46 protein-coding genes and 9 pseudogenes are annotated in these 51,185 nt (G+C 70.0%); 29 read left to right on the plus strand and 26 right to left on the minus strand.

The window, feature by feature from the left end:
• Positions 1-151: 151 nt before the first annotated feature.
• Positions 152-613 carry a pyridoxamine 5'-phosphate oxidase family protein gene (locus ACFRAC_RS31130; protein ID WP_382935674.1) on the minus strand — a complete coding sequence of 154 codons (462 nt, stop codon included), beginning with the start codon at positions 611-613 and terminating at the stop codon, positions 152-154.
• A gap of 94 nt (positions 614-707) precedes the next feature.
• A pseudogene (locus ACFRAC_RS31135) lies at positions 708-1,599 on the minus strand (IS701 family transposase); the annotation flags it as partial.
• A 163-nt stretch (positions 1,600-1,762) separates the two neighbouring features.
• Between ACFRAC_RS31135 and ACFRAC_RS31140 the strand changes: the two are divergent.
• From ACFRAC_RS31140 to ACFRAC_RS31160, 5 genes and pseudogenes are all read left to right on the plus strand, one after another.
• The gene (locus ACFRAC_RS31140; RefSeq protein WP_382935677.1) at positions 1,763-2,167 is read left to right on the plus strand and encodes a type II toxin-antitoxin system PemK/MazF family toxin; all 405 of its coding nucleotides are present in this window, start codon (positions 1,763-1,765) and stop codon (positions 2,165-2,167) included.
• A 123-nt stretch (positions 2,168-2,290) separates the two neighbouring features.
• Positions 2,291-2,538 (plus strand): annotated as a pseudogene (locus tag ACFRAC_RS31145) (SAV_915 family protein); the annotation flags it as partial.
• Complete coding sequence (locus ACFRAC_RS31150) at positions 2,456-2,683, plus strand: hypothetical protein (RefSeq protein ID WP_382935680.1); 228 nt, start codon at positions 2,456-2,458, stop codon at positions 2,681-2,683. The pseudogene ACFRAC_RS31145 and the gene ACFRAC_RS31150, both read left to right, overlap by 83 nt.
• A 180-nt stretch (positions 2,684-2,863) precedes the next feature.
• On the plus strand, positions 2,864-3,079 hold the full coding sequence (locus ACFRAC_RS31155; protein WP_382935683.1) for a hypothetical protein: 216 nt from the start codon (positions 2,864-2,866) through the stop codon (positions 3,077-3,079).
• Positions 3,080-3,081: 2 nt separating this feature from the next.
• Positions 3,082-3,561, plus strand: coding sequence for a hypothetical protein (locus tag ACFRAC_RS31160; RefSeq protein WP_382935687.1), 480 nt, complete (start codon positions 3,082-3,084; stop codon positions 3,559-3,561).
• Positions 3,562-3,670: 109 nt separating this feature from the next.
• On the opposite strand, the gene ACFRAC_RS31165 is transcribed toward ACFRAC_RS31160, so the two are convergent.
• The 4 genes from ACFRAC_RS31165 to ACFRAC_RS31180 form a co-directional block, all read right to left on the minus strand.
• Complete coding sequence (locus tag ACFRAC_RS31165; RefSeq protein ID WP_382935689.1) at positions 3,671-4,690, minus strand: DUF2891 domain-containing protein; 1,020 nt, start codon at positions 4,688-4,690, stop codon at positions 3,671-3,673.
• On the minus strand, positions 4,690-5,340 hold the full coding sequence (gene pcp, locus ACFRAC_RS31170; protein WP_382935692.1) for a pyroglutamyl-peptidase I: 651 nt from the start codon (positions 5,338-5,340) through the stop codon (positions 4,690-4,692). Before pcp ends, ACFRAC_RS31165 begins: the two co-directional genes overlap by 1 nt.
• Positions 5,341-5,414: 74 nt before the next feature.
• A complete protein-coding gene (locus tag ACFRAC_RS31175) occupies positions 5,415-6,389 on the minus strand; it encodes a DUF979 domain-containing protein (RefSeq protein ID WP_382935694.1) in 975 nt (324 codons plus the stop codon).
• Positions 6,386-7,105: a DUF969 domain-containing protein gene (locus tag ACFRAC_RS31180; RefSeq protein WP_382935696.1), complete on the minus strand. Its 720-nt coding sequence runs from the start codon at positions 7,103-7,105 to the stop codon at positions 6,386-6,388. The genes ACFRAC_RS31175 and ACFRAC_RS31180 overlap by 4 nt, the downstream gene beginning before the upstream one ends.
• 193 nt (positions 7,106-7,298) lie before the next feature.
• On the opposite strand from ACFRAC_RS31180, the gene ACFRAC_RS31185 reads away from it, so the two are divergent.
• From ACFRAC_RS31185 to ACFRAC_RS31210, 6 genes and pseudogenes are all read left to right on the plus strand, one after another.
• Positions 7,299-8,051: a LamB/YcsF family protein gene (locus ACFRAC_RS31185; RefSeq protein WP_382935698.1), complete on the plus strand. Its 753-nt coding sequence runs from the start codon at positions 7,299-7,301 to the stop codon at positions 8,049-8,051.
• Positions 8,048-8,695 (plus strand): allophanate hydrolase subunit 1, encoded by a 648-nt coding sequence (locus ACFRAC_RS31190; RefSeq protein ID WP_382935701.1) that lies wholly within the window; start codon positions 8,048-8,050, stop codon positions 8,693-8,695. Before ACFRAC_RS31185 ends, ACFRAC_RS31190 begins: the two co-directional genes overlap by 4 nt.
• Complete coding sequence (locus ACFRAC_RS31195) at positions 8,692-9,549, plus strand: biotin-dependent carboxyltransferase family protein (protein WP_382935705.1); 858 nt, start codon at positions 8,692-8,694, stop codon at positions 9,547-9,549. Before ACFRAC_RS31190 ends, ACFRAC_RS31195 begins: the two co-directional genes overlap by 4 nt.
• 524 nt (positions 9,550-10,073) lie before the next feature.
• Positions 10,074-10,578, plus strand: a pseudogene (locus tag ACFRAC_RS31200) (YeeE/YedE thiosulfate transporter family protein); the annotation flags it as partial.
• Between the two features lie 15 nt (positions 10,579-10,593).
• Positions 10,594-10,848, plus strand: a pseudogene (locus ACFRAC_RS31205) (integrase core domain-containing protein); the annotation flags it as partial.
• Positions 10,849-11,043: 195 nt separating this feature from the next.
• Positions 11,044-12,237, plus strand: a complete 1,194-nt coding sequence (locus ACFRAC_RS31210) for a serine hydrolase domain-containing protein (protein ID WP_382935708.1) — start codon at positions 11,044-11,046, stop codon at positions 12,235-12,237.
• Positions 12,238-12,316: 79 nt separating this feature from the next.
• On the opposite strand, the gene ACFRAC_RS31215 is transcribed toward ACFRAC_RS31210, so the two are convergent.
• The 5 genes from ACFRAC_RS31215 to ACFRAC_RS31235 all read right to left on the minus strand — a co-directional run bounded on the left by ACFRAC_RS31215 (position 12,317) and on the right by ACFRAC_RS31235 (position 19,316).
• A complete protein-coding gene (locus ACFRAC_RS31215) occupies positions 12,317-13,480 on the minus strand; it encodes a M20 family metallopeptidase (protein WP_382935711.1) in 1,164 nt (387 codons plus the stop codon).
• A 31-nt stretch (positions 13,481-13,511) separates the two neighbouring features.
• On the minus strand, positions 13,512-14,825 hold the full coding sequence (locus ACFRAC_RS31220) for an MFS transporter (RefSeq protein WP_382935714.1): 1,314 nt from the start codon (positions 14,823-14,825) through the stop codon (positions 13,512-13,514).
• Positions 14,822-15,745: a polysaccharide deacetylase gene (locus ACFRAC_RS31225; protein WP_382935718.1), complete on the minus strand. Its 924-nt coding sequence runs from the start codon at positions 15,743-15,745 to the stop codon at positions 14,822-14,824. Before ACFRAC_RS31225 ends, ACFRAC_RS31220 begins: the two co-directional genes overlap by 4 nt.
• Before the next feature lie 57 nt (positions 15,746-15,802).
• Positions 15,803-17,395, minus strand: coding sequence for an amidohydrolase family protein (locus tag ACFRAC_RS31230; RefSeq protein WP_382935720.1), 1,593 nt, complete (start codon positions 17,393-17,395; stop codon positions 15,803-15,805).
• 217 nt (positions 17,396-17,612) lie between these two features.
• The gene (locus ACFRAC_RS31235; RefSeq protein WP_382935723.1) at positions 17,613-19,316 is read right to left on the minus strand and encodes a PucR family transcriptional regulator; all 1,704 of its coding nucleotides are present in this window, start codon (positions 19,314-19,316) and stop codon (positions 17,613-17,615) included.
• Between the two features lie 110 nt (positions 19,317-19,426).
• Here ACFRAC_RS31235 and ACFRAC_RS31240 point away from each other — a divergent pair, with 110 nt between their 5' ends.
• Both ACFRAC_RS31240 and menC read left to right on the plus strand, forming a co-directional pair.
• Complete coding sequence (locus tag ACFRAC_RS31240; protein WP_382935726.1) at positions 19,427-20,314, plus strand: hypothetical protein; 888 nt, start codon at positions 19,427-19,429, stop codon at positions 20,312-20,314.
• Positions 20,311-21,423 carry an o-succinylbenzoate synthase gene (gene menC / locus ACFRAC_RS31245; RefSeq protein WP_382935729.1) on the plus strand — a complete coding sequence of 371 codons (1,113 nt, stop codon included), beginning with the start codon at positions 20,311-20,313 and terminating at the stop codon, positions 21,421-21,423. The genes ACFRAC_RS31240 and menC overlap by 4 nt, the downstream gene beginning before the upstream one ends.
• Before the next feature lie 59 nt (positions 21,424-21,482).
• On the opposite strand, the gene ACFRAC_RS31250 is transcribed toward menC, so the two are convergent.
• From ACFRAC_RS31250 to ACFRAC_RS31275, 6 genes are all read right to left on the minus strand, one after another.
• Positions 21,483-23,957, minus strand: a complete 2,475-nt coding sequence (locus ACFRAC_RS31250) for a glycoside hydrolase N-terminal domain-containing protein (protein ID WP_382935732.1) — start codon at positions 23,955-23,957, stop codon at positions 21,483-21,485.
• Positions 23,958-24,041: 84 nt separating this feature from the next.
• Positions 24,042-25,103 (minus strand): ABC transporter permease, encoded by a 1,062-nt coding sequence (locus ACFRAC_RS31255; RefSeq protein WP_382935734.1) that lies wholly within the window; start codon positions 25,101-25,103, stop codon positions 24,042-24,044.
• Positions 25,096-26,604, minus strand: coding sequence for a sugar ABC transporter ATP-binding protein (locus ACFRAC_RS31260; protein ID WP_382935737.1), 1,509 nt, complete (start codon positions 26,602-26,604; stop codon positions 25,096-25,098). Before ACFRAC_RS31260 ends, ACFRAC_RS31255 begins: the two co-directional genes overlap by 8 nt.
• Positions 26,605-26,624: 20 nt before the next feature.
• On the minus strand, positions 26,625-27,701 hold the full coding sequence (locus ACFRAC_RS31265; RefSeq protein WP_382935739.1) for a sugar ABC transporter substrate-binding protein: 1,077 nt from the start codon (positions 27,699-27,701) through the stop codon (positions 26,625-26,627).
• Positions 27,702-27,804: 103 nt separating this feature from the next.
• On the minus strand, positions 27,805-28,563 hold the full coding sequence (locus tag ACFRAC_RS31270; RefSeq protein WP_382935742.1) for an SDR family NAD(P)-dependent oxidoreductase: 759 nt from the start codon (positions 28,561-28,563) through the stop codon (positions 27,805-27,807).
• On the minus strand, positions 28,560-29,867 hold the full coding sequence (locus ACFRAC_RS31275) for an enolase C-terminal domain-like protein (RefSeq protein WP_382935744.1): 1,308 nt from the start codon (positions 29,865-29,867) through the stop codon (positions 28,560-28,562). The genes ACFRAC_RS31270 and ACFRAC_RS31275 overlap by 4 nt, the downstream gene beginning before the upstream one ends.
• 303 nt (positions 29,868-30,170) lie before the next feature.
• Between ACFRAC_RS31275 and ACFRAC_RS31280 the strand changes: the two genes are divergently transcribed.
• The 6 genes and pseudogenes from ACFRAC_RS31280 to ACFRAC_RS31305 all read left to right on the plus strand — a co-directional run bounded on the left by ACFRAC_RS31280 (position 30,171) and on the right by ACFRAC_RS31305 (position 34,332).
• On the plus strand, positions 30,171-30,875 hold the full coding sequence (locus tag ACFRAC_RS31280) for a FadR/GntR family transcriptional regulator (RefSeq protein ID WP_382935747.1): 705 nt from the start codon (positions 30,171-30,173) through the stop codon (positions 30,873-30,875).
• A 112-nt stretch (positions 30,876-30,987) separates the two neighbouring features.
• Positions 30,988-31,776: pseudogene (locus tag ACFRAC_RS31285) on the plus strand (fumarylacetoacetate hydrolase family protein); the annotation flags it as partial.
• A gap of 14 nt (positions 31,777-31,790) precedes the next feature.
• Positions 31,791-32,786, plus strand: a complete 996-nt coding sequence (locus tag ACFRAC_RS31290; protein ID WP_382935749.1) for an aldo/keto reductase — start codon at positions 31,791-31,793, stop codon at positions 32,784-32,786.
• Positions 32,783-33,718, plus strand: coding sequence for an amidohydrolase family protein (locus ACFRAC_RS31295; RefSeq protein WP_382935751.1), 936 nt, complete (start codon positions 32,783-32,785; stop codon positions 33,716-33,718). Before ACFRAC_RS31290 ends, ACFRAC_RS31295 begins: the two co-directional genes overlap by 4 nt.
• An 81-nt stretch (positions 33,719-33,799) precedes the next feature.
• Positions 33,800-33,946, plus strand: a complete 147-nt coding sequence (locus ACFRAC_RS31300; RefSeq protein ID WP_382935754.1) for a hypothetical protein — start codon at positions 33,800-33,802, stop codon at positions 33,944-33,946.
• On the plus strand, positions 33,946-34,332 hold the full coding sequence (locus ACFRAC_RS31305) for a hypothetical protein (protein ID WP_382935756.1): 387 nt from the start codon (positions 33,946-33,948) through the stop codon (positions 34,330-34,332). Before ACFRAC_RS31300 ends, ACFRAC_RS31305 begins: the two co-directional genes overlap by 1 nt.
• On the opposite strand, the gene ACFRAC_RS31310 is transcribed toward ACFRAC_RS31305, so the two are convergent.
• A complete protein-coding gene (locus tag ACFRAC_RS31310) occupies positions 34,294-34,845 on the minus strand; it encodes a LysR substrate-binding domain-containing protein (RefSeq protein ID WP_382935759.1) in 552 nt (183 codons plus the stop codon). The two genes, ACFRAC_RS31305 and ACFRAC_RS31310, sit on opposite strands and share 39 nt — an antisense overlap.
• A 191-nt stretch (positions 34,846-35,036) precedes the next feature.
• On the opposite strand from ACFRAC_RS31310, the gene ACFRAC_RS31315 reads away from it, so the two are divergent.
• The 4 genes and pseudogenes from ACFRAC_RS31315 to ACFRAC_RS31330 all read left to right on the plus strand — a co-directional run bounded on the left by ACFRAC_RS31315 (position 35,037) and on the right by ACFRAC_RS31330 (position 38,899).
• Complete coding sequence (locus ACFRAC_RS31315) at positions 35,037-35,642, plus strand: ArsR/SmtB family transcription factor (RefSeq protein WP_382935762.1); 606 nt, start codon at positions 35,037-35,039, stop codon at positions 35,640-35,642.
• Positions 35,639-36,952 (plus strand): MFS transporter, encoded by a 1,314-nt coding sequence (locus tag ACFRAC_RS31320; protein WP_382935765.1) that lies wholly within the window; start codon positions 35,639-35,641, stop codon positions 36,950-36,952. Before ACFRAC_RS31315 ends, ACFRAC_RS31320 begins: the two co-directional genes overlap by 4 nt.
• A gap of 456 nt (positions 36,953-37,408) precedes the next feature.
• The gene (locus tag ACFRAC_RS31325) at positions 37,409-37,810 is read left to right on the plus strand and encodes a hypothetical protein (protein WP_382935767.1); all 402 of its coding nucleotides are present in this window, start codon (positions 37,409-37,411) and stop codon (positions 37,808-37,810) included.
• A 291-nt stretch (positions 37,811-38,101) separates the two neighbouring features.
• A pseudogene (locus tag ACFRAC_RS31330) lies at positions 38,102-38,899 on the plus strand (transposase family protein).
• 2 nt (positions 38,900-38,901) lie between these two features.
• On the opposite strand, the gene ACFRAC_RS31335 reads toward ACFRAC_RS31330, so the two are convergent.
• The 5 genes from ACFRAC_RS31335 to ACFRAC_RS31355 form a co-directional block, all read right to left on the minus strand.
• Entirely contained in the window at positions 38,902-39,273 is a 372-nt protein-coding gene (locus ACFRAC_RS31335; protein ID WP_382935769.1) for a hypothetical protein, read from the minus strand.
• A gap of 9 nt (positions 39,274-39,282) precedes the next feature.
• On the minus strand, positions 39,283-39,543 hold the full coding sequence (locus ACFRAC_RS31340; protein ID WP_382935829.1) for a transposase: 261 nt from the start codon (positions 39,541-39,543) through the stop codon (positions 39,283-39,285).
• 88 nt (positions 39,544-39,631) lie between these two features.
• A protein-coding gene (locus tag ACFRAC_RS31345; RefSeq protein WP_382935832.1) for an IS5 family transposase occupies positions 39,632-40,431 on the minus strand; the annotation gives its coding sequence in 2 pieces (ribosomal slippage) (positions 39,632-40,083 and positions 40,083-40,431; 801 coding nt in all).
• 18 nt (positions 40,432-40,449) lie between these two features.
• Positions 40,450-40,917, minus strand: coding sequence for a hypothetical protein (locus tag ACFRAC_RS31350; RefSeq protein WP_382935772.1), 468 nt, complete (start codon positions 40,915-40,917; stop codon positions 40,450-40,452).
• A gap of 128 nt (positions 40,918-41,045) precedes the next feature.
• Positions 41,046-41,198 carry a hypothetical protein gene (locus tag ACFRAC_RS31355; RefSeq protein WP_382935774.1) on the minus strand — a complete coding sequence of 51 codons (153 nt, stop codon included), beginning with the start codon at positions 41,196-41,198 and terminating at the stop codon, positions 41,046-41,048.
• Between the two features lie 326 nt (positions 41,199-41,524).
• Here ACFRAC_RS31355 and ACFRAC_RS31360 point away from each other — a divergent pair.
• Positions 41,525-42,622 (plus strand): annotated as a pseudogene (locus ACFRAC_RS31360) (IS701 family transposase).
• 99 nt (positions 42,623-42,721) lie between these two features.
• Here ACFRAC_RS31360 and ACFRAC_RS31365 read toward each other — a convergent pair.
• Positions 42,722-43,435: a TetR/AcrR family transcriptional regulator gene (locus tag ACFRAC_RS31365; protein WP_382935776.1), complete on the minus strand. Its 714-nt coding sequence runs from the start codon at positions 43,433-43,435 to the stop codon at positions 42,722-42,724.
• 267 nt (positions 43,436-43,702) lie between these two features.
• Here ACFRAC_RS31365 and ACFRAC_RS31370 point away from each other — a divergent pair, with 267 nt between their 5' ends.
• Together ACFRAC_RS31370 and ACFRAC_RS31375 are read left to right on the plus strand one after the other, a co-directional pair.
• Positions 43,703-45,133, plus strand: a complete 1,431-nt coding sequence (locus ACFRAC_RS31370) for an APC family permease (protein ID WP_382935779.1) — start codon at positions 43,703-43,705, stop codon at positions 45,131-45,133.
• A 70-nt stretch (positions 45,134-45,203) separates the two neighbouring features.
• Positions 45,204-46,853, plus strand: a complete 1,650-nt coding sequence (locus ACFRAC_RS31375) for an amidohydrolase (RefSeq protein WP_382935782.1) — start codon at positions 45,204-45,206, stop codon at positions 46,851-46,853.
• Between the two features lie 240 nt (positions 46,854-47,093).
• Here the strand turns inward: ACFRAC_RS31375 and ACFRAC_RS31380 are convergent.
• Positions 47,094-47,762, minus strand: a pseudogene (locus tag ACFRAC_RS31380) (IS256 family transposase); the annotation flags it as partial.
• 156 nt (positions 47,763-47,918) lie between these two features.
• Positions 47,919-48,089, minus strand: a pseudogene (locus tag ACFRAC_RS31385) (IS5/IS1182 family transposase); the annotation flags it as partial.
• Positions 48,090-48,386: 297 nt separating this feature from the next.
• Between ACFRAC_RS31385 and ACFRAC_RS31390 the strand changes: the two are divergent.
• The 3 genes from ACFRAC_RS31390 (at position 48,387) to ACFRAC_RS31400 (ending at position 50,927) form a co-directional block, all read left to right on the plus strand.
• On the plus strand, positions 48,387-49,643 hold the full coding sequence (locus ACFRAC_RS31390) for an IS256 family transposase (protein WP_382935785.1): 1,257 nt from the start codon (positions 48,387-48,389) through the stop codon (positions 49,641-49,643).
• Between the two features lie 42 nt (positions 49,644-49,685).
• Positions 49,686-50,669, plus strand: a complete 984-nt coding sequence (locus ACFRAC_RS31395) for a GNAT family N-acetyltransferase (RefSeq protein WP_382935788.1) — start codon at positions 49,686-49,688, stop codon at positions 50,667-50,669.
• A gap of 87 nt (positions 50,670-50,756) precedes the next feature.
• Positions 50,757-50,927, plus strand: coding sequence for a hypothetical protein (locus ACFRAC_RS31400; protein WP_382935791.1), 171 nt, complete (start codon positions 50,757-50,759; stop codon positions 50,925-50,927).
• Positions 50,928-51,185: the final 258 nt, after the last annotated feature.

Genomic DNA, 51,185 nt, shown 5'->3' on the forward strand with positions numbered 1-51,185 from the left:
GTCTCCATGAGACCGCCCCCGCACGATCGAAGTCCCGCTACACTCCCGCCACCCGGCGGAAAGACCTGGTCAGGCAGCGAAATCCTGCTGGAGTACTAGTACTCCAGCTGTAGATCGTGATCCGAGAGGGCGAGTCGGCGAGGGACGGCTGTTATTCCAGCCACATTCCGTCGCGCATGATGACTCTCCCGCGTAGTTCCGGCTCACCGCGCCAAGCGCGCACAGTTCTCGGGGCCACGCGTACGTACAAAAAGGAACCCGCTTCCACGCGTGGATCCCACCCGAACTTGTCGGCGAAGGCCTCCGCTGCACTTTCGGGCACCTCCCGGTCCGGGAAGCACTCCGCCTCCCCCTGGAGGAGCACCACGTCGAGGGTGTCCGGTAGCGCCAGGCGTACGCGCGGCTCTTTGCGGACGTTCCGCGCAGTCACGGAAGTGGCGCTGGTGCACATCCACACTGCCCGTCCATCCCACAAGAACCACAGTGGCACCTGGTGCGGCCCGTGATCGGGGTGAGCCGTCGACACCCATACATCCCGCTCGGTAACGAGCCGCTCCAGAGCGTCGCGCACACGCTCCGCCGTCTGGCGGCGAACGATTCCCGTGGTCTCCATGCGGACCGACCCTAGCCAGCAGGGGCGAAGCGTGCCTGAGGCGCAGGACCTACTCCCCGCGACCGATGAACCCCTCAGCTTTTGGCTGGGGGCGACCGACTACGGTGCTCAGGGTGGCCAGGGAAGCCGACGTGGTGGAGTGACAGCGGTAAGAGGCGAGTTCACCGGTGGTGTGGTTGCGACGGATCAGCAACTGGTGGTGGCCCGGTGCCGCCGCGACGAGGTCGATGACGGCCCAGTCGTAGAACCGCTGTCCCTTCGCGCCCCGTCCGGCCGGGAGCTTCTGCCAGGCCCGCTTCGGCACCTACTTCACCAGCGCATCGGCGCGGAACGTGACGGCGCCGGTGGTCATTTGGGCTGAGCAGGCCGCTGCGAGGACGTAGCCGATGCCGCGTTTTTCCAGCGCGGCTCGCAGTTTCGGGTTGCCGCCGTAGACCTCGTCACCCGTGACCCAGCCGACGCGCTGTCCAGGAACCGTTCCATCATCACCCGGGCCAGTTCCGGCTTGGTCGCGAAGACGGTGTCCTCGCTGAGCCCCGCGGCCCGGCAGCGGTCCGTATCGCAGGTCCAGGAGCGCGGGATGTGCGGCTCTCGGTCCACCGCCGCGTGCCCGTGCCCGACGGGGTAGACGAGGTGGACGGCGACCTGGGGGTTCTCGATCCGCCTGGCGGTGCCGGTGTATTGGCGCTGGACCCCGACGGTGCGTGTGCCCTTCTTCACGTCGCCGGTCTCGTCGACGACCAGCACTGCGGCCTCTTCGTGGAGGTGCTCGACAACGTATACGCGGACGTCGTCGCGGACGGCCTCGGCACCCCAGGCGGCCCTGCACAGCAGATGCTGGATGCCATGCGGGGGTGGACTCCCCCGGCCCGCTCTGCGATCGTCCAGCAGTTCTTGCGCGGCAGGTCCGAGAGCGGACCCAGCACCAAGCGCTTGGCCCGGAGGCGGGGTTCGATCCGCGCGAACCGCCCGGCTATCCGGCTCAGCAAACCATCGAACGCCGCCTGCCAGCGGGCAGGGTCTACGCTGTGATCTGCGACCACGTGATCGTTTGTCTTCACCACACCGATGATCAACGTGGCAGCACCCGTCTCCCCAGCGCGTCAGAGTCGCGCAGCGTCCGCATGCGGTCCTGTGTCAGGAGGACAAGTGCAACGTGGCGAAGTCTGGTGGGTCGAGTTCGACGAGCGGCGGCCGGTCGTACTGCTGTCGGAAGGCGACGCGTCTGGGATCCGGGTGATGCAGGTCGTGGCTCCGGCGGGCGTCGACATCAGCGGTCTGGGCGTCGAAGTGGCCGTAGGCGCCATGGAAGGACTGCCCTTTGAAGGCGTGCTGCGGTTCGCGTTCCCGTGTCCGGGCTTCACCCCGTGCACGTGGCTGACCACTGTGTCCCGGGACGACCTGGTCGAGCGGGCCGGCGCCCTGTCCTACGCGAAACTCGACGAGATTGAGGATGCCCTCCGACTCGCTGGACAGGCGAAGGAGCGGACCCCGGCGACGACCGAGAAGCTCAGCGCGTTAAGGGACGCCCTCCGTCTCGGTAGACTTGAGTAGTCGGGTAGGCGGAGAAGGAAGGGACACCCTCGGTAGCGTGGTCGATCTCGTCCAGATGGTCGACACTGACCACCTGTCTCCTCGGCGCCCCTCACCATCGAGATCACGATCTACGGCTGGAGTGTCAGGCCGGGACATGCCGCCTGCGCGGCCCGACTGTTCCGTACGTCCCTCGGCCACCGCACGGCTGTGGGATTCGCCTCGCAGCGGAGACTGGCCGCGGCCCTTGGCCCCGAGCAGCCCTGGATCCGGCTCGCCGAGCAGCCCTGCGCTCCCTGACCGCGCCGCTTGGGTTCCCCCGCGCTCCTCGGCGGCCCTCGATCGGCCAAGCACGTGCCGCACTACCTCTCCAACACCGGGGAACCGCTTGACGTCGACGTGGACGCGCTGATGGGGAACCTCCCGGACGTGAATCGCAACGCGGAGACACAGCTCGCGGAGAACGTTCCCAACTGGGAGGCACGGGCCCTCGCCGAGTACGAGCGCACCGGGAAGCCTGGGAAGCTGGTCCGGTAGACCGGTAGACCGGTAGACCGGTAGACCGGTAGACCGGTAGACCGGTAGACCGGTAGACCGGTAGACCGGTAGACCGGTAGACCGGCAGACCGGCAGACCGGCTGGCAGGGCTGGACAGCGGAGAAGGACCTGGACTGGTACCACGCGGTCGGATCCTTCCACTCCAACACGGTCGACCAGGTGGAGGTCGTCCCCGGCCCGGACGGCTGGCCCAGGACCGCGGTTCGCGACCAGACCCGTGTGTACGACCGCTACAACTGGGACGCGAACAAAGCGACGCCGGTGCCGGCGATGGGTAATGTCTCGGACGCCCAGATGGCCAGACAACAGCAGTCGGGCCAGGCCAAGGAGTACGACATGGGCTGCCAGAGCGAAGTACGCGGATGGAATGGGTGAGGATGCGTCCAGAAGCAGCGAGCCCGGGCCCGGATCCGCGGCGGCGCCGGTGGCTGGTGTGGTTCCTTGCGTTGTGCGCGGCGTGGACGCTCGGCGTCATCATCTGGGCCGGCGTCGCGCTGTTCACACCGGCCGGCGACAGTCCGCAGGAGGCCGCGCAACGCGCGGCGGGAGTGCATCACGAGCAGCACCAATCCGCGGGGCGCTACTACGTACCCACGCACGCCGAACTGCGGAAGGACGGCACGGCGGTGCTCCGGTACGAGGTGGGCAACGGCCAGGACTCCAGCGTCAAGGACTTCCTCCAGACCTACGAGATCACCGCGAAGCCGAAGCGCACCACGCCGTCCAAGGTGACGTACTCCGACCGTTTCGGCGACGTCCGCCGGACGTTCATGGTCACCTACAGCCCGTCGCCTGATCCAGGGGGCTACGACTACGCGCGGATCACCGTCAGGGCCCGGCCCGACGACTCAAGCTGAGGACCCGCGAGCGGTTCAGCGGTTTGGAGTGGCCGGCACCGTCCGAAGGGCCCTCCTCGGTTGGCGCGGCGTCCGCCCAGCCGGCGGACGTCCGGTCCGCCAAGCAGCGTCACGTCGGCTCGTCGTGTCCCGGATCAAGGGCCAACGCGGCGAAGGAGGCCAGCCAGTGGTCCGTGGTGAAGTCGCCGCGTTGCACGGCGGGCAGGCCCGCAGTGAGGTGGGCTTCGGCCGCCTCGGCCAGACGCGTGCGGACCGGACCCTCCGGCAGCGCCGCGGCGATCGAGCGCAGCGCGGCGGCCCTGCTGAGGGTGAGGCCCAGCAGATGGCCGATCTGCGGGTCGGCGTGGTCGGAGACGACGGGCACGTCGAGCAGCGGGCAGGAGGCGCCGGAGCGCAGCGCGGGCAGAAAGCGGTCGAGCCACTGCGCGAACCGCTCCCTCTCCAGCACCCTGCGCATCGCGTCGGCCTCGGTCAGCGCCGGGGACAGGAAGTCCTGACCCGACGGTTCCCAGTGCGCGGGCGCGTCGTGGTCGTCGGCGAACCACGCCAGCAGACGTTCCCGTACGGCCTGCGTGGTCGCTGTGGACACTTCGCCCGCGTCGAGTACGAGCCCCAGTGCGAAGGCGCTGTTGGGATGGCTGCCGTGGCGTACGGGATACGTGGCCTTCGGCAACCAGTCGGCCAGCAGCCGGTCGACGGCGGCGACCCCCGGTGCCAGGGCCTCGGCCCAGCGGGCGCCCGACGCGCCCCCGTACGCCCGGCACTCGGCGGCGAGCGCGACCAGCCAGGCCCAGCCGTACGGCCGTTCGAAGGTGGGACGGTCGAGGAGGTAGGCGGCTTCGACGACGACGTTCTCCGGGGTGAGGTGCCGGTCGAGTACGTCGATGACCGGCGCGGTCTCCGTGAACGCGGCCGTTCCCCCGTGACGGCGCAGCAGACGGACGAGCAGCCAGTGCATATGGACGGAGGAGTGCCAGTCGTAGGCACCGTAGAAGGCTGGATGCAGGGCTCTCGGCCCGAGTTGGTCCTTCGGCGACGTCACCAGGTGGGCGGGGAAGTTGGGGTACTCCCGCGTGATGTTCGCGAGGGCGAGCCGGGCGAAGTCGGCCGCATACGTCGTGAGCGGCATCAGTGGGTGGCTCCCTCGGTGACCTTCAGGTCCTGATCCGCGGGAACGTTGACGGCGGCGGTCAGAAGGGCGCGCACTCCGAGGGCGACCGTGGCGGGCTCCAGAGCCGGGGCGGTGCCGTCGCTGACCTGGTCCGGCGCCCAGGGGACGTGCACGAAACCGCCGCGGATGTGCGGGAATTCGGTGGCGATGAGGTGGCCGAGGCCGTAGGTGATGTGGTTGCAGACGTACGTGCCGGCGGTGTTGGAGACGGCGGCCGGGACACCGGCTTCGCGCATGGCGGCGACGCAGGCCTTCACGGGCAGGGTGGAGAAGTACGCGGCGGGGCCCCCGGGGACGACCGGTTCGTCGATGGGCTGGTTGCCCGCGTTGTCGGGGATGCGGGCGTCGTCGACGTTGATGCCGACGCGTTCGACGGTGACGCCGGGGCGGCCGCCCGCCTGGCCCAGGCAGAGCACCAGGTCGGGGGTCGACGCACGGATGGCGTCGCGCAGCGCGTCGATGGACTCGCCGAAGACGCAGGGGAGTTGGGTCGCGGTGACCGTGAGCCCGGCGGGCGGTTCGGCGGCCACGAGGGAGGCCGCCTGCCAGGAAGGGTTCACGCTTTCGCCGTCGAAGGGGGCGAAGCCGGTGATGAGCACGCGGGTCATGGCGCTTCCTTTACGGGTGGGACGGCTCGGGGGCCGGAGCAGGGCACGCCCGAGGTCAATGGGGTGGCTGTGGCTCAGAAGGCGAAGAACGCCATGATCACGGTGCAGCAGACGAGGAGCGCGAGCGCCGTCGGAATCTGTGCCTTGATCGGTCCGTACTGGTCCTTCAGCTCGAGCAGCGTGGCGGGGACGATGTTGAAGTTGGCGGCCATCGGCGTGCAGAGCGTGCCGCAGAAACCGGCCAGCATGCCGATCGCGAGGATGGCCGGCGCGTTGCCGTTCATCTGTTCGATGAGGATGGGCCAGCCGATCGCCGCGGTCATCACGGGGAACGCGGCGAAGGCGTTGCCCACGATGACGGTGAACAGGAACATGCCGAGGCAGTACGCGATCACGGCGAGGTACTTCGAGTTCTCCGGCAGGACGTCGTTCACGATCTTGCCGACCTGCGTGCCGACGCCGGCCAGGGCGAAGATCGAGCCGAGGACCGCCAGGAGCTGGGGGAGCAGCAGGGCCGAGCCCATCGCCTCCAGCATGGAGCGGCCCGAGTGGATCGGGACGGAGACCTTCTTCTCGCCGGTGACCAGCATGCCGACGACGAGCGCGACGACGCAGCCGAGGCCGAGCCCGAGGAGTGTGGCCTTGCCCGTCTCGAACAGGCCGGACTCGTCGAGGAGGGAGGCGCAGACGATGGCGACGAACGGGATCGTCAGGGCCGGGACGAAGATCTTGCTGCCGAGCCGGACCGCGGAGGCCTCGCGCTGCTCGACGCTGGTGGTGACCGGGACGCCCTTGCCGAGGAAGTTGAACCCGGCCAGCACGATCAGGGCGAGGACCGCGACGCCGAGCGGTTCGGCAGGCACTCTCCAGGCGGTGGTGCCCGGCGCGACGGTGGCGACCCCGGTGCCGTAGGGGAAGGTGAGCCCGAGCAGGCCCCAGAACGCGGCGGAGGTCCACCGCTTGGGGTTGGTGCGGTCGGCCGCCATCTGCACGGCCATGACGATGAAGACGAGGCCCACCAGCCAGTAGAGCCATTCGACCTTGATCACTTGTCGGCCCCCTTCGGAAGCGGCAGGTCGTGCTCGGCGGAGGCGAGCGCCATCTCGCGCTCCAGCTGCTTGTCCAGGAGCAGCAGTCGGGCACCGTGGATGACGAAGGCGCAGACGGCGAGCGGGACCGCCCACAGGGCCAGCTCGGTCGGTTCGAGCTCTTGCCCGTACGTCGAGTTCACGAAGCCGGTGATGAGGAGGATGGAGCCGATCGCGATGAAGCAGTCCTCGCCGAAGAAGAGGCCCACGGTGTCGGACGACGACGCGTAGGAACGGACCTTCTCGCGCAGGCGGTCGGGCAGCGCGGCACCGGTCCTGCGCTCGGCGGCGGCCTCGGCCATGGGTGCGACGAGCGGCCGCACGGTCTGCGCGGGACCGCCGATGTTGTTGAGGCCGAAGGCCGCGGTGACCTGGCGGACGAGCAGGTAGACCGCCAGGAAGCGGCCGGCGCTGAGCCTGCCGAGGCGGCCGATGAGCCTACGGGCCTGTTCGCGCAGGCCATAGCGCTCCAGGAGGCCGATCACCGGGAGGACGATGGCGAAGACGGTCACCGAGCGGCTGTCGGCGAAGGACTGGCCGAAGGCCGCGAGGACCTCGAGCGGGTTCATCTTGCCGAGCAGACCGGTGACGATACCGGCGACGCCGACCACTAGGGCGGGATTGCGGCGCGTGACGAATCCGAGGATCACAACGACCACACCGAGAAGAACGATCATGCGGTGGCCTTCTTCAGGCGTAAGGGACAGGGCACCAGAGACGGCACGGATCCGGAGGCTCGAATCCGTGGGAGATACACGGACCTTAGGGGATCGTTGAACGATGGAACAAGAGGCAATCTCACACCGTTCTCGTCGGGCGGCGGATGTGACCCCTTGTCGGATCGTTCAACAATCGTTTACGTTTCCGGACGTGATCGATCTCAACGCAGACCTCGGTGAAGGCTTCGGCCGGTGGTCCCTCACCGACGACGACGCCCTCCTCTCCGTCATCACCAGCGCCAACGTCGCCTGCGGATTCCACGCCGGCGACCCATCGGTGATGCGCCGCGTCTGCGACCTCGCCGCCGAGCGCGGAGTGCGGATCGGGGCGCAGGTGTCCTACCGCGACCTGGCCGGCTTCGGGCGGCGCGCCATGGACGTGCCCGGCGACGAACTGGCTGCCGAACTGGCGTACCAGATAGGGGCGCTGCGGGTCTTCGCCGAGGCCGCCGGGGCCCAGGTGGCGTACGTCAAGCCGCACGGGGCGCTCTACAGCCGTACCGTCCATGACGCCGAGCAGGCCGCCGCCGTCGTGGCGGGTGTGAAACTGGCGGGCGGGTCGCTGCCCGTGCTCGGTCTGCCCGGCTCGCGGCTGCTCGCCGCCGCCGCGGACGCGGGGCTCGTCGGTGTACCGGAGGCCTTCGCGGACCGCGCCTACACTCCCGAGGGCACGCTCGTGTCGCGCCGCGAGGCGAACTCGCTGGTGACCGACGAGGACGCCGTGGTACGACGCGCGCTGGCGTTCGCCGTGGACCGTGCGATCGAGGCCGTGGACGGTACGACCGTCGCGGTGGCCGCCCGCTCCCTGTGCGTGCACGGCGACACCCCGGGCGCGGCCCGGATCGTCGCCCGGGTGCGCGAGGCACTGGAGAAGGCCGGGGTCGAGGTCGGGGCATTCGTATGACGGAAGGCCGGCTTCTTGACGTGCGCCCCGCCGGGCGGCACGCGCTGCTCATCGAACTGCCGGACGCCGAGCGCACCGGAGACCTCCTGGCCGAACTGCTGCGGCGGCGCGCGGCCGGGACCCTGCCGCCGGTCGAGGAGATCGTGCCGGGGGCCCGGACCGTACTCCTGGACGGCGTGCGGGACCCGGGGGACCTGGCCCGCCGACTCGCCGAGTGGGACGTGCCGTCCCGGGCCGGAGACGACGGGGGAGTCGTGGAGATTCCCGTGCGCTACGACGGGCCGGACCTGGCCGACGTGGCCGCCCAGTGGGGGATCGGCGCCGACGAGGTCGCCGCCCGACACTCCTCGTACACGTACCGCGTCGCCTTCTGCGGCTTCGCGCCCGGGTTCGGCTACCTCACCGGACTGCCGGCGGAACTGCAGGTGCCGCGCCGCGACACGCCCCGTACCCGGGTTCCGGCCGGGGCGCTGGCGCTCGCGGGCGCCTACAGCGCCGTGTACCCGCGCGCCACCCCCGGCGGCTGGCAACTGATCGGCACCATGCCGGACCCGACACCGCTGTGGGACCTCACGCGGGATCAGCCGGCGCTTCTCACGCCGGGAACGCGGGTGCGATTTGTCACCGAGGACGGTGTGGCATGACGCCCAAGCTCACCGTCGTACGCTCCGGGGCCCTGACCACCGTGCAGGACTCGGGCCGGCGCGGCCACGCCCATCTGGGAGTCCCGCGCTCCGGCGCCGTGGACGCGCCCGCGATGAGACTCGCCAACCGCCTGCTCGGCAACGCCCCCGATGCCGCCGTCCTGGAGACCACCCTGACCGGCTGCGCCCTGCAGCCCGACCACACCGTGACCGTCGTGGTCGGCGGTGCACCCTGCCCGGTGACGGTCGACGGCCGGCCGGTGCCGTGGGGCGCGCCGGTACGGGTGCCCGCGGGCGCGGTTCTGAACGCGGGCGCGGTGACCGCGGGCGTGCGCTCGTATCTGGCCGTCGCCGGTGGCATCGCGGCCGAACCGGTCCTCGGCAGCCGTTCGACGGACCTCCTCTCCGGGCTCGGCCCGTCGCCGCTGTGCGACGGGGACGTGCTCCCGCTGGGCGCCCCCGCCCGGCAGGCGGCACTCCCCGGCGCCGCCCCCTGGCCGGCGCCGCCCGCCGAACTCATCCTGCCGCTGCGGCTCGGCCCCCGCGACGACTGGTTCACCCCCGCGGCGCTGCGCACCCTCACCTCCGCGACGTACCGCGTGTCCCCGCACAGCAACCGCATCGGCCTGCGCACCGAAGGGCCGCCGCTGGCGCGCGCGTCGACGGGCGAGCTGCCCAGCGAGGGCATGGTTCTCGGCGCGGTGCAGGTGCCCCCGGACGGGCGTCCGGTGGTGTTCCTGCACGACCACCCGACGACGGGTGGCTACCCGGTGATCGGGGTCGTCGCGGAAACCGCCCTGGCGTCAGCGGCCCAGGCCGCCGTGGGTACGCCGGTGCGGTTCACGCTGGGATGACGTCGCCCGCCGGCACGGCTGTCGCACATACCGGCTGTATGCGGTGGCGGCGGCCGGCGTCCGGGCGCGCCGCTGTCGCCTGCGTGCCCGAGACGGGGCCCCGGAGACGGCCCTCGGCGAGTTGAAGCCAAGCGCGAGCGGGAGGACCCGTCAGTGCCTGAGCGTCTGCCGCATCGAGGCACACGCAGTCCGAGCCCTTGAGGGGAACATCCCCGCCTGCCTGGGCCCGCTCACCGGCCGGTGTGTGGGACCGGTAACAGCTCACATGGTGAGATCCGGGTCCGGATTGTTGAAGTTTGATCACAGCCTGGAGCCGTGTCCGCACCCGCCCGGCTGCAGTGCCTCGTCCTGTCGGCGAGCTCGGTGTGGCGCGTCGACGACGGCCTCTGTCGCCGCTGAGCCCGGACCGGCCGACTTCCCATGCCGCGCGCCGCCGCCGGGGCTGCGGCATCGCCCGACCCGGCCTTCCCGTCGGCGTCGTGCCCCACCCCGACTCGTACACCGTTCGGAGTCCACCCGCGAAAATCTCCCCGCCCGCCCAGGCGGGGAAGACCGCCGCACTGCTGTACCCGTCGCCCACCTCAGTAACGCGGCCCCCGGTGCCCGCCGCGCCTCCGGTGCGCCGCGGGCCGCTCGCGGTGTCCGGGCTGCTCGCCCGGCACTGACTGCCTATGTCTGGTCCGCCCTCGGGGCCAAGCCCGGGGTCCTGCTGCTGCTCGGCCTCGGCCTGGGGATCGCCCTCTTCCACTCCCGCTTCGCCTTCACCTCGGCCTGGCGGCAGTTGGTCGCCGTCGGCAAGGGCACTGGTCTGCGGGCCCACACTCTGCTGCTCGGCACCACGGCGAAGCTGTTCGCCTTGCTCATCGGCGCGGGCGCCGGACTGTTCGGATCCGTGCCAACGCCCTCGGCCGACCCCTGGGTCTGGGACTGCTGATCGGCGCGTCCGTTTTCGCCGTCGGTATGCCGCTCGGCGGCGCCTGTGCCTCCGGCACCCTCTTCGCGGTCGGCTCGGGGCAGACGTCGATCCTGTTCTTCGCCTGGCGGCAGGCGCTCACCGACCTCGGCGCGGCCGGCAAACTCACCCGCATCTACCGGCCGCAGACCAACGGCAAAAGAGAGCGCTTCAACCGCACCCTGCTCGACGAGTGGGCCTACCCGCGGCCCTACACCAGCAACGACGAACGCGCGGCCGCTCCGGCAGACTTCCTGCACACCTACAACCACCACCACCGCCACACCGCACTCGGCGGCCAGCCACCGACCGGCCGTATGAACAACCCGGCGGGTGAATGCACCTAGCGCGTGGGTTGGCGCTCAGAGGCGTCGACGGCACAGAGTTGCGAGCACCCCGCCTGCCAACAGCGTTCGCGCTGCAGCAGCGGCTGCTGAAGCGGCACGGCTGTAGCTGGCAGCCGCGCTGGGGGGGATATCCCCCATTCCGATCCTGGGGTGTTCCGGATCGCCCTCCGTTGGGGGCGAAACTAGCGTCCAGCCATGACTTCGACTCTGCGAAAGCACCTCGCCATGGCGGCCGGTGTCACCACGCTGCTCGCCACCGGGGTGGCTACCGCCGTCGCCCAGCCCGTCGGTACCTCCCCTGTGGAGCAGTTACGCCAGGACACCGAGGCGATCCGGGCCCTCGGGATCAGCGGTGTGCAGGCTCGCGTGATCGGGCCTGATGGCCGACACTCGGTCGCCACCAGCGGCACCGCAGACCTGAACACCGGCCGCCCGGTCTCTTCCGACGGCTACTTCCGCATGGCCAGCACGTCCAAGACGCTGGTCGCCACCGTGGTCCTCCAGCTGGAGGATGAGAGTCGGCTGTCCTTGGACGACACGGTCGACCACTGGCTGCCCGGAGTGGTGCAGGGCAACGGCAACGACGGCAGCCGGATCTCCGTCCGCCAACTGCTCCAGCACACCAGCGGCATCCACGACGATCTGCCCGGATACACCACGCCCGAGGAGTACTACCAGCAGCGCGACGACGTCTACGGTTCCGAGCAGTTGGTGGCCCGCGCCATGGCCCATGCCCCGGACTTCCCGCCCGGCGAGGGCTGGGCGTACTCCAACACCGGCTACGTCCTGCTCGGCATGATCATCCAGAAGGCGACCGGTCACCCCGCCCATCAGGAGATCGAAAACCGCATCCTGCGCCCGCTCGGCCTCGACCAGACCCGGTGGATGGGCACCGCGCCCACCCTGCCCCGGCCGCACGCCCGGGCCTACCAGCTCTTCGGCCCCGATTCCCGGGTGGACGTCACCGACCAGATACCGGTGGACTACGAGAACCTTTCGTGGGTCACGACCACGCGGGACGAAAACCGCTTCCTCCGCGCGCTGCTCGCGGGCCGTCTGCTACCGGCGCGGCAGCTGGCCAAGATGAAGCAGACCGTTCCCGTGAGCGCGGAGGTCCAACAGCTGTGGCCCGGAGGCCGTTACGGGCTCGGACTGGTCGAACGGCCCCTGAGCTGCGGAGGAACCTACTGGAGCCATGAGGGTGGGGACGGCGGCTACATCACCCTCAACGGCGTGACCGACGACGGCAGGCGAAGCGCCGTGGTCTCCATGTCCGAGGCACGCGGCGACGCCCTGGAGCACATAATGGAAGAGGAGAACGCGGCCAGCGTGCTGATCGACCACGCGCTGTGCGCCGGGAGAGGCCCGTCGGCCTCCAGCACCCCATGAGCAGAGGGCTGGGGCACTTGTGGGTGTCAGCTCAGAGCAGCGACAACCACTGGACCTCAGGACTCGGCGGGGCCAGTCGTCACCGCGTCACGGTCAGCGCATGGAGCAGTGCGGCGGCCAGCGCCGTGCGTTCGGTCATCCCCCGGAGGCTGATGTGCTCGCCCCGGGCGTGGGCCCCGTCGCCCACGGCGCCGAAGCCGTCGAGCACCGGCACACCGAGTGCGGCGACGAAGTTGCCGTCGCTGGCCCCGCCGACCTCACACTCCGAGAGATCCACACCGATGTCCGCTGCCAGGCCACGGGCCAGCGCGAACAGCCTTGCCGTGCCCTCGGAGCGCTCCATGACCGGCCGGTTCCACTCGCCGCTGACGGTGATGGCCGCCCGGGGGTCCGCGGGCGCCAGGACGGCGAGCGCCGCGTCGATCCGGTCCGCCTCGGCCTGGGTACGCACCCGAACGTCCAGGTGCCCGACCGCCGAGCCCGCCGTGACATTGGTCCGCGTCCCGCCCTTCACGGCACCGACGTTGACCGTGGTGCCGGCCTCGTGGTCGGTGAGGCCATGCAGTACCAGGACCAGACGGGCGAGCTCGTCGACGGCGCTGACCCCGCGCCTCGGGTCCAGGCCCGCGTGAGCCTCGACGCCGGTGACGTCGACGCGGAAGATACCGACGCCCTTGCGCGCGGTCTTCAGCGCGCCCGCCGCGCTCGCCTCGAAGACAAGGGCGGCCCTGGCTCCTTCGGCCGCCGCCTCGATGACCGGCCGGGAGACCGGGCTGCCGATCTCCTCGTCCCCGTTGAGGACCAGCCGGATCGGCGGCCTGGACAGGCCCGCCTCGGCGAGGACGCGTAGCGCCCACACCGCCTGCACCAGGCCCGCCTTCATGTCGAAGATGCCGGGACCGGTGGCCCGGTCGCCGTCGACGCCGAACGGCCAGCCGGCGAGCGTGCCCTTGGGCCACACGGTGTCGTAGTGGGCCAGGACGAGCACGGGCGCGGTGCCCTCGCCCGGGTAGTCGTACACCCGTACGTCGCCGTACTCGCCCCCGTCGGTGGCGCTGACCGCGGTGGGTTCGCCGAGCCGTTCGCGCAGCCAGGCGTCGATACGGGCCAGCCCGGCCTCCAGGAGGGGCCTGTCGTCGCTGGGCGTCTCCAGCTCTACGTAGCGGGCCAGGTCCTCCAGCATCTCGCCGCGGTACTTCGCCACCCGCTCCAGCAGGGCGGCGGTGTCCGTGTGGGGCGCCATGGCTGTCTCACTTTCCTATCGTGGCCAAAGGTCATGCGATCTGCCGGTCCTTGGTCTCCGGCATGGTGCTGTAGACGGCCGCGCCGATGAGGGCGGCCGCCGCCACATAGACCCAGACCAGGTCTCTGTGGCCGTTCGTGCTCATCCAGGTGGTCACGTACGGGGCCGTGCCGCCGAACAGGGCGACGGACAGGGCGTACGGCAGACCGATGCCGGTGGTGCGGACCTCCGGCGGGAACTGCTCCGCCATGACGACCGCGCAGTTGGCCGAGTAACCGATCATCAGCACCAGGCCGATGACCTCGATGAGGAGCAGCCCCCAGAAGCTGTTGGCCAGGAAGTGGAAGGCGGGCCAGGCGAAGAGGAGGATGCCCACGGCGAACGCGGTCATGGTCGGCTTGCGGCCGATCCGGTCGGACAGCAGCCCGCCGAACGGCAGCAGGACGATGAAGACGGCCATCGCCACGGTGTTGGCGAGCAGCGCCTGGTTGAGCGGGATGCCGGTCGTCACATGGGCGTAGGACGGCAGGTAGCTGACCCACACGTAGTAGACGAGGGTGCCGGCGACGGTGATCCCGGCGACCCGGAGAGCGGCGCCCGGGTGGTCGCGGACCATCGCCACCACCGAGTTCCTGTCCTGCCGTTGGCGGGCCTCGGACTGGATGAACGACTCGGTCTCGGGCACCGAGTGGCGCAGCCACAGCCCGACGAGGCCGAGCGCGGCGCCGATGGCGAACGCCAGTCGCCAGCCCCAGCTGTGCAGGGCGCCTTCGTCGAGAGTGGAGGTCAGCACGGTGCCGAGGAACGAGGCGATCAGCGCGCCCGCGCCCACCGAGACCTGCTGCCAGGACCCGGCGAACGCGCGCCGTCCCTTGGCGGCGGACTCCACCAGGAAGGCGGAGGACGAACCGAACTCGCCGCCCGCGGAGAAGCCCTGGACCAGTCGGGCGAGGACCAGCACCACCGGGGCCGCGACGCCGACCGCCGTATAGGTCGGGCAGACCGCGATCGCGAGGGAGGACCCGGCCATCAGCGCGATGGTGAGGGTCATGCCCTTCTTGCGGCCGTGGCGGTCGCTGTACGCGCCGAGGACGGCACCGCCGACCGGGCGCATGACGAAGCCGACGGCGAAGACGGCGAGGGTGGCGAGCAGGGCCGCCGACCCGTTCCCCGGCGGGAAGAACCGGTCGGCGAAGATCGGCGCGAACGTCGCGTAGACGGCCCAGTCGACCCACTCGACCGTGTTGCCGACGGCGCCGGCCACGATCGCCTTGCGCTGCGAGCGGCTGAGCCTGTGTGCGTCCTGCTGGGGCGGGTCGTCGGGTCTGTTGTCGGTGACGGTCACGGGGTCTTCTCCTGTGGTGCGGTGCCGGCCGCCTGGTTCAGGACGTACTCGGCGATCTGTGCGTGGGTGGCGTACCAGACGTCGGAGCGTGCGGAGATGTGCTCCAGCAGTTCGGACAGGATCGCCATGCGCGAGCGGTGGCCGATGATGTGCGGATGCATGGTGAGCTGGAACAGGCCGCCTTCGGCGTACGCCTGGTCGAACTCGTCCTTCCAGATGGACAGCACCCCGCGCGGTGGCGTGTACGGCCTCAGGGAGCCGAAGCGCTCCATCATGAAGTACGGGGCGTCGTCGCGGATCCACTCCACCGGGATCTCGACCACGCCGGTGGGTTCGCCGCCGGCGAGCAGTTCGTAGGGCTCGTCGTCCGCCATCAGCGACGAGTCGTACAGCAGTCCCAGCTCCCGGGTGATCGCCAGGGTGTGCGGGGAGAAGTCCCAGGAGGGCGTACGGATACCCACCGGCCGGGTGCCGGTGAGCCGCTCCAGGGTGTCGGCGGCGCGCAGGGCGAGTTCCCGCTCGGCTTCGGCGGGGATCTGGGTGTTGCGCTCGTGGATCCAGCCGTGCAGGGCGACCTCGTGGCCGTGCTCCACGTAGGAGGCGGCCTCGCCCTCGTGCAGCAGCGCGGAGACGGCGGGGATGAAGAAGGACGCGGGCGCCTGGTGCCGCTGGAGCAGCCGCAGGATGCGCGGGACGCCGACGCGTGCGCCGTACTCACCCTGGGCTAGCTTGCCCGGCAGGGTCTCGGCATCGCGCAGCGGGATGGTCTCGTGGTCGGAGTCGAAGGACAGTGCCACGGCCACCCGGGCGCCGCCCGGCCATGTGCTCGGGCTCAGCGAGCGGCCGGCGCGGACCCGGTCGACGTGACCGCGCCAGGTCGGCTCGTCCCACTGCCAGGGCGGGGGAGTCTGTTCGGACATGACGTGCCTTCCGGACGTTCGGTGCTTGAGTGGGGGGGATCGCGGATCGCGTCCGGATCAGGCCGCGGGGGTGAGCCGGCGGCCGCGGCGGGGGCCGGTGTACGTCCGGCCGTCGACCACCATGGAGCCCTCCTGCATCACCCAGGCGATGCCGCTCGGCGGCCGGACCGGGTCGCGGTAGTCGCACTCGTGGTCGATCGTCTGCGGATCGAAGGCCACCAGGTCGGCGATCAGGCCCCTGGTGACGGAGCCGCGCTCGGGGATGCGGAAGACCTTGGCCGGCAGTGAGGTCATCCGGCGCACGGCCTCGCCGAGCGGGAGGATACGGTGCCGCCGCACATACTCCGCCAGCACCCGGGGGAAGGTGCCGAACAGCCGGGGGTGGGGCTTGCCGCCGTTGCCGGGGGGCAGGCCGTCGGAGCCGACCATGGTGTCGGCGTCGGCGAAGGCCGTGCGTACGTCCTGCTCGTCCATGGAGAACAGCACCATGGTGACGTGCAGTTCCTCCTCGCGGAGGATGCGAATGAAGGTGTCGAGCGGCGACTCGCCCGCCGTGCGGGCCAGTTCGGCGACGGTGTGGCCCTCGTAGCGGTGGCTGGCGGTGGTGGAGATCAGGATGCCGTCCCAGCCGGCGCCGTGCAGGTGGCTGTCCCATCCGGGCAGGCCGGACTCCATCATCACGGCCAGCCGGCGGCGCTGCTCGGCGGACGCCAGCCGGGCCAGCACCCCCTCGTCGCCGTCGGCGAGGAAGGGCGGCGGAAGCAGCGCGGTGAGCATCGTGGCGCCGGCCGTGTAGGGGTAGATGTCCTTGGTGAGGGACAGCCCGGACGCCGCGTACTGGTGGATGCGGTCCAGCGCGGCCGGCATCCGGCCCCAGTTGCTGCGGCCGTTGGACTTCAGGTGGGAGATGTGAACCCGGCATCCGCCTTCGGTGCCGATCCGGGCACTCTCGTCGATCGAGGTGAGCAGCGAGGCACCCTCACCGCGCATATGGGTGGTGTAGAGGCCGTCGGCGCCCAAGTGCCGTGCCAGGGCGACGAGTTCGTCGGTCTCGCTGAAGACCGCCGGCGGGTACACGAGTCCGCTGGACATGCCGAAAGCGCCGCCTTCCAGCGCAAGGTCGAGCTCGCGGCCCATCAGGCGCAGTTCGTCGGCGTCCGGCGTGCGGTCGGCCATGCCGAGCACGGCGATGCGCAGTGTGCCGTGCCCGACCAGAGGGGCCCAGTTGGTCACATGGCCGTGCGCGTCCGCGACCCGGGTGAACTCGGCCCATGTCGACCAGTCGAACTCCATGGGCGGGAAGATCCGCTGAGTGAACGAGGCGAACGCCGCCGCGGAGTCCGCGCGGGTCGGCGCGAGCGAGAACCCGCAGTTGCCGGTGACCTCGGTGGTGACGCCCTGAAGGATCTTGGAGGTCTCGTCCTCCGGCAGCAGCGCCGCGTTGTCGGCGTGGGAGTGGACGTCGATGAACCCGGGGGCGATCACCAGGCCGGTGGCGTCCACCGTGGGGGTGTCCCCGGCCGCGACGGCCCCCGGGGCCTCGACGGCGGCGATCCGGCCCGCCCGGATCAGGACATCCGCACGCACGGGCTCGCGCCCGCTGCCGTCGGCCACGGTTCCGCCGCGGATCAGCATCTCGTTGGGTGGCAACTCGGGCTCCTCCTGGCAGGACCGGCGGTGGCAGTGGCAAGGGCCCCGTCCGGGCCGGCCGCCCGGTGTCCGGGCCGTCACCGGCGGGCGGGGAAGCCGGGCGCCGACAGGGCCCCGGCCCGCGGATCGGTCTTGCCGGGGCGTCGGTGCCCTGCCGGTCAGTCTGCGGGCGCCCGGTATCCGGTGTCCTTGTAGGCCAGGACGAAGTTCCCGGCGGTCACTTGTCGCCCGCGTCAAGGGCGGCGGCCCGCACTGCGCGCAGCCGGAGCTGGAGGTGGGCGAGGAGCATGGCGTCCGCATCACCGAAGTCCAACCCGCCGACCTCGCGGATGCGCCGCAGCCGGTAACGCAGCGTGTTGACGTGGATCCGCAAGCGGGCCGCCGCGTCGTCCGCGACACCGGCCGAGGCAAGATAGGCCGCGAGCGTTTCCGTCAGTACGCCCTGCTCCCCGTCGTGCTCGGCGAGCCGGCGCAGCGGACCGGTGGCGTCGGGCAGAGCGAGGGCCTCGGTGGCGTCGGCCAGTTCCAGCAGCATGGCGGTGAGTGCCACGTCCTCCAGGGTCGCCACCCAGGGGCCACCGGCGGCGGGATGCCGCAGGGCCCGCAGCGCCGCGTCCGCCTGAGCCCGGGCCTGCGCCACACGCGCCGCGGACTCGGCCGGCCCGCCGACGCCCACGACATGGCCGCCGGCCAACGGGGAGCGGGACAAGAAGTCCCGGGCCAGCGCGCGGGTGCCGTCCAGCGCCTGCGACGGACTGGAGCGGGGCCAGGCCAGCAGGGCGTACACGGCGTCGTTGCCGCACACGGTGACGGCCGACGGGTGGACAGCCGCCAGATGCAGTGCGAGCACATCCTCGAAACGGCGCCGCTCCGCCGCCGCGGCCGCGTCGGCTCCAGGGCTCCTCTCACCGGCACGCGCCATGGGCGGTGCGGCGGCCAGGACGCACAGCGGACCCGTGTCCAGATGCAGCTGCCTGGCCGCGTCCGCTCCGGCCGATCCGCCCGCCAGAACGGCTGCCGCCAGCTCCGCGCGCTGCTGCCGCGCCCAGCCGCTGGTGGCCCGGGTATTGACCAGGTGCAGGGCGACGAGAGGAACGATCTGCTCCAGCCGACGGGCGAGATCGCCGGTGAGGGGCCGCGGGACGGCCGCCCATACGTAACCGACGACTTCCGCACCGGCCCGCACCGCCATGGCGGCACGCGGCAGCATGCCGGGGGCGACGGGTTCGATGTGGACCGGGCCGCTGGAGGCGTGCAGGCGGGCGAAGTCGCCGCGGGCGCGCAGTTCGTCCAGCCAGCGGTGATGGACGGCCCGGCCGAGGATCGACTCCACGCGCGCCTCGTCGGCGCCGCGCTGCCCGGTGGACCAGGCGAGCACGGCGGCGGAGCGGTCCTCGATGGTGACCGGTGCCTGAAGCATCTCGGCGATGGTGTTGGCGATGGTGAACAGGTCGCCGCCGACGCCGTCCGGCGACCGACGGCTGTCCCGGGAGTGATCCAGCAGCCGCTCCCGGATCATGGAGGCGACGTGCATCCAGGACGCGTCCGGATTGACCTCGACCACGGCGACCGGACTGTCCTCCAGCCCGTCCGGTACCGGGCCCTTCAGCGCGAGCACCGCGGCGCCCGTCGCCTGCATGGCCCGTGCCAGCGCGGCCGCCTCCGCGCGGTGACCGCCCCACCCGGCACCGGCTTCCGCGGACTCGGTGGCCTCACCGGACCGGCCGGGACTTCGCAGGCCGCCTGCCGACAGCCCGACGCCCAGCACGACGCACCCGCGTTCCAGCTCCGACCCCGAGGCCGGGTCGTGAATGACGACACCGGTCAGGGGCTGGTCCGCGCCGGGGCCGTCGACCGCCACCCGCAGCAGCGTGGGTCCCATCTCCGCCACCAGCCGCCGTGCGGTGAGCCCGTGATCCATAGGCGCATCGTAGGCGCCCCTCGCGTCCTGTCGTCCGCGACAAGGCCGGGCCCTGTGCCTTGACGCGGGCGACGAGGCAGGGACACCTGCGATCGGGCAGCCTGCGGGACATGGACCCGGACGTACGGGTGCGGAGCATCAGTGACCGCACCGGACTCGAAGCCCTCACGGCCCTCTTCATGCGCGTGTGGAGGACGGGGCAACCGCAGGTGCCCTTCGCCGTGCTGCGCGCACTCAGCCACACCGGAGGGATGGTCCTCGGCGCCCACGCAGCCGGGCAGTTGGTCGGGGGCGCGGTGGGACTGTGCGGCGCCGACCCGGCCCGACGCGGCCTGCACTCGCACATCGTCGCCGTCGACAGCGGCGCACGCAGGACCGGAGTGGGCACAGCCATCAAACTGGCCCAGCGCGACTGGTGCCTCACGCGCGGCATCACCACGATGACGTGGACCTTCGACCCGCTGCTACGGCGCAACGCCACCTTCAACATCGCCCGTCTGCAAGCGGTCGGCGTGTCCTATCACCCGGACTTCTACGGGCCCATGGACGACGGCTACAACGCGGGCGTCCCGACCGATCGGGTGCTCGTGCGCTGGGACCTGACCGCCGACTCCACGCCCGCCGACTCCACGCCCGCCAGGGACGCACCCCGCGCCTCCGCGGGGGGACCGGACCGGACCGCCGAACGGATACCGCACGAGCGGCTGCACGTACTGGACATCGGCGAGGACGGCCGGCCCCGCCGACTCGCGCCCCTGCCGCACCCGCCCGCGGCCGGGCCACCCCGGGGCCCGGCGCCGTCCACCGAGGCGGAGGTCCGGCTGCGCGTCCCCGAAACACTGCACCTCGACCGCGAACTCCTCGGCGTCTGGCGGCCCGCGCTGCGCGACGCGATGAGTCCGCTGCTCGACGCCGGATACCGGTGGACCGGCGTCACCCGTGACGGCTGGTACGTCCTCAGCCCTTCCGCGGCCACACCCCACAAGGAGCACGCATGAAAATCGAATCGGTGGAGCTGCTGCGCCTCGGCATGCCATTGGTCTCCCCGTTCCGCACCTCGTTCGGAACCCAGACACTCCGGGACGTGCTGCTGGTGCGGGTGATCACCTCTGATGCCGAGGGGTGGGCGGAGTGCGTGGCGATGTCGGACCCCCTGTACTCCAGTGAGTACACCGGCGCGGCCCACCGCGTCATCGCCGACCACCTGCTGCCGCGCCTGTTCGCCGCCGCCAACGTCACAGCGGCGGCGGTGGCCTCGGCGCTTGCCCCGGTGCGCGGTCACCGCATGGCCAAGGCGGCGGTGGAGGCCGCGGTGCTGGACGCCGAGCTGAAGGCGGCCGGGGTACCACTGAGCCGACACCTCGGAGCCACTCGGTCCCGGATCGTCTCGGGCGTGTCGGTGGGCATCCACGAGTCGGTGCCGGAGTTGCTGAACACGGTCGGCGGCTACCTGGCCGACGGTTACGCCCGGATCAAGCTCAAGATCGAGCCCGGCTGGGACATCGAACCCGTCGCCGCCGTGCGCGAGCATTTCGGCGACGACATCCTTCTCCAGGCAGACGCGAACTCGGCCTACACACGCGCCGATGCCCGGCATCTGGCCGGGCTCGACCCGTACGGGCTGCTGCTGCTGGAGCAGCCGCTGGAGGAGGAGGACGTGGCCGGCCACGCCGAGCTGGCGCGGTCGCTGACCACGCCGATCTGCCTGGACGAGTCGATCGTCTCCGCGCGGGCGGCGCACGAGGCGATCCGCATCGGCGCGTGCGCCATCGTCAACATCAAGCCCGGCCGGGTGGGCGGCTACCTGGAAGCCCGCCGGGTGCACGACGTCTGTGCGGCGGCAGGGGTGCCGGTCTGGGCGGGTGGCATGCTGGAGACCGGGATCGGGCGGGCGGCCAATCTGGCACTGGCCGGCCTCCCCAACTTCACTCTGCCGTCCGACATCTCCGGCTCGGACCGCTACTACCGGCAGGATCTGACCGAGCCGTTCCGGGTGACCGACGGCACGATCCCGGTACCGGACGCACCGGGGATCGGCGTCGCCCCCATCCCCGAGGTCCTCGACGAGCTCGTGACACAACGGGAGGCGCTGCGGCCGACCGGGTGAGCGTGAGGCGGGCGCCCGTGTCCGACGCAGGGTCAAGAGGGGCGGACGAGGCCAGTCCGTCAGGGCCGCGGTGCGTTCGGCGATGCCGGCGCAGGGCCGTAGGCAGGCCCGTTCGTGGGCAGCGGCGTGATCACGTACTTCATGCCCGCCCGGGCGTCGAACGCGACGACGGTGTTCTCGGGGCGCTTCACGTCGGTTCGGGGACCGCCCTCGGTGTGCACCGCGACGGGTGCCGCGGTGCGCAGCCGGACCGTGCCGGTCCGGCGTGCCGCGAGGCGGGCGTGGGTCAGCGCGCCGTCGCTCCAGGAGACGTCGACGGTGAGGGAGCCGCGGGCGAGGAGGCCGGTGACCCGGCCCCGCGGAAGCTGCGGGGGCAGCGCCGGCAGGAGGTGGACCTCGTCGGTGTGGGACTGCACCAGCCACTCGGTCACTCCCGCGGTGGCGCCGAAGTTGCCGTCGATCTGGAACGGCGGGTGCAGGTCGAACAGGTTCGGAGCGGTGCGGTCGGGAGTGAGGAGGTCGGTGAGCAGTTTGTAGGAGCGCGATCCGTCTTCCGCGCGCGCCCAGAAATTGATCTTCCAGGCGAGGGACCAGCCGGTACCGGCGTCCCCGCGCATCTCCAGCGTCTTCAGTGCGGCCCGGAACAGTTCGGGGGTGCCACGCCTGGAGATCTGGTTGCTCGGGTGCAGACCGTACAAGTGGGAGACGTGACGGTGCTGTTGCTCGGGCGCGCCGCCGTCCCAGTCCTGCTGCCACTCCTGCAACTGCCCCAGCGCGCCGATCCTCATGGGCGGAAGCTGGGCTCGGGCCTGGCGCACCTGGGCGGCGTACGGACTGTTGACGCCGAGCGCGGCACAGGCGGCGAGGTAACCGTCGAACAGGTCGCGCAGGATCTGGTTGTCCATGGTGGGACCCGCGCAGGCGGACACGCCGGCGTGGTGGGCGTTCTCCGGAGACACGGACGGGCAGGTCACCAGATGGCCGGTGCCGGGATCCGTGACGAGGGCGTCGAGGAAGAAGCGGACGGCGCCCTCGACGACCGGCAGGCGTCGGCGCAGTGCCTCGCGGTCACCGGTGAAGCGGTAGTGCTCCCAGACCGAGGTGGCCAGCCAGGCGCCACCGGTGGGCCACATGCCCCAGAACGCGCCGTCCACCGGCGCGGTGCCGCGCCAGGCGTCGGTGTTGTGGTGGGCGACCCAGCCGTTCGCGCCGTACTGCACCCGCGCGGTCTTCTGTCCCGCCTGGGCGAGGTCGTCGAGCAGGGCGAAGATCGGCTCCCAGCACTCCAGAAGGTTGGTGGTGGCGGCGGGCCAGTAGTTCATCTCCGTGTTGATGTTGATCGTGTACTTGGAGTCCCAGGGCGGGGAGAGCTGGTCGTTCCAGATGCCCTGCAGGTTGGCGGGCTGGGTGCCGGGACGGGAGGAGGCGATGAGGAGATAGCGGCCGAACTGGTAGTGCAGGGTCACCAGATGGGGATCGTCGGACTGGGCGAAGGCGGCCACCCGCTGGTCGGTCGGTGCGGCGGCGGCATCCGTGACACCGAGGTCGAGCCCGACGCGCCGGAAGAGGGCGCGGTGGTCGCGCACATGGCGGGCGCGCAGTTGTCCGTAGGGGGTGTCGGCGGCGGCGTTGAGCGGGCGCTCGGCGCGGGCGCGGTGGTCGCCGGAGGCGTCGCGGTAGTCGTTGTAGCTGGTGCCCACGGACACCAGCAGGGTCACCGCGTCGGCCGCGGTCACGGTGAGGGTGCCGTTCTCGCTGCGCACGGTGCCGCCTTCGGCGCGGGTACGGACCAGCGCGCGGAAGCGGACCCGGCCGGTGATGCCCTCTCGGGTCTGCCCGGTGCCCTCCAGCGCGGCGGTGATCGGGTCGGGGGAGGACTTCTGGGTCTGCTGAGGGCTGTCGAAAGCGGCGGTGAACGAGAGGGCGCCGGGGGTGTCGGAGGTCAGCCGCACCACGATCAGCTGGTCGGCATGGCTGGCGAACGCCTCGCGGCGGTAGGCCACTCCATCACGAGTGTACGTCGTGGTGGCCACGGCGGCGTCGAGGTCCAACTCCCGTCGGTAGGAGCCGACGTCAGCCGTGCCGGGGAACGTCAGGCGCAGATCGCCGACCGTCTGGTACATCAACTCCCCGACCGGGTTGCCCAGGAAGGTCGAGTTGATCAGGTCCTGGGCCGAGCCCCACTGGCCGGCGAAGATCCGGCGCCGGATCTCGGGGAGGTTCGCCAGGCCCTGCGGGTTGGCCGGTTCGTAGGGGCCTCCCGCCCACAGTGTGTCCTCGTTGAGCTGGAGCCGGTCGGTGTCGACTCCGCCGAAGACCATGGCACCGAGGCGGCCGTTGCCGAGGGGTAAAGCCTCCAGCCACTGGCCCGCGGGCTGGCCGTACCACAGGGCCAGGCGCGAGGCGTCCGGCGCGGCGGCGTCCTCCGCCTCCGCCGCGGCCTGTGGGGCCGCGGCCGCCGAGGCGGCCGGAACACCGACGGCCAGTGCGGCCGATGTCGCTGCGGAGGTGACGAGAAAGCCTCTTCGTTCCATGAGAATGCCTGCCTTTCGAGTGCGGGTCGGGCTGGTCATCCGGGAGCGGGGCGGGCCGGTGCGCACCAGCGGGTCGGGCGGTGTCTAGTCCTGCGCCTTGCCTCCGGTGATGCGGGACAGCGCCAGGGCGACGAGGATGATCGCGCCGTTGAGGGCGCCGATCCACTGGGCGGGGACACCGCCGAGGGTGAGGACGTTCTGGATCAGGAACAGCAGCAGGATGCCGGTGAACGCGCCGAAGACCGTTCCCCTGCCGCCGTTGAGGCTGATGCCGCCGATGACGGCGGCGGCGAACACGGTGAAGATGTAGCCGTTGCCCTGGGCGGAGGCCACCGAGGCCAGGCGTCCCGAGAGCAGCAGGCCGCTCGTCGCGGCGAGGACGCTCGCGGTGACGATGACGATCCACAGCACCCGGTCGGTGCGGATGCCGGCCGCCTTCGCCGCGTCGACGTTGCCGCCGATCGCGTAGAGGGAGCGGCCGAAGCTGGTGAAGCCCAGCACGACGATGCCGAGGGCGAAGAGGATCAGGCAGATCCACACCGAGGCGGGCATGCCCAGCCACTGGGTGGTGCCGAGGTACAGCATCGACTGGGGCAGCTGGAAGAAGGTCTGGCCGCCGGAGATGCCGGTGAGGATGCCGCGCAGCACGATCAGCATGCCGAGCGTCACGATGAAGCCGTTGAGCCCGAACCGGATGATGAACAGCGCGTTCACCACCCCGACGAGGAGACCGACGGTCAGGGTGACGGGGATGGACCAGGCGCCGGGCAGCAGTCCGACGCCGTGTGCCGCGCCTGCCGGGACGGTGAGCCAGGCCGCGACGCCGGGGGCGAGTCCGACGGTGGACTCCAGGGAGAGGTCCATCTTCTTGACGATGAGCACCAGGGTCTGGGCGAGGACCAGCAGGGCGATCTCGGACATGGTCTGCAGCACGTTGATCAGGTTGTCGGGCTGCAGGAACACCGGATTGACCAGTTGGCCGACGATCGCCATGACGATGATCGCGGGGATGAGTGCCAGGTCCCGCAGCCGTGCGAAGGCCAGCCTCCGCCCGCCTGCCCTGCGGGTGGCCGGCTGGTCGCTCGCGGGATCGGGCAGGCCGTCGTCGGGACTCTTCGCGGCGGCCGCAGTCGCGCTCTCAGACATCGAGGTCCACTCCTTCCATTGCGGCCACGAGCTCGTGGTCGTGCCAGCCGCGGGCCTTCTCGGCCACTACTCGGCCCTGGAACATCACCAGGACCCGGTCGCACATGCGCAGGTCGTCGAGTTCGTCGGAGGCGATGAGCACGCCGGTACCGGACTCGGCGATCTCCTCGACCTTTCCGAGGAGGAACTCCTTGGAGCGCACGTCGACGCCGGCGGTCGGATTGATCAGGACCAGCACCTTCGGATCGCTGGCCAGGGCGCGGGCCATGACGACCTTCTGCTGGTTGCCCCCGGAGAGCCCGGAGACGGGCAGCTCCGGCCCCGGCGTCTTGATCGCCAGGTTCTCGATCAGGGAACGGGCGTAGGTGTCCCGGCGGCGTCCGTCGATGAAGCCGCGCGGACCGAGCCGTTCGGGGATGGTGAGGGTGCCGTTGTCCGCGATGGACATCTGCGGCACGTAACCCTGCTGGTGGCGGTCCTGCGGGACGAAGCCGACGCCGGCCTTCAGGGCGGCGGGCACGCTGCCCGGGCGTGGACGCGCCCCGGCGATCCGCACCGTGCCGGTATCGGCGGCCCGCAGTCCGACGACCGTCTCCGCCACGTCGATACGACCGCTGCTCGCCGCGCCGGCGAGACCGACGATCTCCCCGCCGCGCACACGGACGGACACGTCCTCGTAACTCCCGTCGAGCGTCGCATCCTCCACGACGAGCACATCGGGGGACCCGCTGTCCGCCGGGCGGCGGCGGGCCCTGGCGCCCTCGGTGGCGCCCTCGCCGGTCATGGCGGCGACCAGTTCGGCGCGCGGCAGTTCGGCGACCGGGGCGGTCAGGATGTGCCGGGCGTCGCGGAACACCGTCACCGTGTCGCAGATCTCGTAGATCTCCTGGAGGTGATGGCTGATGAACAGGAAGGTCACGCCCTGCCGTTGCAGGTCCCGGATCCGGGCGAACAGCCGGTTGATCGCGGCTCCGTCCAGCTGCGCGGTGGGTTCGTCGAGGATGATGAAGCGGGCCCCGAAGGACAGGGCCCGGGCGATCTCCAGGAACTGGCGCTGCTCGACGTCGAGTTCTCCCGCCGGGGTCCGCACGTCCACGTCGACCGACCAGGTCCGCAGCAGTTCGTGTGCCCTGGCCCGCACCGTCCGCCAGCTGATCAAACCGCCGCGACCGCGGTCGTGCCGGTTGAGGAAGAGGTTCTCGGCGACCGTCAGCTCGGGGATGACGGTGGACTTCTGGTACACGCACGCCACCCGCCGCCGCCAGCCGTCCCGGTCCGCGAGCCGGGGCGCCGGTTCGCCGTTGAAGGTGACCGTGCCCTCGTCCGGTGCGTGCAGTCCGGTGAGGATGGAGACCAGCGTGGACTTGCCCGCGCCGTTGCGCCCGACCAGTGCGTGGGTCTGGCCGGGTGCGATCGTGATCCCGGCGTCGCGCAGCGCCACGGTGGAACCGAACCTCTTCGTTATCGCCGCCGCCTGGGCGACGGGCGCAGCCGTAGACATGTCTGCGAATCGCCTTCCGGTCAGCTGAGGTTGTTGCCCCACAGGGAGCTGTCGTCGCTCTTGAGGCTGGGGACCCCGCCGTAGGTGGCGCCGTCCGCCGTCACCAGGGGCGCGGAGAGCTGGTCCTCCAGAAGGCCCTCGCGGACCTGGATGATGGTGCTGTCGTGGTCGGTCTTGCCGGGCTTGAACGTCTTGCCGTCGATCGCCGCCTTGAGGTACTGGAGGGCGTACTTGGCGTAGAGGTCGGCCGGCTGGGAGACGGTGGCGTCGATCTTGCCCGCGGCGATGTTCTTGAGCTCCTCGGGGATGCCGTCGTTGGAGACCACGAACACGTGCTTCTCGTCCTCGGGGCCGACCAGAAGGCCCTTCTGCTTGAGTACCTGCAGGGTGCCGGAGAGCGCGAAACTGGACTGCATGTAGACGCCCTTGATGTCGGGGTGGGCGGTCAGGTCGGTCTGGAGCTTCTGCGCCGCGACGGCGCCGTCCCAGTTGGTGGCTTCGCCGAAGACCTTGACGGCCGGGTAGTTCTCCTTCATGCAGTCGTTGAACGCCTCCGTGCGGTCACGGCCGTTGACGGAGGCGAGATCGCCCTGGAGCATGACGACCTTGCCCTTGCCGCCCAGCTTGGTCCCCAGGAACCGGCAGGCCTTCTCGCCGTAGGCGCGGTTGTCCGCGCGCACGACCATGTACACGTTGCCGGTGTCGGGGCGGGTGTCCACGGAGACGACCGGGATCTTCTTCGCCTCCAGCTGCGCCAGGGTGGGTGCGATGGCGGCGGTGTCCTGCGGCGCCATCGCGACGCCCTTGACGCCCTGGCTGATGAACGTCTGGACGTCGGCGGTGAGTTTGGCGACGTCGTTCTGCGAGTTGGTGGTCTTCAGGTCGAGTCCGAGTTCCTTGGCGAACTGCGGGGTGTACTTGATGTACGAGTTCCAGAAGTCGGTGTCGGAGCGCGGGTAGTCGACCCCGACCACGGTGGAAGCACCGCCTTGGCCCGAGGCCGACGCGGATCCCGAACCCCCGCAGGCGGTGAGTGCGGGGACGGACAGGGCGGCGAGGGCGCCGAGACAGGCGTACCTGGTGAACCTGAGCTGCATGGCTCGCTCTCCTTGCTGACGGGGTCGCGCGGACGCGCTGCGTACGGGACCGGTCGTGCGGTGTGCGGGCGCCGGTCTCGGGAGGGGAGGGGAAGGAGCGGGGTCAGGTGCGCGGACGGGTCCGCAGGCCCTGCATGCCGCCGTCGACGGGGAGGTCGGTGCCGGTGGTGGAGCCGGACAGGGGGCTTGCGAGGTAGGCGATGGCCGCGGCGACCTCGTCGGCGGAGACGAGACGTCCCATCGGCTGGCGGGCGTTGAGGGCGGCGCGTTCGGCCGCGGGGTCCGCGGCGCGGTCCAGGAGGCGGCCGATCCAGGGAGTGTCGGCGGTGCCGGGGTTGACGCAGTTGACGCGGATCCCGCAGTGCACGAGGTCGGCGGCCGTCGCCCGGGTCAGGGCCAGCACGGCGCCCTTCGTCGCGGAGTACAGCACCCGGTCGGGCAGCCCGGCGGTGGCGGCGATGGAGCAGGTGTTGACGATGGCCGCGCTGTCGGAGCGGCGCAGGTGGGGGAGGGCGGCCCGGGTCACCCGGACCATGCCGACGACGTTGACGTCGAACACCCGGTGCCACTCGTCGTCGGCGTTGTCCTCGATGGTGCCCTGGGCGCCGATGCCGGCGTTGTTGACCAGGATGTCGATGCCGCCGAGGACGCGCGCGGCCTCTGCGACCGCTGTCCGCACACTCGCGTCGTCGGCCACGTCCGCGCGGATCCCGATCAGGGGATCGGGCAGGCCGTCGGGCTCGAGGTCGAGGCAGGCGACACGGGCCCCGCGGGCGGCCAGCAGGCGTGCGGTGGCCAGCCCGATGCCGGAGGCGCCGCCGGTGACGAGGGCTGTCAGTCCCGCGCAGTCGGGAGTGCTCATCCCTCGGCCTCCCCGCTCCACACCGGGCCGTCGGGGTAGCGGTGGTCCGCCAGGGACCGCCGATGGAGTTCGGCGCTGATGCCGGGGGAGGACGGGGCGAGATAGCGGCCGTCGCGGATGCGGACCGGGTCGGTGAAGTGCTCGTGCAGGTGGTCGACGTACTCGATGACACGGTTCTCGGTGGTGCCGCTGACGGCCACGAAGTCGAACATCGCCAGGTGCTGCACCATCTCGCACAGTCCGACCCCGCCGGCGTGCGGGCACACCGGGACGCCGAACTTGGCGGCCAGCAGCAGGATGGCGACGTTCTCGGTGACGCCTGCGGTGCGGCTGGCGTCGAGCTGCAGGACGTCGAGGGCTTGCGCCTGGAGGAGCTGTTTGAACATCACCTGGTTGTGCGTGTGTTCGCCGGTGGCCACCTTGACCGGCGCCACGGCCCGGCGGATGGCGGCGTGGCCGAGGATGTCGTCCGGCGAGGTGGGCTCCTCGATCCAGTACGGGTCGTAGGGGGCGAGCGACGCCGTCCAGTCGATGGCCTGCTGAACTCCCCACGCCTGGTTGGCGTCGACGGCGATCCTGATGTCCGGGCCGACCGCCGCGCGGGCCAGCCGCATGCGGCGTCGGTCTGCCTCGCGGTCGGCGCCGACCTTCAGCTTGATCTGGCCGAATCCGTCGGCGACCGCCTCCTTGGACAGCCGCACCAGCTTCTCGTCGTCGTAGCCGAGCCAGCCGGGGGTCGTGGTGTACGCGGGGTAGCCGTGCTCCAGCAGGTGCGCGGTGCGCTCGGCGCGGCCGGGCGCGGCGCGGCGCAGGATGTCCAGGGCCTCGTCGCGGGTGAGGGCGTCCTGGAGGTAGCGGAAGTCGACCAGGTCGACCAGCTGTTCGGGGGAGAGGTCGGCCAGCAGCCGCCAGACCGGCTTGCCGGTGCGGCGACCGTACAGGTCCCAGACGGCGTTGACGATCGCCGCGGCGGCCATGTGGATGGCCCCCTTCTCCGGGCCGAGCCAGCGCAGTTGGCTGTCGCCGGTCAACCGCCTGGAGAAGGCGCCGAGATCGGCCAGCACCTCCGCCACCGGGAGCCCCGTGATCAGCGGGGCCAGGGCGCGTACGGCGGCGACCTCGACGTCGTTGCCGCGTCCCACGGTGAAGGCGAGGCCGTGTCCCCGGCCGCCGGCGCTCGTGCGGATCGTCACGTACGCCGCCGAGTAGTCGGGTTCGGGGTTCATGGCGTCGGAGCCGTCGAGGTCCCGCGAGGTCGGGAACCGTACGTCCACGGCCTCGACCGCGCTGATGAGCTCACTCATCGGGCCCGGCGTCTTCGGTTCGCAGGGTCCGGTGTCGTGTCGGCTCCATGGCCACCACCCGTCATCGTGTGTCAACGAGATGTCCGCTCTGCTACGGCAGACGCTGGACATGGGATGGATTTATAGAGTCGCCCCACCCTGGTGTCCATACCTTGGAAGGGGGATATGTAAGTGCTCGCTCTCCACCTGCATGTTTGCGGCGAAGGTATGTGGGAGGGCGCCTTCGACTTCCCCGTCTCTTCCCGATTGATGGGATGTATTGCTACGCTGCCGCCGCCTGGGCAACGAGCAGGGAGCAGTCGCATGTCACTGACCGACAAGGCCATCGACCGCATCAGGGACCTCATCCAGTCAGGCGAGCTGCCGCCCGGTGCCAAACTGCCGCCGGAGCAGCAGCTGGCCGTGGAGCTGGGGCTGTCCCGCAACCTGATGCGGGAGGCGGTCAAGGCATTGGTGGTCGCACGCGTGCTGGAGATCCGCCGGGGCGACGGCACATACGTGACCAGCCTGGAACCGGAGCTGCTGCTGAGCAGCATCGGATCGGCGGTGGAACTGCTCCGCGGCGACACCCTGCTGGAGCTGACGGAGGTGCGCCGGCTGTTCGAACCGGTCGCGACCGGACTGGCCGCCACCCGCATCTCGGCCGGGGAACTGGCCGAGGTGGAGCGGCACCTGGACGCGATGCGGGCGGCTCGGGAGGACATCGAGCGGCTCACCGAACACGATGCGGCGTTCCACCGGGCGGTGGTCGCGGCCACCGGCAACGCCACCCTCGCCACCCTGCTGGAGGGGATCTCCAGCCGGACGCTGCGCGCACGCGTCTGGCGCGGTCTGGTCGACGACAACGCCGCCGCCCGCACCGTCGCCGAACACGAGGCGATCTTCCAGGCACTGGTCGCCGGCGACGCCTGCCTGGCGCGGGCCGCCGCACTCCTGCACGTCAGCACCACCGAACAGTGGCTGCGCGAGCACCTGGAGCCGAACAGCGCCGTCCCGGACCTGCCGTGAACACCGGGTGGTTCACGACCCACCCTCGTCCACCACACGTCACCAGCCCCGTGCCCGGCCCCGACAGCCGTGGGCCACGGCCAGGCACGCTCGCTCAGTGAGGAGCACTTCGATGAGGTTTCTGCGCATGGGTCCCGCGGGCTCGGAACGTCCCGCCGTCCTCGACACCGACGGCCTCGCACACGACCTGACCCCGCTGACCGCCGACATCGACGGCGCCTTCCTGGCCGGTGACGGCGCGGAGCGCGCACGCGCCGCGCCGGCCGGGGGAGTCCTACCGCGCATCGACCTAGGTCGTGTCCGCAAAGTCCGGCCTGCCGTCCAGCGTCCGGCACGTTCCCCCGAGCTCTTCGGGCAGGGGGAACCCCCACTCGCCGCACCGGCCGAAAGTCCACGTACCGCCAGTACGCGGGCTTCCGTCCTGCACGCCGAGAGCACGCACCGGACACCGCCCGGCCCGCCCTACGAGCGGACGACGCGCCTTTACGGACACGACCTGGGCGCGCAGCGCACCGGAGCACCCGCGGCCCGCCCAGGCAAGGTCGTGTCCATCGGGCTGAACTACGCCGATGACGCCGAGGAGACCGCCACCCCGCCCCCGGCGGAGCCGGTGATCTCCATGAAGGCGTCCAACACGGTGGTCGGACCCGACGACACCGTCCTCCTGCCGCGCACCAGCACCCGCACGGACTACGAGATCGAACTCGCGGTCGCCATCGGCCGCACCGCCCGCTGCTTGGACTCCCTGGCTGCCGCCTACGACGTCGTCGCGGGCTACGCCATCGCCGCCGACGTCAGCGAGCGCGCCTTCCAGCACGAGCGCGGCGGACAGTGGGACAAGGGGAAGTCGTGCGAGACCTTCAACCCCCTCGGCCCCCGGCTGGTGACTCCCCGGCACGTCGTCGGGCAGGCCTGATGTCCGCCGCGGCGCACCCCTGGTATGCCGAACGGGTTCCCCTCGGCCGCTCCCACGTCACCGTCAGCCGCATCGGGCTGGGCACCGCGCCGCTGGGCGGTCTGTTCTCCACGGTCGGCGGCCGGGACGCCACCGGCACGCTGGAGGCGGCGTGGGCGGCCGGGATCCGCTACTTCGACACGGCCCCGCACTACGGTGCCGGGCTCGCCGAGCAACGGCTCGGCGCGTTCCTGACCGGCCTCGGTCAAGCGCGTGCGGACTGCATCGTGTCCACCAAGATCGGTCGGCTGCTCGTACCGGGAGAATCCGCGCCGGGGGACGAGGACTTCCACGGCGACCCCGACCTGGTCAGGATCCGCGACTACAGTGCCGACGGCGTCTACCGCTCTCTCGCCGAGAGCCTGGAGCGCACCGGCCTCGACGCCTTCGACATCGTGTTCATCCACGACCCGGACGACCACTGGAAGGAGTCACTCACCGGCGCCTACCCGGCACTGGCCCGGCTGCGCGCCGAGGGAGCCGTCCGGGCGATCGGCGTCGGGATGAACCAGGCGGCGATGCTCACCCGCTTCGTCACCGAGACGGACCTCGACTGCGTCCTCGTGGCCGGCCGCTACTCCCTGCTGGACCGCAGCGCGGCCGACGAACTGCTGCCCGCGTGCGCCGAACGCGGGGTGGGCGTCCTGGTCGGCGGGGTCTTCAACAGCGGCATCCTGGCGAACCTCGCACCCGACGCCACCTACGACTACACGCCGGCCTCCGAAGCGGTGCGACGCCACGCCCTCGCCCTCAGCGAGCGCTGCGCCGCCCACGGTGTGGCGCTGGCCGCCGCGGCCCTGCGGTTCCCGCTGCGGCACCCCGCCGTCACCGGCGTCGTCGTCGGGGCGCGCAGCTCCCAGGAGGTCACCGTCAACATCGCACACGCCGGCGCGACGATCCCCGAAGAGCTGTGGGCGGAGCTCGACGCCCTCGAACGCGAACGGGACGGATCATGAGCAGGATCGACGCACACCACCACATCTGGCGGCCGGCCTCGGCCCCCGGCCCCGCCCCGGGCCCCGGCCCGCGGCGCCGCGTGCACACATGGCTCGACGCGCCCGGCATGGCCCCCCTGCGCAGGGACTTCACCATGGCGCACCTGGCGCCGTCGGCCCTGGCGACGGGCATCGACCGTACGGTCCTGGTCCAGGTCCTGCCCGACCTCGACGAGACCGCGGAGTTCCTGTCCCTGGCCGCAGCGGACGACCTGATCGCCGGCGTCGTCGGCTGGGCCGACCTCACCTCGGACGGCCTCCCCGACACCCTGGACACCCTGCGGGCGGCGCCCGGCGGCGACCATCTGGTCGGCCTGCGGCACCTGGTGCAGAGCGAACCGGACCCCGGCTGGCTGAACCGGCCCGACGTACGCCGGGGCCTGCACACGGTCGCACAGGTGAACCTCGCCTACGACCTGCTCGTCCTCCCGCATCAACTGCCCGCCGCCATCAGCACCGTCCGGGAGCTGCCGGAACTCACGTTCGTCCTCGACCATCTGGCCAAGCCGTCCATCGCCACGGGCGCACTCGAGCCCTGGGCCTCGCTGATCCGTGAACTGGCGGCCCAGTCCCACGTGTTCTGCAAATTGTCCGGGATGGTCACGGAGGCCGCCCCCAACGACCGGAGCGTGGCCGCCCTGCGTCCCTATGCCGACATCGTGCTCGACGCCTTCGGCCCGCAGCGGGTGATGTTCGGCTCGGACTGGCCGGTCTGCCTGTCGGCCGCGTCCTACGCGGACGTCGTCGGCACGGCGGAGGCACTGACCGCCGGCCTCACCTCGGCCGAGCGCACTCAGGTCTTCACCACGACGGCGGAACGCGCCTACGGACTGGGCGAGAGCGACCAGCCGCGACGATCCGCGGACGACGGCCCGCTGGGGGTGGCCGGGTGAACGTACGCCTTGCCTACGGACAATCGCGGCTCGACATCGAGGTCGATCCGCGCACGGCCGCGGTCGTCGAACCCGTCCACCATGGGGGGAGCCGCGGACCAGCTGGCCGTGCTGCGCGCGGCGCTGCGCGCCCCGGTCGCCGGACCGCCGCCGCGCGCGCGGGTCCGCCCCGGGCAGACGATGGCCATCTCGGCCTGCGTGGCACCCGCCCGCAGCCCCGCCACCTGATGATCCCAGCCGTCCCGGACGAACTGGAGGGCGTCGTACGCCGGGAGGACGTGGTGATCCTCGTCGCGACCGGCAGGCACCGCGGCAACGAAGAGTCCGAGCTGGGGGGCGATGTTTGGCGACGAGATCGTCGACGGGGTACGGATCGTCAATGCGTAGCCCGGCTGTGTGTCGCCGGCATTCTCCGGACGGCGGTGTTCGCCGCGTCGACGCGCGGCAGCGCAGGAGGCATCGGCACGCGGGCGGCACCGATCGTCGGCCTGCGCGCGCTCAGACCGGCGGCACCGGATGTTCCACGACGACCAGTGCTAAGCGCTGCTGAGGGGGTGCAACTCGTGGCCGCACCGTCAGCCCCGCCGGACCGCCCCGAGCTGGGCACGGTTTAGGTCTGGGGCGGTGAACCGCTGTGCCACCGTGCGCAGTACACGGGCCATCGCCTGGGCGGGCGGGGTGGCGGGGCGTGCCGCGGCGCGTGCGAGGAGGATGCGGCGGGTGGGGGCCGGGACGTCGGAGGCGAACGGCAGGAGGCGTACGTCGCTGCGGCGGCTGGTGAGGGCCAGGCGGGGTGCGAGCGCGATGCCGAGACCGGCGGCCACCATGGCCTGCGCCTCCTGGTAGTCGTGCGAGGAGTAGGCGATGCGCGGCTCGAAGCCGGCCTGGCGGCAGCTTCGGCGCAGGACGTCGGCGACAGGGTGGTGCTGGTGGACCGCTACCACCTGCAGTGCCACCCCGTCCGCGGCCTGATCGTCGACTACCTCACCGAGCGTCAACTCCCCTTGAACGAAGCGTCGTTGGAGGGGCTGTCTGCGCGGCCTTGCCCAGCTGTTCTGGGTCGGCCCTTGAACGCCACCACCCAGGGATCGATTCCTTGCGACTCCCGAAGAACATCGCGACCGCATGGAAAGGGTGCATTCGCACCAAGACGAGCCGCAAGCGGCGGCCGGGCGGCAGCTTCATCGCGATCACCACCGAACTACAGAGCGCCATCTCGATGCTGAACAAGCCCCGATTTCACGCCGGGGGCAGACTTGCAGAGCTTTCTCTGCAGAGACCCCTGTGCAGAGGAATCTCTGCAACTTACCCTGTTGGCATGTCCGACGAAAACGAGCACACACCGCAACCTGCAAGGCCCACCCGGCGCCTCGATGCGCGCAGCCTGCGAGGGCTGGCCCATCCGCTGAGGATGAACATCATCGAGCTGCTCAGCCTGGACGGTCCTGCCACCGCCACCGGCCTCGCCGAACGCCTCGGAGAGAACACCGGCACCATCAGTTGGCACTTGCGCCACCTCGCCGAGCACGGCTTCATCGAGGAGGAGACCAGCCGGGGCACGAAAAGGGAGCGCTGGTGGAGAAGGGCCGGTGTCACGAACGAATTGAACACCGCCGACTTCCGTAGCGATCCCGACACCCGGGGCGCGCTGTCGGTCTTCCTCCACGAACTGGTGCAACAGCATTTCAGTCGGGTCGTGAACTACATCAGCGAGGACTGGGACGACCGTTGGAGGAACGCCGGCACCGTCTCGGACTGGAGTGACCTGCGGATGACCCCGCAGCAGTTGGAGGCGCTCAACGCGGAGCTGATGACTGTCATCGCCCGCCACATCCCAACCCCGGACGCCGAGCACGCCCCGGACGCGCTGCCTGTCGTCGTGCAACTCCAGTCCTTCCCCCGCAAGCAGTGTGGCACCGCATGAGCCAGGGCATACGCGGCGGTCTCCTGCGTCGCCACCGTGATTTCCGCCTGCTGTGGTGCGGCGAGACAGCCGGCAAATTCGGCACGTCCGTCACCGGGGTGGCAATGCCGTTGGTCGCCGTCTCCACCTTGCATGCCAGCACCTTCGAGGTCGGTCTGCTGAGCGCCGCCGCCTGGGCCCCTTGGCTGATCATCGGTCTCCCGGTCGGCGCCTGGGTGGACCGGCTGCGGCGCAGACCGATCATGCTGACCTCCGCCGTGGTCTCCGTCTTACTTTTCGCCAGCATCCCGATCGCCGCATGGTTCGAGTGGTTGAGTATCGGACTACTGCTGGCCGTCGCACTGCTGACAGGCACGGCAGCCGTGTTCTTCCAGACCGCCTACAGCGCCTACCTCCCCAGCATTCTGGAACCCGATGATCAGCCCGAAGGCAACGCCAAACTGCACGGAAGCGCGTCCGCCGCACAGATCGCCGGGCTCGGCGCCGGCGGCCTGATCGCACAGGTGGCGGGCGCCGTGAACGGAATGTTCGCCAACGCCGCGACCTTCCTTGTCTCCCTCCTCTGCCTCGCAGGCATCCGGCACCGCGAGCCACGCGTCACCAGGGCCGCACCTCACCCCACTTCACTGGTCAGTGAAGTCCGCGAAGGGCTGCGCCTGATCGCCGCCGACCCCTGGCTTCGCACGTTCACCCTCTTCGGGGCCACCTCCAACCTGGCTCTTATGGGATACCAGTCAATCCAGGTGGTCTTTCTGGTCCGGAGTGTCGGCCTGACCCCTGGGACGGTCGGCGCACTCGTCGCGGCTACCAGTGCCGGAGGCGTGACCGGGGCGTTCGTCGCGCGCCGGGCCGCTCACCGGATCGGCACGGCCCGCGCGATACTGCTGTTCGAACTGGGATTTTCCATGCTCGCTCTGCTCATGCCGCTGACGGCCGGTGGAGCCGGAATCCTGCTCTTTGTGACGGGCGGCTTCTGCGTCTGTGTGGGCGTGGTGGCCGGCAACATCATCAAGGCGACCTTCCAGCAGCGCTACTGCCCCCCGGATCTCCTGGGCCGCCTCACCGCAAGCACCGCATTCCTCAGCTACGGAACGATCCCTATCGGAGCGTTGCTCGGCGGCGCGCTTGGAACCGCCCTCGGCCTACGCACCGCCATGGCGGTAACGACAGCCGGCGTCCCACTCGCCGCACTGATCCTGTTCTTCTCCCCGATCCGACGATCCCGGGACCTACCGGTATCCCTTCGGCCAGAGGGCAATTCCAAACTCCCACTGGATCCCGATGCCGCGTCGGTCCTACCTCGTCAGTGACCACGACTGCACCTTGCGACCGCATCTCAGAGCGGAGCGCCTCCCATCAGATCTCACGGGAAGCTCGTGCAAAGTGAGAACCCGACCACCGGGGTCTCAACCGTTTAGACACCACCCAGTCCATAACCCGCCTGCATGCAGTTTGTGCATGGAGACGAGCAACCCGCTGCCTGGTGCCTGGCGCGATTCAACACGCTGAACATGACGGAGAAGGCGCGGGTGAGGATCGCATAAGACGCTGCACGTCACGCTCGTGACGCCGGAGCAGGTGATGGAGGTCGGTGTCGACGAGAATGTGGATCAGCAAGCAGCTGGAGAATCCGCACCAGCCGACGGCGAAGACGGCGATGCCGAGCCTGCTGGTGCGCGTGGGGAAGAGACGTCGGAGGCCAGACGATGTCCAGCACGTACGGTGTTCGCGCGGCTGGTTGATGAAGCCTGGGGAAGAGTGGCTGGATGAGCGTGGTGTGGGCGGCGACGTCGCCGGAATCGGGACAGTTCCATCCGATTGAACATCGTTCTGAGGTGAAGGATCTGTCAGATCGTTTCAACGGCCTTCGTTGCTGCGGCCAGGGGTACCTTGAGGTTCGATTGCCGGACAGGGAGTTCCCGGTGCTGATCCTGGCCTTCCGAGATGATCACGCGGTCGTCCATCTGATGAGTGACACTCAGCGGATGTCTCTGCTCGTAGGGGACGGCACCGTCCCCTCGGGTGCCGAGGTCGAAGTCCCCATCATGGACGACCTCGCTGTGTTCACGGGCTACTTCGTCCTGAATATCGACCGGGCGTGGGAGCTGGTGCACGACTTCACGCAGGCTCGGGCGGCCGAACCGCTGGGCGAATGGCATGAGTTGTAGTCAAATGCTCGTGACGCGATCACGGCCGGTGCTGCTTCAGCTGCCGCCAACAGGGGTGCGGCAGCAGGCCAACGAGATGAAGGCGCGTAAAGTTCGGTTCGGTGTTCCCGCCGGACGGCGAAGTGCTTGAACTGGTGGAGCAGGGCGAAGGCCTGCTCCACGGCGTGGCGGAGTTTACCGGGGCTCCTGATATCCGGGGCGCCCTTACGGGAGATGACGGGCGGTGAGCCCTTTCCAACCTCCCCTGTCAGCTGGTCGGTTGGGATCACAGACGGATGAAGCCCCTGGTAGATGGGTTTTCGACCAAGAGAACCGCGTCCACCAGAGGCTTCGTATGCTGTCTACCCGTCCGGCGTCGACGTGTCCAGCTCTGCCTTGAGCTTCCTCGCCGCTCGCCTGAGGGAGCACCGCCGCGCTCTCGGTACCCGATGGCGGCGCCTGAACGCAGGACGGCAGCCCCTGCTCACCGTCGCCCACCTCCACAATGGCCAGCCCTACGCCCATCTCGCGGTCGGATTCGGCACCGCCACCGCCTACCGATACATCACCGAGGCCGTCAACCTCCTGGCCGCCCTCGCCCCCACTCTCACCGAAGCCGTGCGAGCGGCGTCGACGAAGGCGTACGTGATCCTGGACGGGACGCTCCTGCCCATCGACCGAATCGCCGCCGATCGCCCGTTCTGCTCGGCAAACACAAGAAGCACGGCGTGAACGTGCAGGTCATGGCCGATCCGAAGGGGCGTCTGATGTGGGTTTCACCAGCCCCGGCCGGCGCCGTCCACGACGTCCGGGCCGCGCGCGAGCACGGCATCATCGAGGCACTCGCTGAGGCCGGCATCACCTGCTGGGCTGACAAGGGCTACCAGGGGGGGCGGCACGGTCCGTCTCCCTTACCGCGGCCGATGGGACAGCCTCTCCGCCGGCCAGTAGGCCGTCAACCGGTTCCACGCAAAGATCCGCGCACTGGTCGAGCAGGCGATCGCCACCCTCAAGTCCTGGCGCCTCCTCCGCAAACTCCGCTGTTCGACGACCCGGATCACAAGTCTCGTCCAAGCCGTCCTGGTCCTCCAGTTCGCCGTCACGGGCTGAGATCAACCCGCAGCATTCACCAGGTCCGTCAATTCGGCCTCGGTCGTCCCAGCCCGCAGACGAACGTCGAAGGTGTAACCCTCATCGCAGAGCACCAGGTCAAGGGGCATGGGTGTCAGCCTGCGGAAGACGATCGCCAACCAGATCGCGTCTTCCTCCCAGACGTCCATGTACAGGCAGATACCGTCCTCGTGCGGATACGCCTCACCTGGGCCGTTCTCCGTCTCGAACTGCCATACGAGGCTGCGCACTTCACTGCGGTGCATCGAGTCGATCTCGACCTCAGACCACCGGGCACGGATCGCATCCGTCAGCGCATCCCGATCGATACGCCATCCACCCGCATCACCCTCGACCACCGCCAAGAACGTCATAGCCAGGGTCTACCAGACGTCCGTGACACAGCACAGATCGACTGTCCCCTGAAGTTGGAATGGGCTCAGTATCCGGCGTTTTCGCAACCCAGGCCGGTCGGGGTTGGAGTCGTAGTTCTTGTCCCCGAGCAGCGGCTCGGGGCGGCGGTGCGGGCGTCCGGGAGGGCGTGCGAGGGGCGTGATGCCGTCGACCAGAGCTAGGGTCTGAGTGACGTCGTTGACGTTGGCCGCGGTGGTGATGACTTTGAGCGGGGTGCCGCGGCGTCGCAGGTCAGGTGGCGATTGCTGCCCGTCTTCCGCCGGTCGACCGGCGACGGACCGGTCTCGGCGCCCCTTCTGTACGCTCTAAGAAGTCATCTCATTTGGTGAGTCTGCGGTAGCAGATGAGGGTGCAGGCGATGCTGGTGAAGGCGAGGAAGTGCTCGGCCTTGCGTTCGTAGCGGCGGTGGAGCCGGCGGCAGCCGGCGAGCCAGGCCATGGTGCGTTCGATGGTCCAGCGGTGCCGGCCGAGCCGCTGCGAGGTCTCGATGCCCTTGCGGGCGATGCGGTGGGTGATGCCGCGCTGCGACAGCCATTGCCTCAGGTGGCGGTAGTCGTAGCCCTTGTCGGCGTGGAGCTTGCCGGGCCTGCGTCGACGAGGGCCGCGGCGGGACTGGATCGGCGGTATGCCCTTGACCAGGGGGATCAGGGCCTGGCTGTCGTGGACGTTGGCGCCGGAGATTCCGACGGAGATGGGCAGACCGGTCCGCTCGGTGATCAGGTGGATCTTCGACCCGTACTTTCCCCGGTCGACGGGATTCGGACCTGTCAGGTCCCCCTTTTCAGGGCCCGCATGATCATCGAGTCGATCGCGCACCTCGACCAGTCCAGCTCTCCGCGGGCTCCGAGTTCGTCCAGGACCAGGCGGTGGAGCTTGGCCCACACCCGGGCCTTGGTCCACTCGGTGAACCGGCGGTGGGCCGTGGCTCCGGACGGCCCGAACGACGCGGCGGGCAGCTGCTGCCACGTGCAGCCGGAGGTGGCCACGAATACGATCGCGGTCAGCACCTCGCGGTCGCCGTGCCGGCGCCGGCCGCCGCCCTGCGGCCGCGAGGGCGCCTCCGGCACCACCCGCTGGAACAGCTCCCACAGCTCATCCGGCACCAGCCGCTCAACAATCCCCACGCCTTGCTCCGCCTACGACTTGCTGGAACACACGGTCTCAGTCCAGATCGCCTGGAGGTCACGGCAGACAATGGTGAGTGTGCCGTCCCAGCAGGCGATCTCGTGACTGCAGCCGTCCCTGTACGGCAGGATCTCGTCGAGAATCACAGCCCCGAGGTCCGTTCCTCGGTCCTCGTCGGCGGGATCGATGATGAAGCTGGACACCCCTGCGTAGCGGATCAGCAGGTCTTGGTCATGCTTCCAGCAGTTGTGCTGGAGCTCGACCTCCATCTCCTCACCGCCGGCGCCCCGGACGGCCCGGAGCGTCAGGTCCTTCACGCATCGCCTGCTGCGGAAGTCGTAGTGATCCGAAGCAGTGGCGAAGGACCGTGCACCCGGCGGCAGATCGCCACAGATCGAGGGCAGCTGCTCCAGGTAGCGGGAGGGGTCCAACACCCCTGACAGGTCGCCGACCTGCGCATCGAGATTGACGTACTCCATCAGTCTGGCCCCCTCATGGCTTCCTACTGGCCGACGAATCGTCGCACAGAATCGCCAAATGAGATGACGTCTAAATGGCAATAGCCACGGCCAATTGGGTTCGGTTGCCGACGGAGCCGTCTTGCCCATCAAGTGCTGCTGAGAACACGGTCGAGTGCGGCTCGGGCCGTTTGGCGCAGCGCCTCCTGCCGGATGCGCCCGTCGCGGTGGCAGAGGGCGAGCACGAGCCGGGGCTCGTCGAGCTGGGTCAGGTCGGCGGGCAGGGGGGGGAGTGCTCCCACGCCGCTAGAGGCAGCGGGCGGTACCAGGCCACCTCACGCACTCCTGCGTCCAGGGCGAGCCAGCCATCGGGGTCGGCGACGTCGATGGTGTCGCGCAGCGTCGCACCTTCCGCGAGCCGCGTCGCTGCAGTCGAACTGGTGGTACTGCACCGGGACTCCGACGCTACTCCAGACCAAGAACTTGTCTCTCCAGCACCTCAGGGCGCCCGTCCGTCGTCCTTGTTCTGCGGGCCTTCGAGCATTCGGCCACTGAAGATTTCGCCACAGAACTAATAGGACTCCGTTAGGTCTGTCTCGCGGTCCTGATTTGGGGGCATGTTGGGGGTGTGGGTGCACATGAAGTGAACCGTGCTCGGGCGACGTTGGCGTTATTCGGCGCTGATGTGTTCGCGTCGGTGCCGCGCAAGTCGATCCAGCCGTTGGCGGAGCGGCTGCCGGACGGCAACGAGCGGAACCTGCAGCAGTTCGTGAACCGGTCGACCTGGGATCCGGTGCCGGTGCCGGTGCGGCGGCGGATCACGGAGCGCATGGTGCCGCTGATCGGCCTGGAGGCCTGGGCGGTCGATGACGTGTCCTTCCCCCAAGGACGGCCGGATGTCGGTGGCGGTCGCGTACCAGTACTGCGGCGCGTTGGGCAAGCAGGCCAACTGTCAGGTCGCGGTGAGCGTGCACGCGGTCTCCGACACCGCGTCCTGTCCGCTGCAGTGGCGCCTGTTCGTGCCCCAGGAGTGGGCACAGGATGCCGAACGGCGGCAGAAGACCGGGATCCCTGAGGAGACCGGGTACCGGGAGAAGTGGCGTCTGGCCCTGGACACCCCGGACGAGCCGGCCACATGGGGCCTGGTGCCGCCGGTGCTGGTGGCCGACGCCGGCTACGGGCAGAACGCCGACTTCCGGGCGGGGATGGCCGACCGGGACATCGCCTACGTGGTGGCGATCCGCTTGAATGTGACCGTCCACCCGGATGATGTGCTGCCCGTTGCCCCGCCCTGGTCCGGCAACGGCCGCAAGCCGCAGCCCCGCTACCGCCACAAGCCCCTCCCGTTGGCCGCGGTCGCGGCCGGCCACGGGCGGCAGGCCTTCACCGAGGTCACCTGGCGGGAAGGCTCCCGCGGGCCGATGCGCTCACGCTTTGTGGCACTGCGGGTGTGGCCGGCCGGGGTCCGGGCCGGGCGCCTGGCCCAGGCCGCCGCCACCGCGCAAGACGCCCCTGGGACGGTGTCCCGCCCGAGCACGACTACCGGGAGCTCAAACACGGCCCCGGCCTGGACCACTTCGAAGGCCGCTCCTGGAACGGCTGGCACCACTACGTCACCCTGGTCACCGCCGCCCGCGCGTTCCTCACCGAACAGCGCCTGGCCCCAAAAGCCGATACAGCGGACTCACCCTCTACCAGACCCTCGACGCCATCCAAGACCTGCTGAACTGCTGGAGCGGCACCTGCACCACCTGCCACCGCCCCCTCCCCAGAACAGCCACCACCAACCCAAACCCAAGAGCCAGAGCAACATAACGGAGTCCTACTAGGACATGGGCGGAGACTGCCGTCGGCGCAGCATGGTGAGGTGCGCAAGGAGCGCGTCCAGCGTGTCGGGGAATGGCGAGCCGCCCATGAGGTGTAGATGCTCGCGCACCTGGTGGAGGTTCGGGTACTGCCCGGCGGGCAGGTGGGAATTGACCTCCTGCCAGACCCGGCTCTCCTGATCGCGCTGCTGCTCGCTCAGATCGCGGACGTCCGCGTCGACAGCGGCGTGCGCGAGGACCGTATCGATGAACATTCGGTAGTGGCGCACCGCCTCGGCGGGGCCGAACCCGGCTTGGAGAAGGATGCCGATCCCGGTGTCGACGGCCCGGGACTCGGCGGGACCGGCGGTCACCCGAGAGGCTCGCACGGCGGCCAGGCGCGGGTGCCGCAGCACCGAGCGGTGGACACGCACCCCGAAGTCCCGGAGCGATGCGACCCAGTCCCCGCCGGAGGTGAACCCGGCGAGGGACTCGCCGATCACTTTGTCGGCGACGGCGAGCAGCAGGGTGTCGGTGTCAGCGAAGTAGCGGTAAACGGCGCTGGGGTCGCAGCCCAGCGCCGCCCCGAGACGGCGCACCGTCAGCGCATTGCCGCCGGGCGCCTCGATCAGCTCGAGCGCCGTCGCGACGATCAGGTCCTCGCTCAGCACGGTCCCGGTGCGCGTCGGGCGCCGGCGCCGGCGCCTGACGGGGACGCGATCAGATGCGGTCATAGCAGCCTCCTGATACGGCGGTTCGCCGCCCCTGCTCCAGGGCGCGGACAATCCCGCGCACATCTTACGACAACTTATTGACGTAAATGTGGCGGGGTTGTTCTATCGGCGCACACCACTCGTCCACCACCGCCTGCTTGCCGGGCCCGGCGCCATCGCCTGGGCCGGGACGGTGGGGTTCCACACAAGGAGCGCGCTTTGGCCACTGTTCCCGAGACCGGGCCTTCCGGCACAACGATGCGGCGCACGCTAGGCGTGTGGGACGGGATGGCAATCGCCGCGTCCAGTACCGCGGCGACGACCAGCATCGGCATCGGCATCGGCGCCTTGGCGGTGTACGCGGGCCGCCAGACACCGGCGCTGTTGATCGTCGCGTTCCTGCCGATCTTCGGGATTGCCATGTCGTATGCGCGGTTGAACCGCACCGAGCCGAACTGCGGCAACGGCTACACCTGGGTCGGGCGCTCGCTAGGCGCATGGCCCGGGTTCCTGACGGGCTGGGTCGTGCTGGCCGCCAACGTGGTCTTCATGGCCTACACCAGTGCGGTCACCGGCTCGGTGATCCTGCAGTTCGCCAACAAGGTCCATCTGCACCGCCTGCTCGGCGTCGCTCTCGACCCCGGTTCGACCGGCGTCAGCACCGTGGTCGGCCTGGTGGCCCTTGTCGCGGTCACGATCACCGCCGTGACGGGGGTACGGTCGGCGACCCGCCTGCAGTGGTGGCTACTGGCCTTTGAGTACTCCGTGCTGCTGATGTTCTGCATCTGGGCGCTGATCACAGGGCACCAGTCGTTCTCGTTCAACTGGCTCAACCCCTTCGCGATCGGCTCACTCCACTCCCTCGCGCAGGGCCTGGTGCTGGCGGTGTTCATCTACTGGGGCTGGGACGCGGCGTTCACCGTGAACGAGGAGACCACGGACGCCGCCGACGCCTCCCGCGGCGGACTGATCGCGCTGGTGGCCATGCTCGGGCTCTTCGTGTTCGCCGCGATCGCCTTCCAGCGTGTCATGGGCAACGGCGAACTGATCACCCAGGGCCCGCAGGCGCTCGCCTTCCTCGGTGGCAAGCTCGCTCCGGAACCGTGGGCGTCCCTGCCGCTGGCCGCACTGATGTGCTCGGCCTTTGCCTCGCTGCAGTCCAGCGTCATCCCGACCGCCCGCGGCGCGCTCGCGATGGGCCGCGACCAAACACTGGGAAGGATGTGGACGAAGATCCACCCCAGGTTCGGATCCCCGGCCGCCGGCACGATCGTGATCATGGCCCTGTCCGCGGCCGTCGCGGTCCTCGCGGTCGGCATCCCGAAGATCAACATGGTGATCCTGACCGCCGTCAACTCCATCGGACTAATCGTCGCCCTGTACTACGGGCTCACAGCCCTGGCCTGCGCCGTGCGGTTCCGCAGCGCGCTGCACGAAGGCCCAACCGAGGCACTGCGCTCGGTCATCGTCCCGGCCCTGAGCGCGCTGATCCTGTTCGGACTCGGCGCCTACCTCGCCTGGCAGTACGCGACCGCGAGCCACCACTTCCAGGCGACCCCGGACAACGGCTGGTTCATGCTGCTAGTCCCGTCGCTCTTCATCATCAGCGGCCTGATCGCAGCCGGCTACGCGAAATGGCGCCGCCGCTCCGCCTACTTCACCACCGGCCACGGCACGGACGCCGACGCCATCGCCCTGCCCATGGACCGGACCGACTGACCGTCACCTGGCCTGGCCCACTCCTAGGCGCCCCCCTTTCCGTGCCCCCACGCTCCCGGAGGAACCACACATGCATGCCGACACCGCCGCCGATCTTGTCTTCACCGGTGGGCCGATCTACACCGTCGACCCCGTCCGCCCCCGCGCCACCGCTCTCGCCGTCCGCGGCGAGCGGATCGTCGCGGTCGGCCACGACGAGGTCCACGCCCTGATCGGACCCAGGACCGAGATCGTCGACCTGCACGGACGCCTGCTCATCCCCGGCTTCCAGGACGCTCACGTCCACCCCGTCGGCGCAGGCATCGAAATGGGCCAGTGCCAGCTCGCCGGCGCGAGCAGCACGGAGGAGTACACGGCCCGGATCCGCGCCTACGCGGACACTCACCCCGACCAAGTGTGGATCACCGGCGGCGGCTGGTCCATGGAGGCATTCCCTGGCGGCTCCCCCAACCGCCACCCTCTGGACACCCTCGTACCCGATCGGCCCGTCTACCTGATCAACCGCGACCACCACGGCGCCTGGACCAACAGCCGCGCCCTCCAGCTCGCCGGAATCACCCGCGACACCCCCGACCCCGCCGACGGGCGCATCGAACGCGACCCCGACGGCCACCCCACCGGCATGCTCCAGGAAGGAGCCATGCACCTGGTCGCCGACCGCATCCCCGCCGTCACCCTCGACGAGCAGCTCAGCGGTCTGATGCGCGCCCAGAGCGTGCTGCACGCCCATGGCATCACCGCCTGGCAGGACGCACTTCTGGGCGATCACGCCTCCACCGCCGACCCTGCCCCCGCCTACCTGCGCGCCGCGCACGACGGCACGCTGACCGCCCGGGTCCGCGGTGCCCTGTGGTGGGACCGGGCCCACGGCCTCGAGCAACTGCCTGAACTCCTCGAACGCCGACAGAAGTTCACCGCCGGCCGGCTCAATGCCTACACCGTGAAGATCATGCAGGACGGCATTGCGGAGAACCACACCGCCGCCATGCTCACCCCCTATCTCACCGCCTGCGGCTGCGCTTCCGACAACACCGGCATCTCGTTCATCGACCCGGCACAACTCGCGTCCGTCGTCACCCACTTGGACGGTGAGGGCTTCCAAGTCCACTTCCACGCCCTCGGCGACCGCGCCGTACGCGAAGCCCTCGACGCCGTTGCCGCCGCGCGCCGCGCCAACGGCTGGACCGACAACCGACACCACCTCGCCCACCTTCAGGTCGTTGACCCCGCCGACATCCCCCGCTTCCGCGAACTGGGCGCCATCGCCAACATCCAGGCGCTGTGGGCCGCCCACGAACCCCAGATGGACGAGCTGACCATCCCGTTCCTCGGCCCGCAGCGCGCCGCCCGCCAGTACCCCTTCGCGGACTTGGTGAAGAGCGGCGCGACCCTGGCGGCGGGCAGCGACTGGCCCGTCTCCAGCCCCGACCCGATCGCCGCCCTGCACACCGCCGTCAACCGGCACGAACCAGGCTCGAAGCGGCCCGTCTTCCTCCCCGAGCAACGCATCACCCTGCACGCCGCGCTGACCGCCTACACCGCCGGCAGCGCGTACGTGAACCACCTCGACGACACCGGAACCATCACCGTTGGCAAGCTCGCCGACCTCACCGTCCTGGACCGTGACATCTTTGCCCACCCCGCAGACGAGATCGGTGCTTCCCGCGTTCAGCAGACCTTCGTCGGGGGGCGCCGCGTTCACGCCGCTCCCGATGCCTAATGGGACGTGCCGGGTCGGAGGGACTCGGTGACGTAGCCGCCAGCAGGTGAGCACCTTCGACGCCGGAACCACTGCGAGTTCTGTGGTCAGACCGTGCCCCTGCTGGTCGGCCTGTTGGTTCGTCGTTGACGTGAAGTGCGGGATGTCAACGAGCTTGTAGATGTGGTGTTTTCGGGGCTGTCGCCGCTGGTCATCGAGGAGCGGTCTGTCAAACGAGCGGTGTAACCAGGGTGGTTGGGGTTACTGACGGGCTGCGGAGAGTCGGCCGTCGAAGGTGATGTCGAAGGCGTTCAGGGCGGTCTTCCAGCGCATGGTCCAGCGGGCCTGGCCCTTGCCGGTGGGGTCCAGGCTCATGATGGCCCTGTAGACGCACTTCAAGGCGGCGGTCTCGTTCGGGAAGTGCCCGCGTGCCTTGACCGCCCGCCGGATCCTGGCGTTCACGGACTCGATCGCGTTCGTGGTGCAGACGATGCGGCGGATCTCGGTGTCGAAGCGGAGGAACGGGGTGAACTCTTCCCACGCGTTCTCCCAGAGCCGGACGATCGCCGGGTACTTCTTGCCCCAGGCGTCGGCGAACTCAGCGAACCGCTCCAGGGCGGCCTCTTCGGTCGGCGCGGTGTGGACGGGCTTGAGGACACGAGCGATCTTGTCCCAGTCCTGGCGGGCGGTATAGCGGAAGGAGTTCCGCAGCAGGTGGACCACACAGGTCTGCACGATCGTCCTGGGCCAGACGGTCTCGACCGCGTCGGGCAGACCCTTGAGACCGTCGCAGACGAGCATGAGGACGTCGTTCACGCCGCGGTTCTTGATCTCGGTGAGGATGTGCATCCAGTGCTTGGCGCCCTCACCGCCGTCGCCGGCCCATAGGCCCAGGATGTCCCGTCGGCCCTCTGCGGTGACGGCGAGAGCCATGTCGGGGAGCACCGAGGGCCGGTGCCACCGCCAGGGCATGTCTCCGCACGGCCCAGAGCTGACACTGAGGTGTATGACGCCATCGGCGGGCTGGGCCGGGGGTGCCACGGACTGTGGCAGATGGGGCGCTAGGTTCTGTCTCTTTGGTGAGTGTCGGGTCCAGATGAGGATGCCCGCGAGGTGGAGTGCGGCCTGGTAGGCGATCGCGAGCTTGTCGATTTGTGTGGTCAGGCCGCGCCACTGCTTGAGGCGGTTGATGCACCGCTCGACGGTGTTCCGCTGCTTGTAGTCCTCGCTGTCGGAGCCGGGCGGACGGCCACCGCCTGCGGCGAGGTCAACTCGGTGGCCGTGGATGACCTGTCGCCAGGAGATCGTGTGAGGGTGAACTCTTTCCGGCGCCGTAACCGGTTCCCGGCCTGCCTGCCGTGTGCCCAAGCACGCCTGGACCGGCCGAAGCTCCACCACGGTCCTGCCCACCACCCGCTGGAGCTACAGCGGGAGCCATGCTCAAGACCTGTGGATCGAGCTCGGGGAGCAAGCGAAGGGCGTACCTTCCCGAGTGATCGATTGATGGTCATCGAGTAGGTCGGTGTTCGCAGCACCGGTCGGGAAGGCACGCCTGTGCTCAGCGCAATCAACGACGACGGCACCACCGCCGACGGCTCCTCCCTGATCGACGAGATCGTCCGGGAGGGTGCAAGAAGGATGCTGGCCGCCGCGCTGGAAGCCGAAGTCAACGCCTACATATCCGAGTTGGCGGACCAACGGGACGATGTCGGCCGGCGGCTCGTGGTCCGCAACGGCTACCACCAGCCCAGGAAGGTCACCACTGCGGCAGGGGTGGTCGAGGTGAAGGCCCCGCGAGTGAACGACAAGCGCGTCGATGAGGCCACGGGCGCGCGTCAGCGGTTCTCCTCCGCGATCCTGCCGCCGTGGTGCCGCAAATCCCGGAAGATCAGCGAGGTACTGCCGCTGCTCTACCTACACGGCCTGTCCTCGGGCGATTTCGTCCCGGCCCTGGAGCAGTTCCTCGGCAGCTCGGCCGGGCTCTCGCCTGCCACCGTCACCCGACTCACCCAGCAGTGGCAGGCCGACCACACCGCGTTCATGGACCGCGACCTCGCGGAGGTCGACTATGTATATGTGTGGGCCGACGGCATCCATCTCAACGTCCGCCTGGAGGAGGCTAAAGCCTGCGTCCTGGTGCTCATCGGGGTCCGCGCCGACGGCTCCAAGGAACTGGTCGCGCTCAAGGACGGCTACCACGAGTCCGCCGAATCGTGGGCCGACTTGATGCGCGACTGCGCCCGCCGTGGCATGCGTGCCCCGGTCCTGGCGGTCGGCGACGGCGCCTTGGGCTTCTGGAAGGCCCTGGCCGAGGTGTTCCCCCAAACCCGTGAGCAGAGATGCTGGGTTCACAAAATGGCCAACGTCCTCGACTCCATGCCGAAGTCCGCGCAGCCGGGCGCGAAGAAGTCCATCCAGGACATCTACAACGCCGAGGACCGCGACCACGCTGAGGCGGCGCTCAGGACGTTCGCCAAGCTCTACGGCGCGAAGTTCCCCAAGGCCGTCAAGAAGATCACCGACGACCAGGAGCAGCTGCTGGCCTTCTACGACTTCCCGGCCGAGCACTGGATCCACCTGCGCACCACGAACCCGATTGAGTCGACCTTCTCCACGGTCCGGCTGCGGACCAAGGTCACCCGCGGTGCTGGCTCCCGCACCGCCGCCCTGGCCATGGTCTTCAAACTCGTCGAGTCCGCCCAGCAGCGGTGGCGAGCGGTGAACGCACCCCATCTCGTCGCCCTCGTCCGTGCCGGAGCCAGCTTCGAATGCGGCCGGCTCGTTGGACGGCCGCAGACGACCGCGGCATGAATAGGGTGGCGGACGTGCCTCGAAGTTCGAGATCATCCGGTCATGTCTGATGGCGCGCCAGGGCAGGACCTTCCGGCCGGCTTCGGGTTCCGGCCGTATCGCAGCGACGAAGACCACGGCGCCATGGCAGCGGTGCGGCTGGGTTGTGCTGAACGGGACCGGGTCGATGCCCATTCGGTTGTGGAAGGGCTCCCGACAGCGGCCGAGATCGCCGAAGCCGCTGCCAAGCTGGAGGAGCCGTCCAAGAACCAGATCCTGGTGGTGCACGACGGGAGCGTCGTCGGCTACTCGACGATCCGGTGGTGGCAGGAGCGGGACGATACTTGGCTGTATCTGCACCGCGGCTACCTCTTGCCCGAGCATCGCCGCCTGGGGGTCGGTTCAGCCATGCTGGGCTGGGCCGAGGAGCGGATCCGCCAGCTCGTCGAACAGCATGGGACGGCACGGACGGCAGTGATCGGCGCGAACGCCATGGCCTCCGAGCAGGATGCCACGTCGCTCTTGCTCGCAGCCGGCTACCGACGTGTCTTCAGCCTGGTCGAGCTGGAGCTGGGTGATCTGCAGTCGTTGCCCGAATGGGGCAGCGAACTGCCGGCCGGGATGCGGACGGGGCCGATCGGGACAAGCCACTATCGAGCAGCCTGGAGGACGGTCGTCGATTCGTACGCGGCCAACAGTCTCACTCCGAAGTGGGATTTCCAGGACTTCGTCGACACGGCCGATCCTGCAGGCTGGAGGGCCGCGTGGCACGGGGAGGACATGGTCGGCGTCGCCCTCTGTGCCATCCGCCGCTACGACCACACCATGGGCGAGGTCGAAGAGCTGAGTGTCCGCGCGGACCACCGACGTCTCGGAATCGGCCGGGCTCTGTTGTTGGACGGGCTACGCAGCCTCCGCGAGCAGGGTGCAACAACCGCCCGATTGTTCACGAGCACGGCAAATCCGCACCGGTCCTACGATCTTTACGAGAGTGTGGGGTTCCGGCGGCAGAACGAGTACGTCCGTTACCGCAAGCCACTTGCTTGATCGACGTTCATCGGGCTGTCCGGTCAATCCACAGGATTTGACAATGCCTCCTACAGCGGCTGGCAGAACGTCAACTGGCACTGGTGCATGGACGTTTTGAGCGGTGACTACGGACCGGTGCTCGTCAGCGCCTGGAAGCGGCAGTACCGGTACCGCAAGCAGTACGTCTTCAAGTGCAAGGTCGTGGCCTGGTACTGCTGGGGCGGGCAGAAGATCCTGGCGACCTTCGAAACGCACTGGCAGTACTCCTACCGTTGACCGCACCACCTACCGGATCAAATGGACCGGTATCAAGTGGACACGCACCGGCAGCTGGAGCCGGACGAGAACATCGTGGCGCTACGTGTCCAGCTACCGCATCGTCCATACAAAGGGCTGACTCCGGCGGCTTGATCTGTAGCGCATAAGGTGGTGGGGCGCGGGAGGGGTGGCGGGGGCCGGCCGCCGTGGCCCCACCCCCGGGGCGCCCGGCGGTTGGGTGGATGGAGAGGGCTGGGGCGGGGGTTGTGGTGGTAA

Origin of the sequence: Streptomyces sp. NPDC056628, assembly GCF_042792555.1 — a bacterium.
In the GTDB taxonomy this organism is placed as follows: Bacteria; Actinomycetota; Actinomycetes; order Streptomycetales; family Streptomycetaceae; genus Streptomyces.

Bases quoted from the DNA above. Each gene is read 5' to 3' on its own strand.
- ACFRAC_RS31280 (WP_382935747.1), top strand. From the start codon at position 30,171: ATGTCACTGACCGACAAGGCCATCGACCGCATCAGGGACCTCATCCAG.
- ACFRAC_RS31215 (WP_382935711.1), bottom strand. From the start codon at position 13,480: ATGGCGCCCCACACGGACACCGCCGCCCTGCTGGAGCGGGTGGCGAAG.
- ACFRAC_RS31315 (WP_382935762.1), top strand. From the start codon at position 35,037: ATGTCCGACGAAAACGAGCACACACCGCAACCTGCAAGGCCCACCCGG.
- ACFRAC_RS31290 (WP_382935749.1), top strand. From the start codon at position 31,791: ATGTCCGCCGCGGCGCACCCCTGGTATGCCGAACGGGTTCCCCTCGGC.
- ACFRAC_RS31320 (WP_382935765.1), top strand. From the start codon at position 35,639: ATGAGCCAGGGCATACGCGGCGGTCTCCTGCGTCGCCACCGTGATTTC.
- pcp (WP_382935692.1), bottom strand. From the start codon at position 5,340: ATGACCCGCGTGCTCATCACCGGCTTCGCCCCCTTCGACGGCGAAAGC.
- ACFRAC_RS31375 (WP_382935782.1), top strand. From the start codon at position 45,204: ATGCATGCCGACACCGCCGCCGATCTTGTCTTCACCGGTGGGCCGATC.
- ACFRAC_RS31275 (WP_382935744.1), bottom strand. From the start codon at position 29,867: ATGAGTGAGCTCATCAGCGCGGTCGAGGCCGTGGACGTACGGTTCCCG.
- ACFRAC_RS31350 (WP_382935772.1), bottom strand. From the start codon at position 40,917: ATGGAGTACGTCAATCTCGATGCGCAGGTCGGCGACCTGTCAGGGGTG.
- ACFRAC_RS31300 (WP_382935754.1), top strand. From the start codon at position 33,800: ATGGGGGGAGCCGCGGACCAGCTGGCCGTGCTGCGCGCGGCGCTGCGC.
- ACFRAC_RS31370 (WP_382935779.1), top strand. From the start codon at position 43,703: ATGGCAATCGCCGCGTCCAGTACCGCGGCGACGACCAGCATCGGCATC.
- ACFRAC_RS31335 (WP_382935769.1), bottom strand. From the start codon at position 39,273: ATGACGTTCTTGGCGGTGGTCGAGGGTGATGCGGGTGGATGGCGTATC.
- ACFRAC_RS31400 (WP_382935791.1), top strand. From the start codon at position 50,757: ATGGACGTTTTGAGCGGTGACTACGGACCGGTGCTCGTCAGCGCCTGG.
- ACFRAC_RS31195 (WP_382935705.1), top strand. From the start codon at position 8,692: ATGACGCCCAAGCTCACCGTCGTACGCTCCGGGGCCCTGACCACCGTG.
- ACFRAC_RS31265 (WP_382935739.1), bottom strand. From the start codon at position 27,701: ATGCAGCTCAGGTTCACCAGGTACGCCTGTCTCGGCGCCCTCGCCGCC.
- ACFRAC_RS31165 (WP_382935689.1), bottom strand. From the start codon at position 4,690: ATGCCGCTCACGACGTATGCGGCCGACTTCGCCCGGCTCGCCCTCGCG.
- ACFRAC_RS31395 (WP_382935788.1), top strand. From the start codon at position 49,686: ATGTCTGATGGCGCGCCAGGGCAGGACCTTCCGGCCGGCTTCGGGTTC.
- ACFRAC_RS31260 (WP_382935737.1), bottom strand. From the start codon at position 26,604: ATGTCTACGGCTGCGCCCGTCGCCCAGGCGGCGGCGATAACGAAGAGG.
- ACFRAC_RS31295 (WP_382935751.1), top strand. From the start codon at position 32,783: ATGAGCAGGATCGACGCACACCACCACATCTGGCGGCCGGCCTCGGCC.
- ACFRAC_RS31225 (WP_382935718.1), bottom strand. From the start codon at position 15,745: ATGTCCGAACAGACTCCCCCGCCCTGGCAGTGGGACGAGCCGACCTGG.
- ACFRAC_RS31250 (WP_382935732.1), bottom strand. From the start codon at position 23,957: ATGGAACGAAGAGGCTTTCTCGTCACCTCCGCAGCGACATCGGCCGCA.
- ACFRAC_RS31310 (WP_382935759.1), bottom strand. From the start codon at position 34,845: ATGCGGTCGCGATGTTCTTCGGGAGTCGCAAGGAATCGATCCCTGGGT.
- ACFRAC_RS31255 (WP_382935734.1), bottom strand. From the start codon at position 25,103: ATGTCTGAGAGCGCGACTGCGGCCGCCGCGAAGAGTCCCGACGACGGC.
- menC (WP_382935729.1), top strand. From the start codon at position 20,311: ATGAAAATCGAATCGGTGGAGCTGCTGCGCCTCGGCATGCCATTGGTC.
- ACFRAC_RS31180 (WP_382935696.1), bottom strand. From the start codon at position 7,105: ATGATCGTTCTTCTCGGTGTGGTCGTTGTGATCCTCGGATTCGTCACG.
- ACFRAC_RS31130 (WP_382935674.1), bottom strand. From the start codon at position 613: ATGGAGACCACGGGAATCGTTCGCCGCCAGACGGCGGAGCGTGTGCGC.
- ACFRAC_RS31190 (WP_382935701.1), top strand. From the start codon at position 8,048: ATGACGGAAGGCCGGCTTCTTGACGTGCGCCCCGCCGGGCGGCACGCG.
- ACFRAC_RS31210 (WP_382935708.1), top strand. From the start codon at position 11,044: ATGACTTCGACTCTGCGAAAGCACCTCGCCATGGCGGCCGGTGTCACC.
- ACFRAC_RS31305 (WP_382935756.1), top strand. From the start codon at position 33,946: ATGATCCCAGCCGTCCCGGACGAACTGGAGGGCGTCGTACGCCGGGAG.
- ACFRAC_RS31270 (WP_382935742.1), bottom strand. From the start codon at position 28,563: ATGAGCACTCCCGACTGCGCGGGACTGACAGCCCTCGTCACCGGCGGC.
- ACFRAC_RS31240 (WP_382935726.1), top strand. From the start codon at position 19,427: ATGGACCCGGACGTACGGGTGCGGAGCATCAGTGACCGCACCGGACTC.
- ACFRAC_RS31160 (WP_382935687.1), top strand. From the start codon at position 3,082: ATGCGTCCAGAAGCAGCGAGCCCGGGCCCGGATCCGCGGCGGCGCCGG.
- ACFRAC_RS31235 (WP_382935723.1), bottom strand. From the start codon at position 19,316: ATGGATCACGGGCTCACCGCACGGCGGCTGGTGGCGGAGATGGGACCC.
- ACFRAC_RS31365 (WP_382935776.1), bottom strand. From the start codon at position 43,435: ATGACCGCATCTGATCGCGTCCCCGTCAGGCGCCGGCGCCGGCGCCCG.
- ACFRAC_RS31325 (WP_382935767.1), top strand. From the start codon at position 37,409: ATGAGCGTGGTGTGGGCGGCGACGTCGCCGGAATCGGGACAGTTCCAT.